Below are 56060 nucleotides of genomic sequence, written 5' to 3'. Positions count from 1 at the left end.
CTTGCCGAACGACCCCGTCAGCATCGATCAATTCATCGCCACCCATTCGCCGCTCAAGCCCGAGCTGCACCTGGCAGACGCGTTTTTCTGGAGCAAAAGCCAGGCGGCGTTCTTGCGTGACGAGATTCTGGAGGATGCCGATTGGGCGGAGGTGGTGGATCAGCTGGATGTGTTGTTGAGGAAAGGGCGGGGGGTGTGAAAACTCCTGCAACGTATTTCCTTAGCTTTCCGACGTTGCTCGAAATCTAAAAATAGACCAAAATTCAGGACTTATTAGAGGTCCTATTTATGCAAAGTGTACTCGCCGATATGGCCGTCAGCGTGTCTGAACTGAAGAAAAATCCCTCTGCTGTCTTGAGCGGTGGACACGGCGGCCCCGTAGCAGTGCTCAATCACAATCGGGTCATGGGATACATGGTCCCGGCAGATGTGTTCGAAGCCATGATGGAGCGTCTTGACGACATCGAGCTCGCTGAGATCGTGCGTTCCCGCCGGCATGAAACACCCGTCCCGGTAAGCCTGGATGACCTATAAGCTCGAATTTTTGCCATCCGCTCGCAAGGAGTGGGACAAGCTCGGACATACGGTACGCGAGCAGTTCAAGAAGAAACTGGTAGAGCGACTCGAGTTGCCTCGCGTTCCGGTCGACGCCCTCCATGGGATGCCTGATTGCTACAAGATCAAGTTGAGATCGTCGGGATACCGACTGGTGTACGAGATCATTGATGAGCGAGTGGTAATTTCTGTCGTCGCAGTCGGTAAGCGTGAGCGTAGCGCTGTGTACAAGCTGGCCCGTAAACGCTGAGAAGCAAGGCTTTCAACACGCTCCAGCCTGGGGCAGTAATTTGTATCAAAACTTGACCGACCTCCCTCTCCAATGACATATTGATAGTTAGCAAACTAACAGTGTGTCTTTCCCGTGCCCAAGAACCTCGACGCTCTCCAGATGAACATCAGCAGCTGCATGGTGGTGGCTGCCCGGCATTGGCGCAAAATCTGCCAGACCACGCTGGTCAACTATGGCATCTCGGAAGCCTGCGCCGTCCCGTTGTTGATGATCGGCCGGCTGGGCGAGGGCGTGCGGCAGGTGACGGTGGCGCAGGCCGCCGGAATGGAAAGCCCGTCGCTGGTGCGTCTGCTCGACCAGTTGTGTCACGCTGGCTACGTGTGTCGCACCGCCGATGCCCAGGATCGTCGCGCCAAATGCCTGAGCCTCACCGACACCGGTCGCGAACTGGTGCAGGCGGTTGAAATCGAGCTCGTGCGCTTGCGTCACGAAGTGCTCGAAGGCATCGCCACCAGCGATCTGGAAGCGGCATTGCGGGTCCTGCAAGCCTTCGAAGCGGCCAACGCGCCCGCCGTGGTGAACCCTTGAGCGGATTCTTTGACGGCGTTCCGCCAGCGCGAGACTGGTTCTACGGCGTGCGCACATTTGCCGCGTCGATGATCGCGCTGTACATCGCCTTGCTCATGCAGATGCCGCGTCCGTACTGGGCGATGGCCACGGTCTACATCGTATCCAGCCCTTTTGTCGGTCCGACCAGTTCCAAGGCGCTGTACCGCGCCGTCGGAACGTTGCTCGGCGCCGCAGCGGCGGTGCTGTTCGTGCCGATGTTCGTGCAAAGCCCTTACGTGCTGGTGCTGGTGATCGCGCTCTGGACCGGCATCCTGCTGTTCCTGTCCATGCACCTGCGCACCGCCAACAACTACGCGCTGATGCTGGCCGGTTACACCTTGCCGTTGATCGCCCTGCCCGTGGTGGATAACCCGTTGGCGGTGTGGGACGTGGCCGAGGCGCGCACGGAAGAGATTTTCCTTGGCATCGCCGTGGCGGCGGTGGTCGGCGCGATGTTCTGGCCCCGTCGGTTGGCGCCGGTGTTCAACGACTCGGTGAGCAAGTGGTTCGCCGATGCCTCGACCTACAGCCTGCGCTTCCTCAGCCGCAACGTGCAGCCCGAAGAAGTCAGTGCGTTGCGCTCATCGATGGTGGCCACGTTCAACACCCTGGAGTTGATGATCGGCCAGTTGCCCCACGAGGGCGCTCGCCCCCAGACCGTGCGCAACACCAAGGAATTGCGCGGACGGATGATTCACCTGCTGCCGGTGATCGATGCCCTCGACGACGCGCTCTACGCCCTTGAGCGGCGCACGCCGGAGCTGGTGGAGCGATTTGCGCCGCTGCTGGCCGCCACTGCTCAATGGCTGGAACACAAGGACGCCGACCTCGGGCGCTGGCAAGCGCTGAAAGATCAGCTCGAGGCGCTGCAACCGTCCGCTGAAGCGCTGGATGATCGCAAGCAACTGCTGTTCTCCAATGCCCTGTACCGACTCGGCGAATGGATCGACCTGTGGCAGGACTGCCGCAGCCTGCAATACGCCATCCAGTGCGAGAGCCAGGACAGTTGGCACGCGGTGTATCGGCACTGGCGCCTCGGCCGGCTGTCACCGTTTCTGGATCGTGGGCTGATGCTCTACTCGGCGGCGTCCACCGTCACCGCGATCATCGTCGCCTCGGTCCTGTGGATTCTGCTGGGCTGGACCGACGGCGGGGCGGCAGTGATTCTGGCGGCGGTGGCCTGCAGCTTCTTCGCCTCGATGGACGACCCGGCGCCGCAGATCTACCGGTTCTTTTTCTGGACCGCGATGTCGGTGCTGTTCGCCAGCCTTTACCTGTTTCTGGTGCTGCCCAACCTGCATGATTTCCCGATGCTGGTACTGGCGTTTGCCGTGCCGTTCATCTGCATCGGCACCCTGACGGTCAAGCCGCAGTTCTACCTGGGCATGCTGCTGACACTGGTCAACACCTCGTCCTTCATCAGCATTCAGGGCGCTTACGACGCGGACTTCCTCAGCTTCGTCAACTCCAACCTGGCAGGTCCCGTGGGGTTGCTGTTCGCCTTTGTCTGGACCCTGATCGCCCGGCCTTTTGGCGCGGAGCTGGCGGCCAAGCGCCTGACCCGCTTCAGCTGGCGCGACATCGTCAGCCTGACCGAGCCGGCGACACTGGCCGAGCACCGGCAGTTGGGCGTGCAGGTACTCGATCGCCTGATGCAGCACCTGCCGCGCCTGGCCATCACCGGGCAAGACACCGGCATCGCCCTGCGTGAAGTGCGCGTGGCGCTGAACCTGCTCGACCTGCTGGCCTACACCCCGCGGGTGCTTGGCTACCCGCAGGTGCTGCTGCATCAGGTGGTGGCGGAGGTCGGCGAGTACTTCAAGGCCTGCCTCAAGGCCGGCGAGCGTCTGCCGGCGCCCAGTGCGTTGTTGATGTCGATGGACCGCACCCGTCGCGCCCTCAACCAGGACTGCGACGACGGCGCCCGTTTTCAACTGTTGCACGCCCTGAGCGGCTTGCGTCTGGCGTTGTTGCCGGGTGTCGAATTCGTTGGCAGCGGCGAAGTCGAAGAACCATTACCCCATGGCATCGATGGAGCGCCTTTATGATCGGTGATCTGGATATCAGCGGGGTGTTCCTGCCGACGCTGCTGGTGCTGATGGGCATTACCTACGTGATTTACCTGCTGGTGCACGGCCTGCTGACGCGCCTGCACTTTTACCGCCTGGTCTGGCACCGGGCATTGTTCAACGTGGCGCTATACGCCTTGCTGCTGGGCGCCGTGGATTCACTCAGCCGATACCTGATGACATGAAAAAACCTTTTTTGACCCTCGGCCGTGTGGTCCTGACACTGTTGATCGTGAGCTTCGCGGTCGTCGTAGTCTGGCGCATGGTCATGTATTACATGTTTGCGCCCTGGACCCGTGACGGCCACATCCGCGCCGACATCGTGCAGATCGCGCCGGACGTCTCCGGGCTGATCCAGCAGGTGGACGTGCGCGACAACCAGTTGATCAAGCGTGGCCAGGTGCTGTTCAGCATCGACCAGGACCGTTTCAAACTGGCCCTGCGCCAGGCCAAGGCGGCGGTCGCCGACCGTCAGGAAACCCTGGCGCAGGCCCAGCGTGAAGCCAAGCGCAACCGTGGCCTGGGCAACCTGGTGCCGGGCGAGCAACTGGAAGAAAGCCAATCGCGGGTGGCCCGTGCCGAAGTGGCGCTGATGGAAGCTCAGGTGGCGGTCGACAGCGCCCAGCTCAACCTCGACCGCTCGACCGTGCGCAGCCCGGTGGACGGCTACGTCAACGACCGCGCCCCGCGTGTTCAGGAGTTCGTCACGGCCGGGCGTCCGGTGCTGTCGGTGGTGGACAGCAACTCCTTCCACATCGACGGCTATTTCGAGGAAACCAAGCTGGACGGCATTCATGTGGGGATGTCGGTGGACATCCGCGTGATCGGCGACAACGCTCGTCTGCGCGGCCATGTGGAAAGCATCGTCGCCGGCATCGAAGACCGTGACCGCAGCAGTGGCAACAACCTGCTGCCCAACGTCAATCCGGCGTTCAGCTGGGTGCGGCTGGCCCAGCGGATTCCGGTGCGGATTGCCTTCGACGAGGTGCCGGCTGACTTCCGCATGATCGCCGGGCGCACGGCCACGGTATCGATCATCGACGACCGTCAGCAGGAGCCGGGCAAATGAGCAGGGCCGCGGGGTTCGCCGTCGTCGGCCTGGGCTTGCTGCTGTCGGCCTGCCAGACGGTCGGGCCGGATTACCAGTTGCCCAAGGAGGCCGCCGTCCAACGCGCCGATTTGCAGGGCGAACTGGCCGTGAACGGCAAGCCGGTGGTGTCGGCGCAGGTGCCAGCCGATTGGTGGCGCCTGTATCAGGACACTCGCCTCAATCAGTTGGTCCAGCAGGCGTTGGCGTCCAACACCGACCTGCGGGTGGCGGCTGCCAGTTTGCTGCGGGCACGGGCGCAGGTCGACGAAGCCGAGGCGGCGGGCGGCTGGAGCGGTGGTATCAAAATGGGTGCCCAGCGCTTGCAGGAGTCCGGTGAAGCCTTCCTGTTGACTGAAAAAGTGCCGGTGGCCAACATCGGCGATATCGGCATCAGCGCCTCCTACCAGTTCGACTTGTTCGGCACGCTCAAGCGCGGCATCGAGGCCGCGAAGGCCAATGCCGACGCGACCCAGGCCGCCGCCGATACCGCGCGTATCACCCTGGTGGCCGACGTCGTGCGGGCCTACACCCAGGTGTGTGCGGCCAACGAAGAGCGGGAAATCGCCCAGCATTCCCTCGACCTGCAATCGCAGAGCACCACGCTGATCCAGCGCTTGCGCGATGCCGGCCGGGGTGATGAAACCCAGGTCACCCGTTCGCAAACCCAATTCAAGTCTTTGCGCGCCGAGATGCCACGCTACGAGGCAGCGCGTCAGGCCGGATTGTTCCGCCTGTCGATGCTGCTGGCCAAACCGGTGGACCAATTGCCGTCCGGCACCGCCAGTTGCGCGCAACTGCCGCACATCGCCCAGTTGATGCCCGTGGGCGATGGCGCCTCGCTGCTCAAGCGTCGTCCCGACATTCGCCAGGCCGAACGTCGATTGGCCGCCGCGACCGCCGGTATCGGCATCGCCACGGGCGAGCTGTACCCCGACATTCGCATCGGCGCGACCATCGGCACCGTCGGTCTGCTGGAGAACCTCGGCGAGCCTTCGGCCAATCGTTGGGGCTTCGGCCCGTCGCTGACCTGGAGTGTGCCGACCAACGGCGCCCGGGCGCGGATCCGCGAGGCAGAGGCCGTGACCCAGGCCAACCTGGCCCACTTCGATGGCGTGGTGCTCAACGCCATCCGCGAGACCCAGACCAGCCTGGCGCAGTATTCGGCGTTGCTGCAACGTCGCGAGGCCCTGGCGGACGCCGAGCAGTCGGCGAAGCTGGCGGCCGACCAGACTCACCGGTTCTTCCAGGCCGGCCGCGAGTCGTTCCTCGCCGACCTGCAGGCCACCCGCACCTACACCGATGTCACCGCGCAACTGGCCGCCGCCAACACCCAGGTTGCGTTGAGCCAGATCGATCTGTTCCTGGCGTTGGGCGGTGGTTGGGAAAGCGGACGAACGCAAGGCTCGAACGCCAGCAAACCCTGAGGCCATTGCTATGCTTTGACTTGACGAGGTCGCGCGTCGATCTCGTCAGTCAAGGCTAGTGTTGGTCATGGGGACTCTAATAATGAAAAACCCTTATGCTCCCGGCTTCTGGTGTGCCATTGCGGCCTTGCTGCTGCTGTCGGCGACCTATTTCTACGGCGTCATGCTGGCGCATCAACTCGACAAGGCCATGGTGTTCCTCGACAGCGCAGCCGCGCTGATCGCCGTCATGGCCATCGTGGTCGTGGCCTGGTCTTCGCTCCAGAGCCAGCGCATCAAGAAACGACAACTCGAACAAGGCAAGACCCTGGTGCTGATCTGGGACACCAAGGTCGCCCTGCGTCGGGTTGAAACGGTGTTCGACCGGTATTTCTGGGGCAGCTACTGGCAACCGGGGCGCACGTTTCAGGAAGTCATGGGCGAACTCACCGGCACCCCTCTGGAAAAAAGCCTCGAAACCCTGAAGAAACAATGCCTCGCACTCGACCAGCAAGTGGGCGAGGACGGCCGGCACTGGCTGAACAATGCCCGCGAGCTCTCCGACGTCGCCTCGGCCATGGCCCGCGAACGTTACCAACTGGACTTCTGCGACCCGCGCGCGGATGTCATGGGCGGGGCGGTGATCAACCGGGATTTTGAAGTGCTGGTGTATACGTGGACGGCACGGCTGAAGAGTTTCGATCACCAGCTCGATGATATGGAAGTCCAGTATTCCTGATTTACGGTTGCCTGGGCCGGCCCCTTCGCGAGCAAGCCCGCTCCCACAGGGTTCTGTGGTGTTCATGGATTTCCAGACACCAGGGAACTCTGTGGGAGCGGGCTTGCCCGCGATAGCGATCTCGAGATCGCCGAAAATCCCGGGCCAAACCCAATCCCAAAAGACACTCTTTAACCTTTAATCATTGGGCCACCCGGCGCGCCTGATGCTAACCTGCATGGCACTTTCTCCGGTGTCGAGCCATAACCCGTCATGGGTTCAGGGAAGACGACCACACCTCAAGCAACGGATATCGACGGGTCATTCATGAATAAATCTGCAGGCGTGTTTCTTGGAATTGTTGTGGCCATTGGCGTCATCAGCGCGGGCGGTGCCTGGTACACGGGCACCCGAATCGAGGGCGTCCTGAACACCTCGATCGCCGATGCCAACAAGGAACTCAAAGCCGCACTGGTCGGCTCCAACGGCACGGCGACCCTGGAGCTGGTGTCGCTGGAGCGTCACCTGTTCAGCAGCACCGCGCACTACCGCCTCAAAGGCGAGGGTGAGGTGTTCGGCGAAGCGCCGGTCGAGTTGCTGTTCGTCGACAATATCGAGCACGGTCCGTTGCCCTTTTCCCGGCTGGTCTCGCTGAAATGGCTGCCGGTCATGGCCACCAGTCACTATGCGCTGGAAAAGACCCCAACCACCGAAAAGTGGTTCGCCGCCGCCAAGGACAAGTCGCCACTCACCGGCGTGGTCAACATCGGTTATGACAACGCCACCAATGGCAACTTCGAGCTGCTGCCGCTGGACGTTGCACTGGACGACAAATCCAACCTGAAATTTTCCGGCCTGAACCTCGAGGTCTCGGCCAGCGCCCAGGCGCAGAAAGTCAAAGCCAATGGCTACATGGACAACTTCACGCTGACTACCGTCGACGAAACCCAGGCCCCGGTCAAGATTGTGCTGAGCGGCCTGACTGTGGCCAGCAACCTGGTGAAAAGCACTTACGGTTTTTACGTCGGCGAGAACACGCTGGAGCTGACCGACAGCCAGACTACCTTCGGCGCGCAGCAGTCGGTGTTGGGCCTGAAGAAATTTGAAATGAAGAACCAGACCGAAGAGTCGGGCACCAACGCTTCCGGGCGTGCCGACTACAAGGTCGGCGAAGTGTCGCTGAACGGCAAGAAAGTGGGCGCCGCGCAATTGGCCATGAGCCTGAAGAACCTCGACATCCCGGCCACCATGTCGTTGATGCAGGTGTATCAGACCAAGCTGCAACCCTACGAAAAAGCCGCTGCCGAGGCGGCTGCCGCCGGTGAGCCCGCGCCCGAACTGGTGCTGACGCCCGCCGAAGAAACCCAGGTCAAGGCCGACCTGGAAAAACTGCTGGCGGCCGGCCCGCAGGTGGCGCTGGAGAAATTCGCTTTCACCACCGCCAACGGCGAAAGCCGCGCCAACCTGGTGCTCGACCTGACCAAACCGAAGTCCATGGACCTGCCGCCGGACCAGTTGATCAAGCAGTTGATCGCCTTGCTGGACCTCAATATCCAGGTGTCCAAACCGATGCTGGTCGATGTGTTCAGCGTCCAGGGACAGCTCGATGGGCAGACCGACGCCAAGCTCATCGTCGACCAGGCCAAGGCCACCGCCGACATGTTCGGCGCCATGGCGGTGGGCACGCAGTTCGCCACCCTGGACGGCACCAACATCGTCAGCAAGCTGCACTACGCCAACAATGAAGTTGAATTCAACGGCCAGAAGATGACGGTCGAGCAGTTTGTCGGCTTCGTCATGAGCAAGCTGGGTGGCGTTCAGGTTACCGAGTAACGGCTAGACGTCACGGATCAGTCGCCAGGCCTCTTCGATCGACAGCGGCTGTTTCATCCGTTCGGCCAGCATCGCCATCGCCCGCTCTTCTTCGCAGGCGATGGCGGCGACCACCATGCCGTTCATGCCGAACAGGCCAATGAACGGCGGATGGTAAGGATCGCCTTTGAAGTCGACCTCGTCCCAGGCGTCGGCGTGTCCGAGGTAGTCGTAGTTCTTGCCGAAATGGAAGGTCCAGAAGTACGGCACGTCCAGATAATGCTCGTCGCCCCCCAGCATGTTGGCTGCGGCAATCCGTGCCTGTTGTTGCGCCAGGCGCCAGTGCTCGATTCGTTGCAGCTGGCCGTTGAGGGGAAAGGTGGCGATGTCGCCCACCGCCCACAGCCCTTCGCTCACTTGCATGCCGCTGTCGACTCGCAGTGACAGGTCCTGTTCCATGGGCAGTCCGGCAAACGGCTCGGTTGCGGGGCTGACGCCGATACCGACCAATACCAGGTCCGCTGGCAGACGCTGGCCGTTTTTCAGCGTTATCGCCTCAACCCTGTCGTTGCCCTCGATCTGCGCGGCTTCACTGTCGGTATGGAACACCACACCGTGGGCGACATGGCGCGCAAGGATCGCCTTGCCAACGGTTTCGCCGAACTGTTTGGCGAAGGGCACTGCATGGCGGGCCAGTACGGTCACGTCGAGCCCGTGTTCGCGCAGGGCCGCAGCGGATTCCAGGGCAATGAAACTGTCGCCGATGATCACCGCCCGCTGGCCGGGTCGGGTGGCGTCCAGAATCGCCCGTGCTTGGTCTTTGGAACGCAACACAAACACCTGCGGCAGTTCGGCGCCGGGCAGGTCGAGTGGTTTGGGGGTGCCGCCCGTGGCGATTAACGCGGCGTCGTAGGTCAGGGTCTGGCCATCCGTCAGGCGCACGCTGCGGTGCTGCGCATCCAGGCTCGCGACGTGCCCATTCAAGCGCTCGATACGTTGCTCGCGATAAAAACTGTCTTCGCGCAGAGCGGGTATTTCCTCGGGGGGCATTTGGCCGGCGATCACGAATTTGCTCAGGACGGTGCGGTCGTAGCCGGCCTGCGCTTCGCGGTCGATCAACACCACGCGGCCGCCGAAGCCTTTTTCCCGCAACGCCGCTGCCGCCGCCGTGCCCGCCGCACCGGCACCGATAATCAAGAAAGTGCGGTGATCGTCGGCCGGCGGGGTGTGCGGATCGGGCAACGGCGTGTCATCGACCCAGACCTCGTCTCCGCGCATTTCCAGAGGGTAGCGCTTGAGACTGTCCAGCGACGGCGGTTCGCACAAGGCACCGTCCTCGATCCGATACGCGGCCTTGTGCCAGGGGCAAATCAACCGACCGTGACACAATGCGCCCTCGGCCAGCGGCGCGCCGGCATGGGGGCATTCGCCCTGGTAGGCGCGCAGTTGGTCACCCACCCGCAGCAGGACGACCTTGGTATCACCAGCGTTCACTTCCAGGCCCCGGTGCTCGGGTATGTCAGCGAAACGGGCAACGCGATGCAGTGCCATGATGGTTCTCCCGGCAGGCGTTTCACTTGAGAGTCCGGGCTTTATTGCGAGGTTCAGCCAAATCCGGCTGCCACCGCACGAGCGGTCCGGCTATAGTTTGCACGCCGACCACGGCCCCACCCGCACAAGGTGCTCCGGTATGACTCGATTGACCTCTCTGAACCCTTGGCTGGCAGCGTTAGCCGTTACCCTTTGCGTGCAGTTTCCGGCTCAGGCCGCCGAACGCTTCACCGTCAGCATGCCCGGCGTGACCGACAACCGGTTGTTCACTTCGGTGGCCGCCAGCGATGCCAGCGGCTGCGGTGGCAAGAACCAGTCGCCGGCCCTGAGCTGGAACGCCGGCCCCTCGGGCACCCTGAGCTACGCCATCGTCATGCACGACCCGGACGGCCAGAAAGGCCAGGGTGTCGATCACTGGGTTCACTACGGCATCAAGGCCAGCACCCGGCAGATCCCGCCCGGCGCGGGCACCAAATCCACCTTTGAAGGTGCGGCGGGCACCAACAGCAAAGGCACCGTCGGCTACATCGGGCCCTGCCCGCCCGTGGGCGACAGCTCTCATCACTACATCGTCCAGCTCTACGCCCTGGACATCGCCCCCGACGCGCTGCCGGCGGGCCTGACCCGTGCGCAACTGCTGGAGAAGATCAAAGGCCATGTGCTGAGAAACAGCAGCGTGGTGCGACGCTATCACCGCTGACGTTTTTTCAGCGGGTTCAACCCGGGCGGTGCTGCGCCCGGGGTTGGAGAAAAGCACGCCGTAAAGGGCTCGCCATTTGGCATCGTCCCGCGAAAACGCGCACTATCGCTTCATAGCCGATGCGTTGGAGGATGCCGTGGCAAAAAAAATCGATCGCATCGCGCAAATGCTCAACTGCCCGGAAAAGGGCGAGGAACTGCGGCGAGCCATTACCGAAAGTCGTAAGGAATTTCTTCTGGCAAAGCAGGCCGGAGAGCCGGCGCAGGAGGACGTCCTCGATGAGGCTTCGTTCGAGGACGACGAGGATGATGAGTACGACGAGTTCGACTGGACGACTGAATGAGCGCGCAGCGCTATCCCTGCTAGCGCCGGATCCTGCGTTCGTAGGCCGCCAGCACGGTGCGCTCCGATTGCACCAGGTAGGCGTCGAGCAAGCGGGTCGCTTCTTCCGGCTGACTGTCCTCGACGCAGCGAAGAATCGAAGCGTTCATGTCCACATACGATGAATGCAAGAATTTCGGATCGTTGAGCAGGCCGAAGGCCAACCGCAGCTCGGCCGAGATCTGTGCATAGAACGCCAGCAGGCGCGGGCTGTCCGCCAGTTCGACGATGGCCTGGTGGAACATCATGTTCGCCGTGCCGACCGCTACCCAATCCTGCGCCTCGCGCGCGCTGACCGCTGATTCCACCGCCTCGCGCATATGCAGGGTGCCCGGGTGCTGCGGGTAACCCTGGGCGATGGCCTTGCACTCGACGAAGCGGCGCACCCGGTAGATGTCGATGATCGACGACATGTCGGGTTCTGCGACCGTGACCCCACGGTTCGGTTCGTGCTTGAGCAACCCTTCACGGGTCAGGACCCTGAACGCTTCACGCAGGGTGTTGCGTGAAATATCCAGGCTTTCGGCCAGCGCTGCTTCAGACAGACGCTGACCGGGCACGAGTTCGCCCTCGACCAGCATTCGGCGAATTTCCTGGGTGATGGTTTCTCCCAGTGTGCGGGGAAGGGCGGGAGAGGCATTGTTCATAAGGTGTCCAGGAAAGGAAACAGCGCCGATATTCCATCAGAGCCCAGGGCACGACACAAGCTCGATGCGTTGCGCCTGCTTCATAAAGTAGCACCCTTGAGTTTTGAGGTAACAATACGGTGCATATCCATCAAACATTTCATATGGATTGTTCAACAATAAATCAGCTATAAACCTACACTTTCAGCGAGATCGTTGACTCTTGGCACGCGCATTGCTCAGTGAGGATATCTCCCACCTGTAGGAATGATGTCGTGACACAGGCCACTCTAGAGTTTACAAAAGCACGACGCGCCTCTCTGGTTGCCGCCGTCTTCATGATGGCGACCTCGGCCATCGGGCCGGGCTTCCTGACCCAGACGGCGACGTTCACCGCGACCCTGGGCGCCGCCTTTGCCTTCGGCATCCTGGCGTCGATCCTGATCGACTTCGTCGTTCAACTGAACGTCTGGCGCATCGTCTCGCTGACCAGAATGCGCGCAGCGGACCTGGCCAACGTGGCGATCCCGGGCAGTGGTTATGTGCTGACCCTGCTGGTCCTCGTCGGTGGCCTGGTGTTCATGCTGGGCAACATTGCCGGTGCCGGCCTGGGCCTCAATGCGCTGACCGGCCTCGATCCGAAATGGGGTGGAGCGCTAAGCGCGCTGCTCGCCATCGCGATCTTCTCGTCCCATCGGGCGGGTATTGCCATGGACCGCATCATGATGGTGCTGGGCATTCTCAAGGTGTGCCTGATCCTGTTCGCAGCATTCGCGACCCATCCGCCGCTGGGCGAGGCCCTGCGTCAATCGGTGTGGCCTGACTTCGTCGACTTTGCCGCGATCACCACCATCGTTGGCGGTACGGTCGGGGGCTACATCACCTACGCCGGTGCCCACCGTCTGCTCGATCGCGGCACCGTGGGTGTGGAGAACATCGAGGCGGTGTCCAGGGCGGCGTTGAGTGGCATCCTGGTCACGGGTATCGCGCGTTTCATTCTGTTCCTGGCCATTCTCGGGGTGGTCGCCAGTGGCGTCGTCATCGATGTGTCCGGCAAGGGCGCCAACCCGGCCGCCCAGGCGTTTGGTGCCGCCGCTGGCGACATCGGCCTGATGATGTTCGGCCTGGTGCTGTGGGCTGCCGGTATCAGCAGCGTGATCGGTGCTTCCTACACGTCGATGTCCTTCATCACCGTCTTCTCCAAGCGGATTACCGAGCGCACGCGTCACCTCGCCACCGTGGTCTTCATTTTCATCTCGGTGGTCGTTTACCTGCTGCTGGGCAAGCCACCCGCCGCGCTGCTGGTCTTCGCGGGCGGCTTCAACGGGCTTATCCTGCCGCTGGGCCTGACCATTTTCATGTACGTGGGCTGGCGCCGTTCCGATCTCATGGACGGCTACCATTACCCGCGCTGGTTGCTGGTGCTGGGCATCATGACCTGCCTGCTGTCGTGGTACATGGCCTACAAATCGGCCGGCGCCATCTTCGCCTTCATCGGCGCAGCCTGATCTAACCGGAGATAGTCGAAATGCGTTCAATTGACCTCAACAGCGACCTGGGTGAAAGCTTCGGCGCCTGGAGCATGGGCGACGATGTGGCGATGCTGGATGTCGTGACCAGCGCGAACGTCGCCTGTGGTTTCCACGCCGGCGATCCGGCCGGCATCCTGCGCACGCTCAAAGCCGCCGTGGCGAAGAACGTCACCATCGGCGCCCATGTCGCTTACCCGGACAAAGTCGGTTTTGGCCGCCGCAACATGGACGTGACCAGTGACGAGCTGACCGCCGACGTGATCTACCAGATTGGTGCACTGCAGGGCCTGGCCAAGGCGGCCGGCACATCGGTGCGTTATGTGAAGCCCCATGGCGCCTTGTACAACACCATCGCCCACGACCGCCGGCAGGGACTGGCGGTGATCGAGGCGATCCGCGCCATCGATCCCAAGCTGACGCTCGTGGCCCTGGCCGGCTCGCCGTTGATCGAACTGGCCCGCAACGAGGGCCTGCCGTGCATCGCTGAAGCCTTCGCCGACCGTGCCTACACGCCCCAAGGCAACCTGGTGTCGCGGCGCGAACCGGGTGCCGTGCTCCACGACCCGACGCTGGTGGCCCAACGCATGCTGCGCCTGGTCCAGGACGGTACCGTCGAAGCCATCGACGGCACCCTGACCCGAATCGAAGCCGACTCTATCTGCGTCCATGGCGACAGCCCGGCCGCTGTGGAAATGGCCCGCGAACTGCGCCGGGTGCTGGAGCAAGCCAACCTGTCCTTGCTGCCTTTTGCCGGAGATCGTCCATGAATGCCCTCGACCGCGCCCGCCAGGCGGCCATCGCTGCCGCGCGTGAAGCACGCGAAACCTACCGTGGCGGTCTGGTTGCGCCCACGGCGGGCATCGCCCCGGGCATGACCCAGGCCAACCTGATCGCCCTGCCGCGCGATTGGGCCTACGACTTTCTGTTGTACGCCCAGCGCAATCCAAAAGCCTGCCCGATCCTCGACGTCAGCGATGCGGGCAGTGCGCGAACGGTCCTGGCCGAAGGCGCCGACTTGCGCACCGACTTCCCGCTGTACCGCATCTGGCGCGACGGCAAGTTGGTGGAGGAAGTCAGCGACGCCCGCCAGGCCTGGGCCGAGCACGACGATATGGTGGCGTTCCTGATCGGTTGCAGCTTCACCTTCGAAACGGCCTTGCAGGAAGCGGGCATCGAAGTGCGGCACATCGCCGATAACACCAACGTGCCGATGTACCGCACCAACCGGGCCTGCCGTCCGGCGGGGCGTTTGCAGGGTGAAATGGTGGTGTCCATGCGTCCGATCCCGGCCAGTCGCGTGGCCGAGGCCAGTGGCATCACCGGTCGTTATCCCTCCGTGCACGGAGCCCCGGTGCACATCGGCGAGCCTGCGCTGCTGGGCATTTCGGACCTGAGCCGTCCTGACTTCGGTGACGCAGTGCGCATCGAACCGGGCGAAGTGCCGGTGTTCTGGGCCTGCGGTGTCACGCCCCAGGCGGCTGTCGCCGCGTCGGGCGTACCCTTCGCGATCACCCACGCCCCTGGTCATATGTTCATCACCGATGTGCCTGACAGCACCTACCACGTCTAGGAGTTTCCCGTGCGCTTTCTTCCGGTCAACCTGGACGCTCTGCTCGTCGAACTGAACGACCTCGACGAGACCCTGGCCCTGTTCGACGCCCTCACGGCGGATCCGATTGCCGGCGTGGAGGAAATCATTCCCGCCGCGCGAACGCTGCTGATCCAGTTCCGCCCCAGCACGATCGACCGTCAGGCGCTGGTCAACCGTATCGCCGGCCAGGACCTCAGCCGACGCCGCGAGGGCGAGCAGCGCCGGGTGGAAATCCCGGTGCATTACAACGGTGAAGACCTCGACGAAGTGGCCACCCTGCTGGGCATCAGTCGCGACGAAGTGATCGGCCGCCACACCGCCCATGACTACAGCGTGGCCTTTTGCGGTTTTGCCCCGGGCTTTGCCTACCTCACGGGCGGCGCCGGTTTCCAGGTGCCGCGCCGCAAAACCCCGCGCACCCGCATACCGGCGGGCGCGGTGGCATTGGCGGGGGATTTCAGCGGCGTGTATCCGCAAGCGAGCCCGGGTGGATGGCAGATCATCGGGGTCACGCCGTTGCAGATGTGGGACCTGAATCGCGCCGAGCCGGCCCTGTTACGGCCCGGCTACAAGGTACGATTTACCGACGCCGGTCCGCTGCCGGCCAGCGGCTTGCCCGTTCCCGTCGCTCCCGCCCGTGCCGCCGAACCCGACGGTGCCTATCTTGAAATCACCAGCCCCGGCTTGCACAGCGTCCTGCAGGACCTGGGGCGTCCCGGCCAGACCGGCCAGGGCGTCTCCCGTTCCGGCGCGCTGGACCTGGGCGCTCTGCGCGCCGCCAACCGCGCCGTCGGCAACCCCTCGGACATGGCCTGCGTGGAGTCCGTGCTCGGGGGCCTGAGTTTCGTCTGCCATGGCCGTGCCGTGATCGCGATTACGGGTGCGCACACGCCGGTCACCGTCACCAGTGTCAGCGGCCTGCAATGGCAGCCGGGCAACTATCAGCCCATCGAGCTGGAAGAAGGTGATCGCGTGAATCTCGGCTCCCCTGTCGCGGGGCTGCGCAGCTACCTGGCGATTCGTGGCGGTTTCGACGTGGCCCCGGTGCTCGGCAGTTTGTCCACCGACACCCTGGCCCAGGTCGGCCCGCCCGCGCTCGCCGTCGGCGACCACCTGGGTTTCACCCCCCGCTCAAGCGGCGCCAGCGTCTCCCTGGGCGAGGCTCCGGCGTTCGAACTGCCGACGGCCGACACCGTCATCACCCTGGACGTGGTCATGGGGCCGCGCAGCGACTGGTTTACCCAAGACGCCATCGAGCGCCTGAGCAGCCAGTTGTGGCGCGTCACCTCGCAGTCCAATCGGGTCGGCATTCGCCTGGCCGGTGAGACACCCTTGAGCCGCAGCAATCACCAGGAGTTGCCCAGCGAAGGCACCTCCGTCGGCGCCATCCAGGTGCCCGCGAGCGGCCAGCCTGTGCTGTTCCTCGCGGACCACCCGTTGACCGGCGGTTACCCGGTGATCGCCGCCGTGGCCACTCACCACCTGGACCTGGCCGGACAGATACCGATCAATGCCCAGATTCGCTTCAACCCCCTGGATGGCTTTGCGGACATCGAACCCAGCCCCCAAGCCTCTTTTTCAACTGCCGATGCGAAGAACACCCCATGAAAAAACTACTGATCGCCAACCGTGGTGAAATTGCCATCCGCATCGCCCGCGCCTGCCGCGATTACGGTGTGCAGTCCGTGGCGGTGTACGCCGACGCCGACATCGACGCCTTGCATGTACGTCAGGCCGACGAAGCCTTCTCGCTCAATGGCCAACGCCCGGCAGAGACCTACCTGGACATCGCAAAGCTGATCGCCATCGCCCAGCGCAGCGGCGCCGACGCCGTGCACCCCGGTTACGGCTTCCTGTCCGAGCGCGCCGATTTCGCCCGTGCGGTGATCGATGCCGGGCTGACTTGGGTGGGGCCCAACCCGGAAACCATCGACGTGCTGGGCGACAAGGTCGAAGCGCGCAAACTGGCCCAGCAAGTGGGGGCGCCGCTGGTGGCCGGCACACCTGGCCCGGTGGAAAGTGCCGCCGAGGTGCTGGCCTTTGCCGAGCAGCATGGCCTGCCGATTGCCATCAAGGCCGCGTTTGGTGGGGGTGGGCGCGGCATGAAAGTCGCCTGGCGCCTGGACGAGGTCAGCGAACTCTACGCCTCGGCGGTACGCGAGGCTGAAGCGGCGTTTGGTCGTGGCGAGTGTTTCGTCGAGCAGTTCCTGGACCGTCCTCGGCATATCGAGGCGCAGATCGTCGCCGACAGACACGGCAAGGTGGTGGTGGTCGGCACGCGCGACTGCTCGCTGCAACGTCGTAACCAGAAACTGGTGGAGGAGGCGCCCGCGCCGTTCATCAATGAGGCCCAGCGCCAGCGCATCCACCAGGCCGCCCACGACATTTGCGCCAAGGCCGGTTACGTCGGCGCCGGCACGGTGGAATTCCTGCTCAGCCAGGATGGCACCCTGTCGTTCCTTGAGGTCAACACCCGCCTGCAGGTCGAGCACCCGGTGACCGAAGAAACCACCGGCATCGATCTGGTGATCGAACAACTGCGCATCGCCGACGGTTTGCCGTTGTCTTTCAGCGAAACGCCGACGCCCCGTGGCCACAGTTTCGAGTTCCGCATCAATGCCGAAGACGCCGGCAAGGGCTTCCTGCCGACCCCCGGGCTGATCACCGAATTCGCCCCACCCTCGGGCCCCGGCGTGCGCCTGGACAGTGGTGTGGTCAGCGGTTCGCAGATCCCGAGCAGCTTCGACTCGATGATGGCGAAACTGATCGTCAGCGGCGCCACACGTGAACAAGCAATCGCCCGTGCCCGCCGCGCCTTGGCCGAGTTCAGGATCGAGGGCATCGCCTCGGTGCTGCCGTTCCACCGTGCGGTCATGGACCACAACGATTTCACCGCTGCCGACCGCTTCGGCGTGCACACCCGCTGGATCGAAACCGATTTCGCCGAGCAGATCACTATCGCTCCGCGCAGCGCCACGTCGGCCGACCCTGAGGTGCTGCGCACCTTCGTCGAGATCGACGGCAAGCGTCATGCACTGGGCCTGCCGGCAGCGCTGTTGCGCGGCGTCAGCCTCAATGGTGCCGGACCCACTGTGGCCAGCACCGCGCCCGCCGAGGTCACGGAGCCGAACGCGGTGCTCACGCCCGTGGCGGGCAACCTGCACGCCTGGGTAGTCGCTGACGGCGAGTCGGTCAGCGCCGGGCAGGTGATCGCGGTCGTCGAAGCGATGAAGATGGAAACCTCGATCCTCGCGCCGTGCGAGGGTCACGTGCAGATCACCAGCCAGGCCGGCAGCTACTTCGAAGCCGGTGCCCTGATCGGCCGCATCAAGACCGCTGATTGATTCAAACGCTTTTCTATTCGAAGCAGTACGCGCACCGGTTTAAACACCCGGTTGCCGCGTGCTGTCCGCAGAAAAGGGTAGATGCCACTTTGAAATAAAAACAACGATAAAACTCAATCCATCACTCTGCCGTTATCTGGAGCAACTAACAGCATGTCAATCAACAAGGCTTATGCATTGGCGGGTACTTGCGCCCTGATTTTCCCTTTAACGGCATCTGCAGAGTTTCTTGCCGACAGCAAAACCAGCGTTGAACTGCGCAACTTCTACTTCAACCGAGACTTCCGCAATGGCCCGCCTACTGCCCAGCGCGACCACGCCGCCGAGTGGGCGCAGGGCGTCATGTTGCGATACGAATCGGGGTTCACCGAAGGCACGCTGGGGCTGGGGGTTGATGCGGTCGGCATGCTCGGCCTCAAACTCGACGGCGGTGACGGGTCCGGCGGTACGGGCCTGCTGCCGGCTGATCTGAGTTCGAAAAACGGTCGCGGGTCGCAGAGCGAATATTCCAAGCTCGAAGTCACCGCCAAGGCCAGGATCTCCGAAACGCTGCTCAAGGTGGGTTCATTGACCTTGCGCACACCGGTGGTGTCGAGCAACGACACGCGCCTGTTGCCCGCCACGTTCGAAGGCGCCCTGGTGACGTCCAAAGAGATCGACCAGTTAGTGCTGCAAGGGGGCAAACTGGAACAGATCAAGTTCAACAGTTCTTCGGATTATCAGGACTTCACCGGTAACCGCATTGGCGGTGTCAGTGACGACTTCCGTTTTGCCGGCGGTACTTACAGTTTCACCAAGGCCCTGAGTACCAGCCTGTATTACGGCAACCTGGAAAACGTTTACAGCCAGGTCTTCGGCGGTGTGGTCTACGAAGTACCGCTGGCGGCGCAACAGGCGCTGAAGTTCGACCTGCGCTATTCCAGCAGCCGCGAAGACGGCAACTTCCGCCGCCTGGATAACCGCGCGGCCAACGGGCAAGTCGCTTACACACTGGGCGCCAATGTGTTCACCGCCGCCTACCAGCACATGAGCGGTGACGACCCGTTTCCCTACATCGCCAACTCCGACCCGTATCTGGTCAACTTCGTCCAGATCAACGACTTCGCCAACACCCAGGAAAAGTCCTGGCAACTGCGCTACGACTACAACTTCGCCGCGCTGGGCGTCCCGGGGCTGACCTTCATGAGCCGCTATGTCAGCGGCGACAACGTCCTGGTCGCCGGCAACAACACCGGCAAGGAGTGGGAGCGCAACACCGACATCGGCTATGTCATCCAAAGCGGCTCCCTGAAAAACCTCGGCTTCAAAGTCAGGAACGCCACCGTCAGATCGAACTTCGGCAACGACCTGGACGAAACCCGCCTGATCGTCAGCTACACCTTTTCTCTGTAGGAGCGAGCTTGCTCGCGATGGACGTCAACGATAACGCGGGCAACCTGAACACCCGCGTCATCTGATGCCTGCCCGTCGAAACGCCGCCCGGAGCAAGCTCGCTCCTGCAGAAAAATTGCGATGTTTAACGCAGGCTCCGCGTTACTTCCCGCAAGCTACAAATTCTTGCGCCGTTGCCTACGGCTACGCCAGAATCCGCCGGCTTGTGCGCTTTGGGACGGGTCGGTAATTTGATTCGCGTCACTGGTTGTCAGTGATCGGGTTTAGTAGCCCGTCTTTGCTAAGTCGTACAAGGCGCCCATCAGTCTGGACTCCGTCCTGCATTCGATGGCGGCTGTGCGTAGGGCGCCCTCGGGCGCGCCGATTTCTTAGCTCATCGGTCTACTAACCTGCGCGCAGCTGCCTCCATTTCGTTTAGTAGCGAAGTAGTCGCGGCCTCATTCAAGAGAGCTGAGAAATGTCCAAATCAATCCCCGATCCACCCGTCACCGAACCAGAGCAACCTGCAAGCCAAGGCTCGCTCTTCACCGTCAGCCCCAACATCAACACCGAAACCCTGCTCGCCAACGCCTCGGAAGACCTGCTGTCCATCCGCGCGCTCGCCGCCGACCTCGCCGACGAAGTGGACGGCTCAAGCCGCTCGGTAGCCCTGGCAATCAACCGCATGGCCGACGGCGTCCACCTGCTGGTAGAACGCGCCCTGGATCACCTCGACGACCCCGCCATGGCTGCCATCTTCGCCCGCCAACAAACCCAAACCTGACCCCCTACTGTAGGAGCGAGCATGCTCGCGTGAGGCTATTAAACCCCCAGCTCGCGCCTTAATGGTCGCGAATCATCTACTAGAACTGTCAAGTTTGCCTTGACGGTTGCCTCGTCCCACAACTCATCTGATGCCTGCAAATTTTAGACACAGGCTGTTTCGAGGAGGGCGACGACGGATCTCGAATGTCGCCCACAAAAAAGCCCCAGACCGTGAGGCCTGAGGCTTTCTCGTTTTGACTATGGCGCACCAGGCGGGATTCGAACCCACGACCCCTGCCTTCGGAGGGCAGTACTCTATCCAGCTGAGCTACTGGTGCAATGCGGGCGCCATGATACTCATATGCACTGCGGGCGTCCATGCTGCTGATTCGAGGGCGCTTTTTCAAAGCGTAACCCGGGTTTGCTACGCTGATCTGAAAAAAGCGGCAAAGCCGGGGTTTTCGTTCTTTTTTTCGAACAGGCTATTGTCCTTTACCCCCGTTGATCCTAGGATTCGTTTGAGATTTCAAACGCTCTTGTCTGGGTGCTGAACCGTACGAGTCCATTGCGTGCGCTATTTATGTGCTTCAGCCCGGTGAATGATTTCCCTGACGGCCGCCTTTGAGGCGCCTTTCTACAATCATAATTTGCTCCGCGCGTGCGCGGCGCTGTTAAGGAAAGCCGACATGCAGCTTAAAGACACCCAGTTGTTCCGCCAGCAAGCCTTCATTGATGGCGCTTGGGTCGATGCGGACAACGGTCAGACGATCAAGGTCAACAACCCGGCGACGGGCGAAATCCTGGGCACCGTGCCGAAAATGGGCGCTGCCGAAACCCGCCGTGCGATCGAAGCCGCCGACAAGGCGCTGCCGGCCTGGCGTGCACTGACCGCCAAGGACCGCGCCAACAAGCTGCGTCGCTGGTTCGAACTGATCATCGAGAACCAGGATGACCTGGCGCGCCTGATGACCCTCGAGCAGGGCAAGCCATTGGCCGAAGCCAAGGGCGAAATCGTTTATGCCGCGTCCTTCATCGAGTGGTTCGCCGAAGAATCCAAGCGCATCTACGGTGACGTGATTCCCGGCCACCAGCCCGACAAGCGCCTGATCGTGATCAAGCAGCCGATCGGCGTGACCGCCGCGATCACCCCGTGGAACTTCCCGGCCGCGATGATCACCCGTAAAGCCGGCCCGGCTCTGGCCGCCGGTTGCACCATGGTGCTCAAGCCTGCTTCGCAAACCCCGTTCTCCGCTTTCGCCCTGGCCGAACTGGCCCAGCGCGCCGGCATCCCGGCCGGTGTGTTCAGCGTGGTGACCGGCAGCGCCGGCGACATCGGCAGCGAGCTGACCGGTAACCCGACCGTACGCAAGTTGTCGTTCACCGGTTCCACCGAGATCGGTCGTCAACTGATGTCCGAATGCGCCAAGGACATCAAGAAAGTGTCCCTGGAACTGGGCGGCAACGCGCCGTTCATCGTGTTCGACGACGCCGACCTGGACAAGGCCGTCGAAGGCGCGATCATTTCCAAATACCGCAACAACGGCCAGACCTGCGTCTGCGCCAACCGCCTGTACATCCAGGACTCGGTCTACGACGCGTTCGCCGAGAAGCTGAAAGCGGCGGTCGCCAAGCTGAAGATCGGTAACGGTCTGGAAGAAGGCACCACCACCGGTCCCCTGATCGACGAGAAAGCCGTGGCCAAGGTGCAGGAGCATATTGCCGACGCCGTGTCCAAAGGCGCGACCGTGCTGTCCGGCGGCAAGTCCATCGAAGGCAACTTCTTCGAGCCGACCATCCTGACCAACGTGCCGAAAAATGCGGCCGTGGCCAAGGAAGAAACCTTCGGTCCATTGGCGCCGCTGTTCCGCTTCAAAGATGAAGCGGAAGTGATCGCGATGTCCAACGACACCGAATTCGGCCTCGCTTCGTACTTTTACGCTCGCGACCTGGGCCGTGTCTTCCGCGTGGCTGAAGCCCTGGAATACGGTATGGTCGGCGTCAACACCGGGCTGATCTCCAACGAAGTCGCGCCGTTCGGCGGCATCAAGGCCTCGGGCCTGGGCCGCGAAGGCTCCAAGTACGGCATCGAAGATTACCTGGAAATCAAATACCTCTGCCTGGGCATCTAAACGTCCTGGCAAGGCATGGCTTCAAGCGCAAAGGGCACGAGAGCGCTGTCCCTTTGCGCCGCTTCAAACGGCAATTTCTTTGCGGCCGGGAACGCTGTGGCAGTCGATCATCGCATGCTGCCACCGTTGACTCCCCGCCGCGTCATCCTTGAACAACGCCGCCCGATGAGCGGTGAATGAGGACTGTAATGAGCAAGACTAACGCAGATTTGATGGCCCGCCGTGTCGCCGCTGTTCCACGTGGCGTTGGCCAGATTCACCCGATCTTCGCCGAGTCGGCGAAGAACGCCACCGTGACCGACGTCGAAGGTCGCGAGTTCATCGACTTCGCCGGCGGCATCGCCGTGCTGAACACCGGCCACGTGCACCCGAAAATCATCGCTGCCGTGACCGAGCAACTGAACAAGCTGACCCACACCTGCTTCCAGGTACTGGCCTACGAGCCGTACGTGGAACTGTGCGAAAAAATCAACGCCAAGGTGCCGGGTGATTTCGCCAAGAAAACCCTGCTGGTCACCACCGGTTCGGAAGCGGTGGAAAACGCCGTGAAAATCGCTCGTGCTGCCACCGGTCGTGCCGGCGTGATCGCCTTCACCGGCGCTTATCACGGCCGTACCATGATGACCCTGGGCCTGACCGGTAAAGTCGTGCCTTACTCGGCCGGCATGGGCTTGATGCCAGGCGGTATCTTCCGCGCCCTGTACCCGAACGAACTGCATGGTGTGAGCATCGATGATTCGATCGCCAGCATCGAGCGCATCTTCAAGAACGACGCCGAGCCGAAGGACATCGCTGCGATCATCATCGAGCCGGTTCAGGGCGAAGGTGGTTTCTACGTCGCGCCGAAAGAGTTCATGAAGCGCCTGCGTGCCCTGTGCGACCAACACGGCATCCTGCTGATCGCTGACGAAGTTCAAACCGGCGCTGGCCGTACCGGCACCTTCTTCGCCATGGAGCAGATGGGCGTGGCCGCCGACCTGACCACCTTCGCCAAATCCATCGCTGGCGGCTTCCCGTTGGCCGGTGTGTGCGGCAAGGCCGAGTACATGGACGCCATCGCGCCAGGCGGCCTGGGCGGCACCTACGCCGGTAGCCCGATCGCTTGCGCCGCAGCGCTGGCCGTGATCGAAGTGTTCGAAGAAGAGCACCTGCTGGACCGCTGCAAGGCGGTGGGCGAGCGTCTGGTGACTGGCCTGAAAGCCATCCAGGCCAAGTACCCGGTGATCGGCGAAGTCCGTGCCCTGGGCGCGATGATCGCTGTGGAGCTGTTCGAAAACGGCGACAGCCACAAGCCAAACGCTGCCGCCGTGGCCTCGGTTGTGGCCAAGGCCCGCGACAAGGGCCTGATCCTGCTGTCCTGCGGCACCTACGGCAACGTTCTGCGCGTGCTGGTACCGCTGACCTCGCCGGACGAGCAACTGGACAAAGGCCTGGCAATCATCGAAGAGTGCTTCTCCGAGCTGTGATTGCAGCGCGACGATGAATGTGTGACCTGTTCGACAAAAACCCGCTTCGGCGGGTTTTTTTTCGCCTTCGAAACACGCTGGTCTGTTTCGAATCGCCGGCATTGACTAAGGTGCACTTATAGAGAGGGAGCTTTGTGCATGACTGCTGTTGATCTACCTGCTGTACCCCGGGTGCTGATTGCCGAGGCCGATCCTTGGTCGCGGGATCTGCTCAAGCAAGTCTTGCTGAAGGTGCGTTGCGATGCGCGCCTGGACCTGTGCGCCGACGGCAAGGAGGCGCTGGCACGGTTGGCGGAGAACGCTTACGACCTGGTGATTGCCGATTGGGAGTTGCCGGGCGTGGACGGCTTGAACGTCCTGCGCGGTATTCGCCAGCGCAAACGCAATCCACCCTTGCCGTTCATCCTGATGAGCAACCGCAGCGACAGCGCCAGCGTGCGCGAAGCCTTGCCGCTGGCGCCCACCGCGTACCTGACCAAGCCGTTGAATATGGGCAGCCTGACCCAGCGTTTGCAGGGCTTGCTGCTCAACGCCGGGGAAGAGGTGTTCTGCGAAGTCCCGGCGCTGGCGCCGGGCATGACCCTGTCGGTGTTTCTGGAGCGTCGGCGCGAACTCACCGACGGCGCGCCGCTGATGACCGACGTGCAGTTGGCGGTCCAGCGCAGCCTGAACCCCAACGGCCTCGACCTGAAGCGGCTGGAGGAGGAGATCCGCAACGATCCACAGATCACCGCAGTGCTGATCGCCGCCGCCAACAGTGCGGCCCAGCACCGTGGCACTGCCGTGCAGACCCTGCCCCAGGCGCTGCAGCGTCTGGGCACCGGGCAGAGCATGAATCTGATACTTGGCCTGGCGTTGAAGCGCAGCGCGCAACTGAGTGATCCGGTCCTGGCGGATTACGCGGAGCGTTATTGGGACCTCTCGCTGCACACCGCCGAATACGCGCGCACCCTGGCACGCCTGCTGGATCTGGACCAGGAGCGCTGCTATTGCGCCGGCATGCTGCACCGCCTCGGCGATCTGGCGTTGCTGCGCTGTTTGCAGGAATGGCGACAGGCCGGCGGGGCGCTGGATGATCAGGAAGAAATCGGCGAGGCGCTGGTCGAGTTCGGCGCCGCCTACGGCTCGGCGCTGCGCACCCGCTGGCGCCTGCCACTGGAGCTGCGCGAGCTGATTGCGGCTGTGTATCAGCTCGGTGGCGGTGTCTATTCCCGCGAGGCGCTGGTGATGAACATGGCAGCGCAGCTGGCGCGCCTGAACGAGCATGAAGGGCTTGAGGAACTGGCGAAAAGCCGGACGGCGCGGTTGCTCAAGATCGGTTTGCCTGAGCTGGAGCGGTTGCGCAGGAAATAGCCGACATTTCCCTTGTGGGAGCGAGTCTGGTTCTATGGTCGCTCAAAAAATCGGTAGTGCCCAGTCGGGCTATCAGCCGGAAATAATCCGGTTCTTGCCCTGACGCTTCGCTTCGTACATCGCCGCATCTGCCCGGGCGAACAGGCTTTCGATGTTGGCATCCTCAGCGGTCAGGTTGGTCAGGCCCTGGCTGACGGTGATGCCGAACGTCTTTTGCTCATGGGTGAAGCTCAGACGCTGAATCTCTCGCTGCAGACGTTCAGCCACTTGCAGGGCCATGTCGGGAGCGCAGCCGGGGAACACGGCTGCAAATTCCTCACCGCCAATGCGCCCGAACACGTCGCCACGACGCAGTGCGCCGCGCCCGGTCTCGGCAATCTGTTGCAGCACCCTGTCGCCGACCGGGTGACCATAGGTGTCGTTGATCAGCTTGAAGTCATCGATGTCCAGCAACAGGAACGCCAGCGGCCCGCCTTGCTGGCGTGCCAGTTCGAACTCGCGGTGGGCGCAATCGAAAAAATGCCGGCGGTTGCTGCTCTGGGTCAGGACATCGATGGTGGCCAGGCGGTGCAGCTCGCTTTCCATGTTTTTCTTGTCGGTGATGTCTTCGGCAAAGCCGACGATGATCACCGGTTGTCCCGGTTCCGCCTGGCGGTTGATGAAGCACTTGTCACTGAGCCAGCGCACCTGGCCGTCGGCGGCGATGATGCGGTACTCACGATCTTCGACGGCGCCTTTGTCCAGCACCTCGGCGAGGCTGCGCTCTGCGTACTCCAGATCGTCAGGGTAAATGCTGTCGCGCCACTGGTTGTAGTCGGCCAGCAGCAGGCCGGCAGAGCGTCCGAAAATCCGTTCGTAGGCGGGGCTGACGTAGAGCACCTCGCAGGTTTCCCAATTGAACGCCCAGAGCACGGCGTTAACGGTCACCAGCAAGGCGCTGAACAACTGTTCGCGTTCGCTCAGGCGTGCGACTTCACCCTGGGCATGCATCAATGCCATCAGGGTTTGCGCGGCCTCGGGCCATTGGGGCAGGGGTGAGTCTTGCAGGTGCTTGTTGACCATCGACACATATCTCAAAGGGCAAGCTGCGTGTTCGGCAGCGACCACAGCCAGGCCCGCCGTAGTGGCGAAGTGTCTTTGAGATAGGGGATTCGCAGCGAAGTTCCGAAGGGTGCGCCCGCAAAACCGGGCGCACCGATCAACGGTGTCAGGCAGTGGCGCCTCGGCGCAGGGAGTAGGTTTTCAACTGGTCGGCAAAGTCGCGCAGGGACTGGATGCCACTGGCTTCGGCCTCGTGTACCCATTCCTTGATCGCGGCCAGCATGTCGTGACCATTTGCGCTGGTCTTGACCCAGATCTGCTGCAGGGCCAGCCGTTTCTCGTAAATTACCTTCAGCGCGTGGCTGTGTTCGAGCATGGTCTGGATGCGCAGGTGGTGTTTGTCGTCGAGCAGGCTGGTTTCCCGCGACAGCAGGCGTTTGGCCCGGTGGAACTGGTGGCGGACCGAATGATCGACCTTTTCCAGCTCCTGCTTGACCAGCGGTGCGATCACCAGCTTGCGGTACTGGGCCATGATCTGGAAGCGGTTGTTGAGGATGGCCATGGCGGTGTCCATGTCGAGGTTGCCCTTGCCTTCGACCCGGTGGGCAATGGGTGCCACCCGCTGGACCTTGGCCAACCTCAGGAAGCTGAACACCTGGATCCAGGCCCAGCCCAGATCGAATTCCCATTTTTTAACCGACAGTTTTGCCGAGTTGGGGTAGGTGTGATGGTTGTTATGCAGTTCTTCACCGCCAATCAGGATGCCCCAGGGCACCAGGTTGGTCGCGGCATCGCGGCACTCGAAGTTGCGGTAGCCGACGGCATGGCCCAGGCCATTGACCACGCCGGCAGCCCAGATCGGAATCCACATCATCTGGATGGCCCAGATCGTGATGCCGAGGGTGCCGAACAGCAGCAGGTCGATGACCGCCATGAGCGCCACGCCCAGGCGCGGAAAACGGCTGTACAGATTGCGCTCGATCCAGTCCTCGGGGCAGTTCTTGCCGTAGATGCGCAGGGTCTCGGGGTTCTCCGCCTCGGCGCGATAAAGCTCGGCGCCTGTACGCAGCACCGTGGACAAGCCCTTGATGACCGGGCTGTGCGGATCATCGACGGTTTCGCATTTGGCGTGATGCTTGCGGTGGATGGCGGTCCACTCGCGGGTGTTCTGCGCAGTGGTCAGCCACAGCCAGAAGCGAAAAAAGTGTTTCAGGCCGGCATTGAGCTCAAGGGAGCGATGGGCTGAATAACGGTGCAGATAGACCGTGACACCAATGATCGTAATGTGGGTCATCAGCAGGGTGACTGCCACCAGCGACCAGGGCGACAAGCCGAGAAAACCTTGGTACCACATAGGCTATAGGGCCCTCGTAAAAGAAAGAACAGCCGTTGCATTATCACTGAGCACACAGATAAAACCAGTCGCCCTTTCAGATAAGAGTCTCTGGATGTTACTTGACCTATAATTCGAACCTTTTGTAGAGACAGGGACAGCAGCAAATGTCTGCCACCTATCGCGTCGCATTGCGTGCGGCACTGCTTTACCTGTTGCTGTCAGTGATCTGGCTGCAGTTCAGTGGTTATTTATTGAACAGCTTCTTCGATCACTCTGACGAGCAGTTGCGCTGGCAACTGATCAACGGCTACGTCTGGGTGCTGTTCAGCGCCGGGTTGATTTTCCTGGCTCGCAGCCAATTGCTGCATTGCCTGGGCTTTGGCGCGACATTGCGCGAGCACCACGCGGACCGTGAGCGCTTGCGCCAGGCGGCTGCGGTGTTCGATTGCACCCGCGAAGGAGTGCTCGTCACCGACCGCAAGGGTGTGATCGTCCATGTGAACCGCGCGTTCATGCAAATCACCGGTTACCAGGGTGAGGAAGTCCTGGGGCAGGAACCCCGGATGTTCAAGTCCGGTCACCATCCGGCGGCGTTCTACCAGGCCATGTTCGAGTCGTTGCAACGCACGGGCGAATGGAGCGGCGAAATCTGGAACCGCCGCAAAAGCGGGGAAATCTACCCACAGTGGCAGACCATCCGCCTGATCCGCGATGACCACGGCGAACTCAGCCACTACGTCGCGGTGTTCTCCGACATCAGCAAGATCAAGGACTCCGAGCACGAGCTCAAGTACCTGGCTCATCATGATCCGCTGACCGACCTGCCCAATCGCCTGCTGTTCACCGACCGGGCCCAGCAGGCCCTGGCATCGGCGCAGATCAACAAACGCGGTTGCGCGTTGCTGCTGATCGATCTGGATCACTTCAAGATGATCAACGACAGCCTCGGCCATACCATCGGCGACAAACTGCTCAAGGCCGTGGCCAGGCGTCTGAAGGCGATGTTCGGCCCCGGCATCACCCTGGCGCGGCTTGGCGGTGACGAATTCGCCGTGCTGGCGGAAAACTGTCCACAACTGGTGCAGGCGGCTGCGTTGGCCCAGCGCATCCTCGATGGCCTGAAGGAGCAGTTCCCGATCGACGGGCACCAGTTGTTCATCAACGCCAGCATCGGCATCAGCCTGTTTCCCGGCGATGCGCTGAGCGCCGAGCAACTGCTGCGCAACGCCGACTCGGCCTTGTTCAAGAGCAAAAGCGCTGGCCGTGACGGCTACGCCCTCTACACCGAAGAGTTGACCGCCCATGCGCAGCAGCGCGTCGAGACGGCGTTCGAGTTGCGTCGGGCGCTGGAGCAGGATGAATTGCGGGTGTACTACCAGCCCGTGCACGACCTCAAGAGTTGTCGCCTGGTGGGCGTCGAGGCGCTGGTGCGCTGGGAGCATCCGCAACGGGGGCTGGTTTCGCCAGCGGAGTTCATCCCCATTGCCGAACGGACCGGGTTGATCGCCGAGATCGATGCCTGGGTCATGCGCCATGCGTGTGAGCAGATGTGCCAGTGGCTACGGGCGGGGTTGGCGTTGTCGTTTGTGGCGGTGAACGTCTCGTCACGCCTGTTCGCTCGCCACGAGCTGTATCAGCAGGTGGCGCAGGCGCTGCACGACACCGGCCTGGACCCGGCGTTTCTGGAGCTGGAAGTGACCGAAAGCGCGGTCATGGACGACCCTGAAGTGGCGCTGGAGCAGATGTACCGCCTGCGCGAACTCGGCGTGCGGCTGGCCATCGATGATTTTGGTACCGGTTATTCCTCGTTGTTGCGCCTCAAGCGCTTGCCGGTGCAAAAGCTCAAGATCGACCAGGGTTTTGTCGCCGGATTGCCCTGGGACGAGGACGATGGCGCCATCGTGCGGGTCATCATCGCCCTGGCGCAGAGCATGGGCATGCAGGTGCATGCCGAGGGGATCGAGCAGGCCGAGCAGGCGGCGTTCATCCTTGAACAGGGTGGCGACCTGGGCCAGGGCTACTGGTTCGGCCGCCCGGTACCGGCCGTGGAACTGGACTGGGCACGCGTGCCGACTATCCCCGTCGCTGGCTAAAAGCCACAAGCTCCGGGGCCACACGGAGCTTGCCACTCAAGGCTTGGGGCTCAAAGCTGCTCTTCAGTTATATAAACATTCTTAAATAGTCTTTTTAAGAATATCTGCACCTCTCTACTATTGGACTCACGCCGCAAGCAGTCCCGGAGACTGCCGGGCAACCCCACAGTCGAAGGAGCAGCACCATGAGCGCATCCCTGCGTAGCGTTGACGGTCAAGACGAAGCCACGATTTTGCGTGAGATCCAGAGCGCGCTGCGCGATCTGCGTTTCGGTGCGGTGGAAATCACTGTGCACAACGCCCAGGTCGTCCAGATCGAGCGCAAGGAAAAATTCCGTCTGCAGAACCCGAGCAACAAACCGAGCTGAGCTGCCGGCAACCCGATTCCCGCCCACATAAAAAAAGCCAACACACTTAGAATTCCAGGAGCTTTCACCATGTCGTCGATTCGTCATTTCGCTTTGGCCGCCCTGGCCAGTGCCCTTTTTGCGGGTTCCGCGGTTGCCAAGGATTACGAGTTGCTCAACGTGTCGTACGACCCGACCCGCGAGCTGTATCAGGACTACAACGCTGAGTTCACCAACTTCTGGAAGCAAAGCAACCCGGGCGATACGGTGAAAATCCAGCAGTCCCACGGTGGTTCGGGCAAGCAGGGCCGCGCGGTGATCGATGGCCTGCGTGCCGACGTGGTGACCCTGGCCCTGGCCGGTGACATCGACGAAATCGCCAAACTGGGCAAGACCCTGCCGGCCGACTGGCAGAAGCGCCTGCCGGATGCCAGCACCCCCTACACCTCGACCATCGTGTTCCTGGTGCGCAAAGGCAACCCGAAAGGCATCAAGGATTGGGCCGACCTGGTCAAGAACGATGTGTCGGTCATCACCCCCAACCCGAAAACCTCCGGCGGCGCTCGCTGGAACTTCCTCGCGGCCTGGGCCTACGGTTTGAAAGCCAACGGCGGCGACGAAGCCAAGGCCAAGCAATACGTGGAAACCCTGTTCAAGCACGTGCCTGTGCTGGACACCGGTGCTCGCGGTTCGACCATCACCTTCGTCAACAACGGTCAGGGTGACGTGCTGCTGGCGTGGGAAAACGAAGCCTTCCTGGCCCTGAAAGAAGACGGCGGCGCCGACAAGTTCGAAATCGTCGTGCCGTCGCTGTCGATCCTGGCCGAGCCGCCTGTGGCGGTCGTCGACAAGAACGCGCAGAAAAAAGGCAACGAGCAGATCGCCGAAGCCTACCTCAAGCACCTGTACAGCCCGGCTGGCCAGGAAATCGCCGCGAAGAACTTCTACCGCCCACGGGACAAGGACGTGGCGGCCAAGTACGTCCAGCAGTTCCCGAAACTGGAACTGGTGACCATCGACAAGGATTTCGGCGGCTGGAAAACAGCGCAGCCTAAATTCTTCAATGATGGTGGCGTGTTCGACCAGATCTATCAGGCGCAGTAATCTGACTCACACCGAGCCTGGTAGCAGGCTCGTAACCTGTGGGAGCGGGCTTGCTCGCGAATGCGGTGTGTCAGACGACATAAATGTTGGATGATAACGCCCATTCGCGAGCAAGCCCGCTCCCACATGGGGTGAACTTGCCAGAACGCTTTTCAACCAAGGACTTTTATGTCGCGTCGTATCTCCCCCGTCATACCCGGCTTCGGGCTGACGCTGGGCTACACCTTGGTGTACCTCAGTCTGATTGTGCTCATTCCGCTGGCGGCGATGTTCGTGCACGCCGCTCAACTCACCTGGGATCAGTTCTGGGCGATCGTTTCGGCGCCCCGGGTACTGGCGGCATTGAAACTGAGCTTTGGCACCGCGCTGTACGCCGCGATCATCAACGGCATCATCGGTACGCTGCTCGCCTGGGTCCTGGTGCGTTACACCTTCCCGGGCCGCAAGATCATCGATGCGATGATCGACCTGCCGTTCGCCTTGCCCACGGCCGTGGCCGGTATTGCGCTGACGGCGTTGTACGCGCCGGCCGGCCTGGTCGGCCAGTTCGCGGCGGACCTGGGCTTCAAGATCGCCTACTCCCCCCTGGGCATCACGCTGGCGCTGACCTTCGTCACGCTGCCGTTCGTGGTCCGCACGGTGCAGCCGGTACTGGCCGACATTCCCCGTGAAGTGGAAGAGGCCGCTGCCTGTCTGGGCGCCAAGCCGCTGCAGGTGTTCCGCCATATCCTGGTGCCCGCGCTGCTGCCGGCCTGGTTGACCGGTTTTGCCCTGGCGTTCGCGCGGGGCGTCGGCGAGTACGGTTCGGTGATCTTCATCGCCGGCAACATGCCGATGAAAACCGAGATCCTGCCGCTGCTGATCATGGTCAAGCTCGACCAGTACGATTACACCGGTGCAACCGCCATTGGCGTGCTGATGCTGGTGGTTTCCTTCGTCCTGTTGCTGCTGATCAACCTGCTGCAACGCCGTATCGAAACCCCATAAGGAGGCGCGAACCATGTCCCAATCGTCTATTGCGGCCGCCTCTTCGGCCAACGCCGCCCGCCGTGGCAGTGCCACGTCGCGGCGCATTCTGATCGGCCTCGGCTGGCTGGTGTTTTTCCTGTTCCTGGTGTTGCCGCTGTTCATCGTGGTGTCCCAGGGTTTGAAGAATGGCCTGGGTACCTTCTTCACCGCGATCTTTGAACCTGATGCCCTCTCGGCCTTGAAACTCACGGTGATCGCCGTGCTGATTTCGGTGCCGTTGAACCTGGTGTTCGGGGTTAGCGCGGCGTGGTGCGTGAGCAAGTACTCGTTCCGTGGCAAAAGCATCCTGGTGACGCTGATCGACCTGCCGTTCTCGGTATCGCCGGTGATCGCAGGTCTGGTCTATGTGCTGATGTTCGGTGCCCAGGGCCTATTCGGTCCGTGGCTTTCCGATCACGACATCCAGATCGTCTTCGCCCTGCCGGGCATCGTGCTGGCGACGATTTTCGTCACCGTGCCGTTCGTGGCGCGGGAGCTGATCCCGTTGATGCAGGAACAGGGCACTCAGGAAGAAGAAGCCGCGCGCCTGCTGGGCGCCAATGGTTGGCAGATGTTCTGGCACGTCACCGTACCCAATATCAAATGGGGCCTGATCTATGGCGTGGTGCTGTGTACCGCCCGTGCGATGGGTGAATTCGGTGCGGTGTCGGTGGTTTCCGGGCACATTCGCGGGGTGACCAACACCTTGCCGCTGCACGTCGAGATCCTCTACAACGAATACAACCACGTGGCCGCGTTCGCGGTAGCGAGCCTGTTGCTGATCATGGCGCTCTTCATCCTGCTGCTCAAGCAGTGGAGCGAAAACCGTATTAACCGCCTGCGCGCCAGCGCCGCGGAGGAATAATTCATGTCGATCGAAGTGCGTAAAGTCAGCAAGAATTTCAACGCGTTCAAGGCCCTGGACAACATCAGCCTGGACATTCAGAGCGGCGAGCTGGTGGCGCTGCTCGGCCCCTCGGGTTGCGGCAAGACCACGCTGCTGCGGATCATCGCCGGCCTGGAAACCCCGGATCAGGGAAATATCGTGTTTCACGGCGAGGACGTCTCCGGCCACGATGTGCGTGATCGCAACGTCGGTTTCGTGTTCCAGCACTACGCCCTGTTCCGTCACATGACGGTGTTCGACAACGTCGCGTTCGGCCTGCGCATGAAGCCGAAGAACCAGCGCCCGAACGAAAGCCAGATCGCGACCAAGGTCCATGAGCTGTTGAACATGGTGCAACTGGACTGGCTGTCGGACCGTTATCCGGAGCAACTGTCCGGCGGCCAGCGCCAGCGTATCGCGCTGGCCCGTGCCCTGGCGGTGGAACCGAAAGTGCTGCTGCTCGACGAACCTTTCGGCGCCCTCGACGCCAAGGTCCGCAAGGAGCTGCGGCGCTGGCTGGCGCGCCTGCACGAGGACATCAACCTGACCTCGGTGTTCGTGACCCACGACCAGGAAGAGGCGATGGAAGTGGCCGATCGCATCGTGGTGATGAACAAGGGTGTGATCGAGCAGATCGGCTCACCGGGTGACGTTTACGAAAACCCGGCCAGCGATTTCGTCTACCACTTCCTCGGTGACTCGAACCGCCTGCACCTGGGCGAGGACAATCACGTGCTGTTCCGGCCGCACGAAGTGTCGCTGTCGCGGCACGAACTGGACGATCACCACGCGGCCGAAGTGCGCGATATCCGTCCGCTGGGCGCGACCACTCGGGTGACCTTGAAGGTCGAAGGGCAGAGCGATCTGATCGAGGCCGAAGTGGTGAAGGACCACGACAGCCTGATCGGGCTGGCCAAGGGCGAAACCCTGTTCTTCAAGCCGAAGGTCTGGCAGAAAGTCGCTAACCTTTAAAAGCGAAAAGCATCGCGAGCAAGCCCGCTCCCACAATTGGGTCGGTCGGTCACAGAGTTTGTGTACGACACCGATCCAATGTGGGAGCGGGCTTGCTCGCGATGGCGTACTAAGCCGCAGCGCGATTCGGATTGACCCGCACCCCACCCACCCGCGCCTCGATCTGCTCTTTCAACTCACGCCGCATCCCCAGCAAAAACGCCAGCTCCGCCACCACGAACAACGGCCCGACAATCAACCCGGTCACGTCATCGACAAACGCCGGCTTGCGTCCCTCGTAGTAATGGCCGACAAACTGGATCGCCCAGCCCACCACGAACAGCCCGATGCCACTGGCCAGCCAGACCAGGGTGCTTTGTTGCGCCAATACATGACCGGCCCAGACGGACAGCGCCATCAACACGCTCATCACCAGCCCGAGGCGCAATTCCAGACGCAGGTAGAACCAGACCGACGCCAAGGCCACCAGCACCGCCGGTGAAAGCCAGCCGCCGCCCCACTGCGGGCGCGCGAGCAACACCGCCACCGCCACGACGATCAGCGGGATACCGATGAAGTGGCTGGCAATGTTGCGCGGGTCACGGTGATAGGCGGCGTATTGGCCGAGATGGTCAACGAGGCTTTTTTTCATTGTTATTCCTCCTGTAGGGTGGTCGATCATGCCCCGGGTTCGGCGTTCGCTCTGTCAGCCAGGCGACAATTTCCAGGAGTTTCGATGGACATGCAGGTTTGGCGTTCGCGCCTGATGACCGGCCAATGGTTCTGCCATCTGCCGGCGTCCTTACAGGATAGTCTGCTGGCCGCCGCCAGGCTGCGGCGTCTGTCGTCGGGGCAACGCCTGTTCAAGCGCGGCGACCCGCCCTGCGGCCTGTATGCGGTGCTCGAAGGCGCGGTGCGCATCGGCACGGTGAGCGAGCAGGGCAAGGAGGCGCTGTTGAGTCTGGTGGAGCCGCCACACTGGTTCGGTGAAATCTGCCTGTTCGACGGCCAGCCTCGCACCCACGATGCGTTTGCCCTGGGCCAATGCACCCTGTTGCACATCCCGCAATCGGTGCTGCTGGCCTTGCTCGACGAGTACCCGCTGTACTGGCGGCAACTGGCGCTGCTGATGAGCCAGAAACTGCGCCTGACCTTCATCAACCTTGAACAACTGAGCCTGATGCCGGCACCGGCCCGCCTGGCCCATCGCCTGCTGTTGATTGCCGAAGGCTACGGCGAACTCGACCCGCCCCGGCGGGTGCTGCAATTGCCGCAGGAACAACTGGCGTCGATGCTGTCGCTGTCGCGCCAGACCACCAACCAGATCCTCAAGGAACTGCAAGGGCAGGGGATCCTGAACCTGAAGTACGGCGTGATCGTCATCCTCGATGCCGAGCGGTTGCGGGCGTTGGCGGCGATCTGAAAGCCGAGGCAATTCAATGGGGGAGCGGGCTTGCTCGCGAAAGCGGTTTATCAGTTACCTCTGTGCAAGCTGACACACCGCTTTCGCGAGCAAGCCCGCTCCCACAAGGGCAGATGTGAGGCAATGTAGCGACATCAGCGCAACCCATCCCGAAATTGCCCCGGCGTCATCCCGGTCCAGCGCTTGAACGCCCGGCTGAAGCTGCTGGTGTCGGCAAATCCGAGCAGGTAACTGATCTCGCTCAGCGAGCATTGCGGATCGCGCAGGTGCAGCAGGGCGAGGTTTTCGCGGCTTTCGTTGAGCAAGGTGTCGAACCGGCAGCCTTCGTCCGCCAGGTGCCGTTGCAGGCTGCGCAGGCTCAGGTGCAGGGCCTGGGCGATGTGCTCTGCGCTGGGCTCGCCTTCGGGCAATTGCTCCTCGATGGCGTCACGGACCTTGCGTTCCCAGGTCAGGGGCTTTAGTTGCGCCAGGGTGCGCTTGAGCACGGTTTCGTTGTGCTCGGCCAGTTCCGGGTTGGCGTCGTCCAGGTGACTGTCGAAATCCACCAGGGAAAATTCCAGCCGGTCTTCGGCGGCCGAAAAATACACCGGGGCGCGAAAGACCTTGTGCCATTGATGCGCGTCCGCCGGTTCCGGGCGGCGCAGATACACCGCCAGCGGCGCATAGTCACGGCCCAGGCGATTGCGGCAGGTGCGCACATAAATCGCGGCGAAGGCGTCGATGGCTTCGAACGCCGGCGCCGGGTTGCCGGGCGGGATCTTCAGGCGAAAGCGATAGCGGTCCTCGGTGCGGCTCAACTCAAGCTCCAGGGCATCGCTGACCACCTGGTGATAACGCACGATGCGCTCGAACACTTCGCGCAGGCTGCCGCTGGCCACCAGGGCGTAGCCCAGCGCGTGGAAGGTGGTCGGGCTGACGAAGCGCGACACGCGCAGGCCGATCGCCGGATCGCCGCTGACCTGCACGGCGATTTCCCACAGGCGCGTGGTGCCGGACAACGGATAGCGGGCGTTGGGGTCGTCCATCCATTGCGGGTCGAGCCCGGCCTGCTGGCACAGGGCGGTGCTGTCCAGGCCCAGCGCATCGAGTTGCTTGCGCAGGGCGCGGGTCCAGCTGGCGAGGGAGGTCGGTTCAGTCATGCTGATTGGCGCTTCCGGTCAACAGGTTGGCGTCTACGGCTACCGCGTGCCGAGGGTTCGCAGGGCAGGATGCAGACATCAATAACCAGAGGATGGAAGCATGGAAGGTACTTCTGCAAGTCCCCAGCGACTGAATGCAGCCCAGCGCTCGGCGCACATTCGCGAAGTGGTGTTGGCCAGGGGCGTCGAGCTGCGCCAGCGCTACCCGATTCTCAACCACCAGGACGCACTGGGTGCGGGGATTCTGGCGTTCGCCCTGGCGGGGATGGTGGGCTCGGCGGCGCTGTATCTCGGCGGCTACATGGCGTGGTGGGCCTGTTTGCTGCTCAACGCGTTTTTCGCCTCGCTGACCCATGAGCTGGAGCACGACCTGATCCATAGCATGTACTTTCGCAAGCAGCGCCTGGCGCACAACCTGATGATGGGCCTGGTGTGGCTGGCGCGGCCGAGCACGATCAATCCCTGGATTCGCCGGCAACTGCACCTCAACCACCACAAGCTGTCCGGCACGGAAGCGGACATGGAAGAGCGGGCGATCACCAACGGCGAGCCCTGGGGCATTGCCCGGTTGCTGATGGTGGGCGACAACATGATGTCGGCGTTCATTCGCTTGCTGCGGGCCAAAACCTGGGCCCACAGGTTCGGCATCCTCAAGCGCGTGCTCAAGGTCTACGCGCCGCTCGCGTTGCTGCACTGGGGGGCGTGGTACCTGTTTCTCGGCTTCCATGGCGCCAATGGCGTGGCCTACCTGTTGGGGACAAGCGTCGACTGGTCGGCGACCACATTGTCGGTCATGGGCGTGATCGATATCGCCGTTGTGGTGATCATCGGTCCGAACGTGCTGCGCACGTTCTGCCTGCACTTCATCAGCTCGAACATGCACTACTACGGCGATGTCGAGCCGGGCAACGTGATGCAGCAGTGCCAGGTGCTGAACCCCTGGTGGCTGTGGCCGCTGCAGGCGTTCTGCTTCAATTTCGGCAGCAGCCACGGGATTCACCATTTTGTGGTGAAGGAGCCGTTCTACATCCGCCAGATGACCGTGCCGGTGGCGCACAAGGTCATGCGCGAGATGGGTGTGCGGTTCAATGATTTCGGCACGTTTGCGCGAGCCAACCGCTTCGTTCGCCAGAACAGTGTCGAACCGCAGGAGGTGCGCACGGCACAGGCGTGATCGATGCTCCCGGACACTCAGACGCTAGTCATCAATTTGACCCGGAAAAGCGCTACGTTGAGGCTTGGAACGTGAATGGTATATGCCATCCGGATCTGACAAGGTAATTAAATATTCCTTTATTGGATATCCGTTTCAGCCAATCATCGCGCTACAACGTGGAGTTTCCGGGGCCGTCTCCTTGGCAGGGTGCGGTCCCTTTTTTATTCTCTCAGGAAACACAATCCCCCTGTGGGGAGCGGGCTTGCTCGCGAAAGCGGAGGGTCAGTGGTTATCTATCTCGACTGACACTCCGCTTTCGCGAGCAAGCCCGCTCCCACAGAAAGCGCTTTGTTATTCAATATAGGTCTTAATAAATAGCTTCTTATTCCTTAACGAATATAACTCTCCTCCCTATACTCGGTCAGCAACAGACATGCCGCAGGAGAGTCCCCCATGCGCAACGAATCAATCCGCTACCTGATTGTGCCGGGCTGGCAAGGATCGCCAGAAGATCATTGGCAAAGCCATTGGCAGAACAGCCTGCCGAACAGCGCACGGGTGGAGCAGGCCGACTGGCTGACGCCGCGTCGTGAAGACTGGGTGGCCGCGCTGGCCGAAGCGATCGCCGCCGACAGCACCCCGGTGATCCTGATCGCCCACAGCCTGGGTTGCATCACGGTGGCGCATTGGGCCGCCACAGCGCCGGTGAACGTGCTGCGTCAGGTGCGCGGTGCCCTGCTGGTCGCCCCTGCGGATGTCGAGCGTCCGGCCTGCGCGCCGGCGCTGCGCAACTTTGCGCCGATCCCCACCGACCTCTTGCCGTTTCCCAGCCAGGTGGTCAGCTCCGACAACGACAGCGCCGTCAGTGCGCCGCGTGCGCTGGAGCTGGCGCGTCACTGGGGCGCCGAGGCGGGCATCCTGTCGGGTGCCGGGCACATCAATGTGAAGTCCGGGCATCAGCGTTGGGAGCAGGGGTTTGCTTATCTCTACCGCCTGCAGAACCGCATGGAGCACCACGCGCTGCGCCGCGCTTGAATTCGTCATTTTTTTAGAAACGCCTCCCCGTCTCCCGGCGGTTTGGGGCGGGAGCCTGCCATGAGTTTTGAAACCTTCGGCCAGCCTCTGCTGACCTTCCCCGATGCCGAAAAAAGTCCCCTGAGCATCCGCGCCAAGGCCCTGGTGTTCGTCGATCCGCGCTCGCGCCAGTTGCGTGAGGAGCTGGAGCAACTGGCGCCGCGTTCGATTTCGGTGTTGATCCGCGGCGAAACCGGCAGCGGCAAGGAACTGCTGGCCCGGCATATCCACCGCGCCAGTGATCGCGGCGGTTTGTTCGTGTCGGTCAACTGCGGCGCGATCAGCCCGACCTACGCCGACGCCGAGCTGTTCGGCTATGCGGCCGGCAGCCACAGCGGCTCGGCGAGCAGCCGCGCCGGGTGGTTCGGTTCGGCCAATGGCGGCACGCTCTACCTGGACGAGATCGGCGACTTGCCACTGCCGATCCAGATCAAGTTGCTCGCCGCCCTGGAAAATCATGAAGTCACTCGCGTGGGCGCCACGCACCCCAGCCCGGTGGACGTGCGCCTGGTCGCGGCGACCAGCATCGACCTGGCGCAGGCGGTGGCCGCCGGAAAATTCCATGAGCGGCTTTATCACTACCTCAGCGAGGGGCAGCTCGAACTGCCGGCGCTACGCGAGCGGGTCGGCGATATCCTGTCGCTGTCCGAATATTTTTTGGGGATCTACAGCCAGCGCCTCGACCTGCCAGTGCCGCTGATCAGCGAGGCCGCGCAACGGGTGCTCGAGCGCCACAACTGGCCGGGCAATACCCGCGAACTGGAAAACGTCATTCACTTCGCATTGTTGGTGAGTCACGGTGACGAGATCCTGCCGGAGCATCTGAACCTTCCGGATTCGCTGACGCAGGTCGAGCATCAGCTCAAGTTGATCCTGGCCAACGGCTCTGCGGCCGAAAGGGAAGCCATTCGAAATCTCCTGAGCGAGTTGGACCCCCTGTAGGAGCGAGCATGCTCCGGGCGGCGTTCCGACGATGGTGGTCAACGATAACGTGGGGCATCAGGTGCCCCGCGGTGTCTTGGAGTCCATCGCGAGCATGCTCGCTCCTACAGGATCGGCGATTTAGAGCTGTATGAGTAAAATGGAATATGAAAGTGAATAAAAGATATTGTTCGGGAATATAAAATCCCGGTATTGTCCGCTCCACGCCAGCGATAGCACTTCACTGGCACACGTACTAATAGCCGTCGTCGATGACGACCGTGATTTTCGATAAGGACACTGCATGAAAAAGGTTCTGTTGTTTACCGCATTGGCGGCTGCTCTGACCGCAGGCCTGGCCCAGGCTGGCGAGAAACTGGTGGTGGCGGCGACCCCGATTCCACACGCCGAGATTCTGGAGCTGATCAAGCCGACCCTCGCCAAAGAAGGCGTGGACCTGGAGATCAAGGTATTCACCGATTACGTTCAGCCGAACGTACAGGTTGCCGAAAAGCGCCTGGACGCCAACTACTTCCAGACCAAGCCGTACCTGGACAGCTTCAACAAAGGCAAGGGCACCAACCTGGAAACCGTGATCGGCGTTCACGTTGAACCTTTCGGCGGCTACTCCAGCAAATACAAATCCCTGTCCGAGCTGCCAAACGGCGCCGTCATCGCCCTGCCAAACGAAGGCAGCAACAGCGGCCGTGCCCTGATCCTGCTGCAGAAAGCTGGCCTGATCGAGCTGAAAGACCCGAGCAACGCCCTGTCGACGCCGAAAGACATCGCCAAGAACCCGCACAACTTCAAGTTCAAGGAATTGGAGTCGGCCTTGCTGCCGCGCGTTCTGAAAGAAGTCGACCTGGACCTGATCAACACCAACTACGCGCTGGAAGCAGGCCTGAACCCGGCTAAAGACGCGCTGGTGATCGAAGGTGCCGATTCGCCGTACGTGAACTTCCTGGTCGCTCGTCCGGACAACAAGGACAGCGCAGCCATCCAGAAACTGGCCAAGGCTTTGACCAGCCCTGAAGTGAAAGCCTTCATCGAGAAGAAGTACAGCGGCGCGGTACTGCCGGCGTTCTGATTCAAGCGGTAAACCCCTTCACGGTTTCGAACGCCGACGGCTAGCGATAGCGTCGGCGTTTTTTTGCCTGCTCGTTTCTCGAAGGGTAACCGTGTGCAGCCAGTGCCTGTAGCAACAGGCACCGCCTGTTCGCGAGCAGACTTGCTCCCGCGAAGGACAGGTGTTCAGGCCACCCCGGCCTTCAACGCCCTGCGCAACGCCACCAGCAGTTTCAGGATGTCCTGCGGGTCCAGTGGTTGCGGTGCTTTTACGTCAGCCATGATGTTCTTCCTTGTGTGGTCCGGCCAGGTCCGGCCAGAAGCTGTGCATCCTTGGAGGGTGGATTCGAGAAAAAGATCCCCCCTGCAGCGCAAAGGAAAGTAGTCGGCTTCCTGCGTGCCGGCCAATTCGGCGGATAGGTTTTTGCGTGATATCAATATGCTTTAACGGTATTTAAATTTAATTTCTTATACCTTTAAAGTCGGTGCTTGCCGGGTCGTTACCCACTGCCCATGGACCGCACCACCGTCGCTTACCGAGCGGCGTCCAGGATGTTCAATGAACTTCGATTACGCTTTTATCCTCAGCACCCTGCCGGCGTTCGTCACTGCGGTAGGCGTGACGTTGCAGGTCGGCTTGATCGCCATCGGCACGTCGCTGCTGGTGGCCTTGATCAACGCGACGATCCTGGTGTTCCGCACGCCTTACCTGCAGCGCCTGGTCGGGCTGTATGTGGAGTTGGCGCGCAACACGCCGCTGTTGATCCAGCTGTTCTTCGTCTACTTCGCGTTGCCGGCCCTGGGCATCAAGGTGTCCGGTTTTGCGGCCGCAATCATCACCATGACGTTCCTCGGCGGAGCCTATCTCACCGAGGTGCTGCGTGCCGGGGTGGAGGCCGTACCTGCGGCGCAACTGGAGTCCGGTCGTTCCATCGGGTTGTCCCACGGTCAATTGCTGCGCTACGTGATCCTGCCGCAAGCGGGCATCCTCAGCCTGCCTTCGCTGTTCGCCAATTTCATTTTCCTGCTGAAAGAAACCACCGTGGTTTCGGCGGTGGCGGTGCCGGAAATTCTCTACACCACCAAAAGCTACATCGCCCTCTACTACAAAACCTACGAAATGCTCGCCGTGCTGACGCTGATCTGCGTGCTGCTGTTTTTACCGCTGTCGCTGTTGCTCAGCCGTCTGGAAAGGAGGCTCCAGCATGGCCAGTTCGGGTCTTGAACTGCTCTGGGTGTCGTTGCCGCAACTGGGCAAGGGCGCTGCGCAAACCCTGTCGATTTCCTTTCTGAGCATCGCCATCAGCACGGTGGGCGGGGTGCTCTACGGCGTGTTGCGTACGCTGAATTCAAAAGCCTTGAACGCGATCCTGCGGGTGTATCTGGAGCTGTTCCGGGCGATTCCGGTGCTGGTCTGGCTGTACCTGCTGTTCTTTGGCCTGCCGATTTTCTTCGGCCTGAGCCTTCCGAGCTTCTGGTGCGCGGTGCTGGTTTTGTCGCTCTGGGGCGCCAGCGAAGTGGGCGAGGTGGTGCGCGGTGCGTTGCATTCGCTACCACGCGGGCAGCGTGAAGCCGGGTTGTCGATCGGCCTGAACGGGCCGCAACTCTACGGCTACGTGTTGCTGCCCCAGGCCCTGAAACGCATGACGCCGCCGACCATCAACGTCTACACGCGAATCATCAAGACCAGCTCCCTGGCGGTGTTGATCGGCGTGGTGGACGTGATCAAGGTCGGCCAGCAGATCATCGAGCGCACCTACGAATCGGTGCTGATCTACGGCGCCCTGTTCCTGTTTTTCTTCTTCATCTGCTACCCGCTGTCAGCCGCCTCGCGTGTGCTGGAGCGGCGCTGGACGCAAGCATGAGCGCATTGATCGAGTTCAAGGGTTTCAACAAGTTCTTTGGCGAGCAGCAGGTGCTCAAGGGCATCGACCTGAACGTCAACTCAGGCGAAGTGATCGTCATCCTCGGTCCCAGCGGCTGCGGCAAGAGCACGTTGTTACGGTGCCTCAACGGCCTGGAAGTCGCCCACGGCGGCAGCCTGGCATTTGCCGGTCGCGAGTTGCTGGACAAGGGCACCGACTGGCGCGAAGTGCGGCAACAGATCGGCATGGTGTTCCAGAGTTACCACCTGTTCCCGCACATGAGCGTGCTCGACAACCTGCTGCTCGGCCCGGTCAAGGTGCAAAAGCGCGAACGTCGTGAGGCACAGGTCCAGGCTGAAGCCCTGCTGGCGCGGGTGGGCCTGCTGGACAAGCGCGATGCCTTTCCCCGCCAGCTCTCCGGTGGTCAGCAGCAACGGATCGCCATCGTTCGTTCGCTGTGCATGAACCCCAGGGTCATGTTGTTTGATGAGGTCACCGCCGCCCTCGACCCGGAAATGGTCAAGGAAGTGCTGGAAGTCATTCAGGGCCTGGCCCGTGAAGGCATGACGCTGCTGATCGTCACCCACGAAATGGCCTTTGCCCGTGCCGTGGCCGACCGAATCGTGTTCATGGATGCCGGGCGAATCCTTGAACAGAACCCCCCCGAGATTTTCTTTACGAACCCGCAAACCGCACGAGCGCAGCAGTTCCTGGAGAAGTTCTCCTACGTCGCCGCCCTACCCGAAACGACTCAAACAAAGGAACTGGAACTGCCATGAAAACTGCCAAGGCTTCACGCTTGCTTCTCCCGCTGCTCGGCCTCGCGCTGCTGGCCGGCTGCAATAAAACCGAGGAACCGCCAAAGCCCAAAGTCGCCAGCGAAAGCAGCGCGCCGGCCGGCTACCTGGAAAAGATCAAGGCGCGGGACAAGTTGATCGTCGGCGTCTTCACCGACAAGCCGCCGTTCGGCTTCGTCGATGAGGCGGGGCGTTACGTCGGTTTCGATACCGACATCGGCCGTCGTTTCGCCAAGGATCTGCTGGGCGACGAAAACAAGATCGAATTCGTTGCAGTGGAGCCGGCCAGCCGAATTCCATTCCTGCAAAGTGACAAGGTCGACCTGATCCTGGCCAACATGACCGTGACCCCGGAGCGCAAGGAGGCGGTGGAATTCACCAACCCGAACCTGAAGGTCGCGGTGCAGGCATTGGTGCCACAGGCCAGCGAGGTGAAAACCCTCGATGACCTGGCGACTCGCACCACCATCGTCACCACCGGCACCACGGCAGACATCTGGCTGACCAAGAACCACCCGGACTGGAAACTGCTCAAGTTCGAGAAGAACTCCGAGTCGCTGCAAGCCCTGGCCAATGGTCGCGGCGATGCCTATGCCCAGGACAACCTGGTGCTGTTCAGCTGGGCCAAGCAGAACCCGGGTTATCGCGTGCTGGCGCAGACGCTGGGTGCCGAAGCGCCAATTGCGCCGGCGGTGAAGAAGGGCAACATCGAGCTGCGTGACTGGGTCAACGCCGAGTTGGCGAAGCTGGGTGAAGAGAAATACCTGCTCAAGCTGTACGACCAGTACGTGCGCAAGGAACTGAGCGACGATACAAAGCCTGAGAGCGTGATTGTCGAGGGTGGCAAGTGGCAGGGGTAACTCACTAGCGCCTCAGACGATCTGTGTGTCCCCATCGCGAGCGGGCTCGCTCCCACAGGTTTTTTGCAGTACCTGGGGGAGCGAGCCCGCTCGCGATTCGGTGCACAGGGCGCCGATCAGCCCGGCCAATTCCACGCCGGCTCATCCAGCACCCGCTGCCCGACCATCCCGGTCTGGCCCAGGGTTTTTTTCAGCACGATGCAATGGCATGCCGGGTCTTCCTGCAACGCCGAAATCAGCCGTCGTGCATGGGACACCACCCACACCTGAGCGTGTTCCGAGGCCCTGATGATCAGGCGCGCCAGCGCGGGCAACAGATCCGGGTGCAGGCTGGTCTCCGGTTCGTTGAGCACCATCAGCGATGGCGGACGGGGTGTCAGCAGCGCCGCGATCAGCAACAGATAACGCAGCGTCCCATCGGACAGCTCGGCCGCCGATAACGGGCGCAGCAAACCTTCCTGATAAAACTCGATCGCGAAGCGTCCACCCGGCAGCGGCTCGATATTCAATCGCGCACCAGGGAACGCATCGCTGATCGCGGCCTGCAAGGCGTCGGGATCACCGATCTCGCGGATGGTCTGCAAGGCTGCTGCCAGGTCCCGCCCATCGTGATGCAGCACCGGCGTACGCGTCCCCAGCTGTGGTTGGCGCGCCGGTGCGTCGGCGTCGCTGCGAAAGTGATCGTAAAAGCGCCAGTGCCGAATGAACTCGCGCATCTGCACGACTTCCGGAGAGCTTCGAAGGCTGCCGACCTGATCGAACAGGCTGTCGAAATGTGGCGTGTGCTGGGCCAGCACGTCCCAGCTGCGACCGGCACGGGCGCGAATCATCGAGCCATCGCGATCCACCAACAGGCTGGCGGGGCGATAGAGCGGCCCGGACCAGATGCATTCCTTCTTGATTTCCGGGTCGAGGGAAAATGCCGACAGACTCGGCACCGGCAGGCCCAGGGCGATCGAATAGCTGAAGTCCTCGCCGGCAAATCCCAGGCGCAGGCGTTTGACGCCGTGCCGCACGGTCGACTGGATAGGCACCTCACCGCTACGCATGCGCCGGGTGATGATTTCCGGCCCCGCCCAGAACGTCGAGTCCAGGCCGCCCTCGCGGGCCAAGGCGTTGACCACGCCGCCCTGAGCGGTTTCCGCCAACAGACGCAACGCGCGGTAGAGGTTGGATTTGCCGCTGCCGTTCGGCCCGGTGATCAGGTTCAAGCGCCCCAGGGGAATCACCAGGTTGTTGATCGAGCGGTAGTTGGCCACCGCGAGGGTTTTGAGCATGAAAAGCTTCCTTTACCGGGTTGCCCGGTTGTCTGCCTTCTTGGGGGCGCGCGCCTCACGGCACTCTCAAGACCATCGCGAGCGAGCTCGCTCCTAAGGGGAGGGCCGCCAGCTGTGCAGCTATTGAACCCTGTTCTAAGCTCACAGTCGTATTGCCATTGGCACGTCCGTACAGCGCAAAGGAGTTTGCATGGCTGGTCCCGGGTTGAAAAGAGTGGTTGGCCTGAGCCTCCTGCTGCTGTTGAGCGCCTGCGGCGAAAAACCCCAGGTCGAGAAAGATCGCCCACGGGTCTTCGTGCAGGTGGTCAAGCCGGCCGAATACGCCGCGTCGGTGACACTCACCGGTGATGTGCAGGCACGGGTCCAGACCGACCTGTCGTTTCGCGTCGGCGGCAAGATCATCCAGCGCTCGGTCGATGTCGGTGACCGGGTGTCGGCCAAGCAGGTGTTGGCCAAACTCGACCCGAAAGACCTGCAGACCAACGTCGACTCCGCCAAGGCCCAGGTGGTCGCCGAGCAGGCGCGTGTCACCCAGACCGCCGCTGCCTTCGTTCGCCAGCAAAAGCTCCTGCCCAAGGGTTACACCAGCCAGAGCGAATACGACTCGGCCCAGGCGGCATTGCGCAGCAGTCAAAGTGCCCTGACCGCCGCCCAGGCGCAGTTGGCCAACGCCCGCGATCAACTGAGTTATACCGCGCTGATTGCCGACGCACCGGGGATCATCACCGCGCGTCAGGCCGAGGTGGGCCAGGTGGTGCAGGCCACGGTGCCGATTTTCAGCCTGGCCCGGGACGGTGAGCGCGACGCGGTGTTCAACGTCTACGAATCGCTGCTGGCCCATGAGCCGGACGACAAGACCATCGTGGTCAGCCTGCTCGACAACCCCGCCATCAAGACCACCGGCACGGTGCGGGAGATCACCCCGGCGGTTTCCGCGCAGACCGGCACGGTGCAGGTCAAGGTCACGCTCGACGGCCTGCCGGATGGCATGCAGCTCGGCTCGGTGGTCAGTGCCACCGCGAAGGTACCGGGCAAGTCGGCCGTTGAGCTGCCGTGGTCGGCGCTCACCAAAAACCTCAGCGAGCCGGCCGTGTGGCTCGTGGACGAGCAAGGCGCCGCGCAGTTGCACACGGTCACGGTCGGTCGCTACCTGACCGGCAAGGTGATCATCAGCGACGGCCTGAAGGACGGTGACAAAGTGATCATCGCCGGCGGCCAGTTGTTGCACCCCGGCGTCAAGGTCGAGATCGCCGAGAACACTTACAAAGACTTGGCCGAGGGAGTCCAGCCATGATCCGTGTGTCGTTGGCTGTCGCGGCTTTGATGCTGGTGGGCTGCTCGGAGAAGGAGCCACCGCCGGAACCGGTGCGACCGGTACTGTCGGTGCAGGTGCAGGCATTGGGCGAAGAAACCCTGGGGCGCTTCGCCGGCAGCATTCAGGCCCGTTACGAATCCAATGTCGGCTTTCGTGTACCGGGGCGCATTGCCAGTCGTAACGTCGATGTGGGCGCCGAGGTGGAAAAGGGCGCCTTGCTTGCGACGCTCGATCCTACGGATCAGCAGAACCAGTTGCGCGCCGCACAGGGTGATCTGGCCCAGGTCCAGGCGCAACTGATCAATGCCAAGGCCGATGCCCGACGCCAGCAGGAACTGTTCGATCGCGGGGTTGGCGCACAGGCTCAGTTGGACATCGCACAGACCAACCTGAAAACCACGCAAGCGTCCGTCGACCAGGCGAAGGCAGCGGTCGATCAGGCAAAGGATGCGCTTGGCTATGTCGAGCTGCGCACCGACCACAAGGCGATTGTCACCGCCTGGAATGCCGAAGCCGGGCAAGTAGTGACGGCCGGCCAGCAAGTGGTGACCCTGGCGCAGCCGGACATCAAGGAGGCGGTAATTGATCTGCCGGACACGCTGGTCGAGCAATTGCCGGCGGACGTGGTGTTTCAGGTCGCCGTGGAACTGGACCCGAGCGTTACCACCACGGCCACCGTGCGGGAAATCGAACCCCAGGCCCAGAGCGCTACGCGCACCCGCCGCGCGCGCCTGACCCTGGCCGAGACCCCGCCCGGTTTTCGCCTGGGCACCGCCATCAACGTCACCCTCAGCTCGACGATCAAGCCGCGTATCGAACTGCCCCTGACGGCGTTGCAGGAGGTCGACGGCCAATCGCGCATTTGGGTCATCGATCCGCAAAGTGCGACGGTGTCGCCGCGTGATGTGACCCTGGTCAGCCGCACCGATTCGACGATGGTGCTGGCCAGCGGCGTGAAGTCCGGCGAACGGGTGGTGAGTGCCGGTGTGAACAGCCTGAAGCCCGGGCAGAAAGTCAAAATCGATGAGGACAGCCCGCGATGAAAGGGAGTTTCAACTTATCCGAGTGGGCCCTCAAACATCAGTCGTTTGTCTGGTACCTGATGCTGGTCGGACTGCTGATGGGCGTGTTCTCCTACCTGAACCTGGGTCGCGAGGAGGACCCTTCGTTCACCATCAAGACCATGGTCATCCAGAGCCGCTGGCCGGGCGCGACCCAGGAAGAAACCCTCAAGCAGGTCACGGACCGCATCGAGAAAAAACTCGAGGAACTCGATTCCCTCGACTACGTGAAAAGCTACACCCGGCCCGGCGAGTCGACGGTGTTCGTGTTCCTGCGCGACACCACCAGCGCCAAGGACATCCCGGAAATCTGGTACCAGGTGCGCAAGAAGATCAACGACATTCGCGGCCAGTTCCCCCAGGGGCTGCAAGGGCCGGCGTTCAACGACGAATTCGGCGATGTGTTCGGGTCGGTGTACGCCTTCACCGCCGACGGTCTGTCGATGCGTCAGTTGCGCGATTACGTCGAACAGGTCCGCGCCGAGATCCGCGACGTGCCGGGGCTGGGCAAGGTCGAGATGATCGGCGAACAGGATGAAGTGCTCTACCTGAACTTCTCCACCCGCAAACTGGCGGCGCTGGGCATTGATGAGCGTCAGGTGGTGTCGAGCCTGCAATCGCAGAACGCGGTGACGCCCGCCGGGGTGATCGAGGCCGGGCCGGAGCGGATTTCCGTGCGCACCAGCGGCCAGTTCGCCTCGGAAAAAGACCTGGCAAACGTCAACTTGCGGCTCAATGACCGCTTCTATCGCCTGGCGGACATTGCCGAGATCAGCCGGGGTTATGTCGACCCGGCGAACCCGGAGTTTCGTTTCAACGGGCAGCCGGCCATCGGCCTGGCCATCGCCATGAAGAAGGGCGGCAACATCCAGTCGTTCGGCAAGGCGCTGCACCAGCGCATGACCGAGCTGACCGCCGATCTGCCGGTGGGCGTTGGCGTGCACAACGTGTCCGACCAGGCCGCAGTGGTGGAAAAGGCCGTCGGCGGCTTCACCAGCGCCCTGTTCGAAGCGGTGGTGATCGTGATGCTGGTCAGTTTCGTCAGCCTGGGTGTACGCGCCGGTCTGGTGGTGGCTTGCTCGATTCCCCTGGTGCTGGCCATGGTCTTCGTGTTCATGGAATACAGCGGCATCACCATGCAACGAATTTCCCTCGGCGCCCTGATCATCGCCCTCGGCCTGCTGGTGGATGACGCGATGATCACCGTCGAAATGATGGTCACGCGCCTGGAAATGGGCGAAACCAAGGAACAGGCCGCCACGTTCGCCTACACCTCCACCGCATTCCCGATGCTCACCGGCACCCTGGTGACGGTCGCCGGTTTCGTGCCCATCGGCCTCAACGCCAGTTCGGCGGGCGAGTACACCTTCACGCTGTTCGCGGTTATCGCCGTGGCGATGCTGGTGTCATGGATAGTCGCCGTGCTGTTCGCCCCGGTGATCGGCGTGCACATCCTCAGCGCCAACGTCAAACCCCACAATGCCGAGCCCGGGCGCATTGGCCGTGGCTTCAACTACGGCATGCTCTGGGCGATGCGCAATCGCTGGTGGGCCATCGGCATCACCATCACGCTGTTCCTGGTGTCGGTGTACTCCATGCGGTTCGTGCAGAACCAGTTCTTCCCGTCTTCGGACCGTCCGGAAATCCTCGTCGACCTGAACCTGCCGCAAAACGCTTCGATCGCCGAAACCCGCAAGGCCGTGGACAAGCTGGAAGCGACGCTCAAGGACGACCCTGACATCGAGCGCTGGAGCACCTACATCGGCGAAGGCGCGATCCGTTTCTACCTGCCGCTGGACCAGCAGTTGCAGAACCCGTACTACGCGCAACTGGTCATCGTCAGCAAAGGCCTGGAGTCGCGCGAGGCCCTCAGCCAGCGGTTGCGCGAACGCTTGCGCAAGGAGTTCGTCGGCATCGGCAGCTACGTCCAGGCACTGGAAATGGGGCCGCCGGTCGGTCGGCCCATTCAATACCGGGTCAGTGGCAAGGACATCGACCAGGTGCGCAAGCACGCCATCGCCCTGGCCACCGAACTGGACAAGAATTCGCACATCGGCGAGATCATCTACGACTGGAACGAGCCGGGCAAAGTGCTGCGTATCGACATCGCCCAGGACAAGGTGCGGCAGTTGGGGCTGTCATCGGAAGAAGTGGCGAACCTGATGAACAGCATCGTCGCCGGAGCGCCCGTGACGCAGGTCGATGATGACATCTACCTGATCAACGTCGTGGGGCGCGCGGTCGACGATGAGCGCGGTACGCCGGAAACCCTGCAGAACCTGCAGATCGTCACGCCCAGCGGCACCTCGATTCCACTGCTGGCCTTCGCCACCCTGCGCTATGAGCTCGAGCAGCCACTGGTGTGGCGTCGCGACCGCAGGCCGACGATCACCATCAAGGCGGCGGTGCGCGACGAGATTCAACCGACCGACCTGGTCACGCAATTGAAGCCGACCATCGACCAGTTCGCCGCTTCGTTGCCGGTGGGCTACAAGGTCGCCACTGGCGGCACGGTGGAGGAAAGCGCCAAGGCCCAGGGGCCGATCGCCAAGGTCGTGCCGTTGATGCTGTTCCTGATGGCGACCTTCTTGATGATCCAGCTGCACAGCGGGCAGAAGCTGTTCCTGGTCGCCAGCGTCGCGCCGCTCGGACTGATTGGCGTGGTCCTGGCGCTGATTCCGACGGGCACGCCGATGGGCTTCGTGGCGATCCTCGGGATTCTGGCGTTAATCGGCATCATCATCCGCAACTCGGTGATTCTGGTAACCCAGATCGATGCCTACGAGAAGGCCGGTTCCACGCCATGGGACGCGGTGGTGCAAGCCACGGAGCACCGGCGCCGACCGATTCTGCTGACCGCCGCAGCGGCGAGCCTGGGGATGATCCCGATTGCCCGGGAAGTGTTCTGGGGGCCGATGGCCTACGCGATGATTGGCGGCATCATCATCGCGACGCTGCTGACGCTATTGTTCTTGCCGGCGCTGTATGTGGCCTGGTACAGGATTCGTGAGCCGAAAAACGAGGCGCAGTGACGGCGGGCGCTGCGCGCGCATCCTCGGAACGCCGCCCTGTGGGAGCGGGCTTGCCCGCGATGGCGTCGGCACTGCTTAAACGCATTTACGCCAAACACTCGCCAACCAAGGCTGCTGCTCCCTCGGCAATCCCGCCGGCCGGTAGTAATGCTCCAGCTCCGCAAACCCCGCCTCGATCAAAAGCCCCTGCCAGGCTGCCAGATCGTGATAGGCCCCATACCGCGACCCATTCCACCCTTCCTGGTTCTCGCCACGGGGATTGGAACTGAACAACACACCGCCCGGCTTCAACGTGCCATGCAACTGCCGGAGTACCCGAGGCAATTCCTGGCGCGGAATGTGGAACAGCACCGCATTGGCAAAAATCCCGTCGAAGCGCCCGGCTGGCAGGTCGAGCTTGAGGAAATCCTGCTGCCACACCTCGCAACCGCTGTCCTCGCGCGCCATCCGGGCAAACTCTTGCGAGCCATCGAGTCCTACCGCGCGGTGGCCCAGGCGCGTGAACGTCTGCAAATCGCGCCCGGGCCCGCAACCAAAATCGAGAATGTCGAATGGCGCTTCGCCCTGAATATGGCGCAGCAATGCATCGATGTTCTGGCTGACATCGTGATCGCGGGTGCCATCGCGAAAGCCTTCGGCCACCGAATTGTAATGGCCCAGGGTGGTGGCGGTGATTTGCTCAAGGTCGGCGGGGGTCTGTTTCATGGTCGGCTGCACAGGCTGGGAATCTGCCGAATATACGCCATACGGGCGGGCGACCCTGTGACTTCTTACGGGGCGTCCGCCGTGTCGGTTATTGCCGTCAGAATTTTGCGATCTGCTCTTTTGCAGCCGGCCGATCAACGCTTGTTCAACCCCCGAGCCAAGCGATCCCCACCCAACTGAATCACCGCCACCAACGCCACCAGCAACACGATCACCGTCAACATGATCTGACTGTCGAAGCGCTGATAGCCGTAGCGATAGGCGATGTCGCCCAACCCGCCCGCGCCAATCGCGCCGGCCATGGCCGAGGAGTTGATCATGGTCACCAGGGTAATGGTGAAACCACCGACGATTCCCGGCAGCGCCTCAGGCAACAACACATGCCAGACAATGTGCCAGCGCCGGCAGCCCATGGCCTGCGCCGCTTCGATCAAGCCATGGTCCACTTCGCGCAGACTGACCTCGGCGATGCGCGCAAAGAACGGCGTGGCGGCGATGGTCAGCGGCACCACGGCGGCCCAGACACCGTAGGTGGTGCCGACGATCAGGCGAGTGAACGGGATGAGCGCCACCATCAGGATCAGGAAGGGGATCGAGCGGAACAGGTTGACGAACGCACCCAGCGCGCGGTTCAGCGCCGGTGCCTCGTAGATCCCGCCCTTGCCACTGGTCACCAGGATCACCGCCAGCGGTATGCCCGCCAGCAGTGCGATCAATGACGACACCCCGACCATCAGGAAGGTGTCGATGAAACCTTGCAGCAAACGATCAAACCACATAACCGAGCACCTCCACCTGTTGGGCCCAGCGACTGGCGCGCAGGCGCAATTCTTCAGCGCCCAGCGACGAGCCGGACACCGCCAGCAGCAATTGCCCCAGGGCATGCCCCTGAATCCGTTCCACGCCGCCCTGCAGCAACCGCACGCGACCGCCGAGGGCGGCGAACAGCGCGGCCAGGTCCGGTTCGTCGCTTGTGCTGCCGGTGAACTGCAAACGCAGGACCACGGCGGCCTCGGGGGATTGCAGTTGCGTCTGCAGACGGCTTTGCAGTTCCGCCGGCAACCCGTGTTGCAACGGGGCGAGCAGGGTTTTGCTGACCTCGTGCTGCGGGTTGCCGAAGACTTCCCACACCGGCCCTTGCTCGACGATGCGACCATGCTCCAGCACCACCACGCGGTCGCAGATGTCGCGGATCACCGCCATTTCGTGGGTGATCAGCACGATGGTCAAACCCAGGCGCTGGTTGATCTCGCGCAGCAGGCCAAGGATCGATTGCGTGGTCTCCGGATCCAGTGCCGACGTGGCTTCATCGCACAGCAGGATCTCGGGGTCGTGCACCAGTGCGCGGGCGATGCCGACGCGCTGTTTCTGTCCGCCGGAAAGCTGCGCCGGGTACGCCTTGTGTTTGGCTTGCAGGCCTACCAGCTCCAGCAGTTCACGGACCTTGCGCTCGCGTTGCTCTCTGGGTACGCCGGCGACTTTCAGCGGCAGCTCGACGTTCTGCCAGACGGTCTTGGCCGACATCAGGTTGAAGTGCTGGAAGATCATGCCGATGCGCCGGCGCAGCGTCACCAGACGGTCTTCATCGAACTCGCCGATGTCGACCTGATCGATCAGCACGCGACCGCTGCTCGGCTGCTCCAGGCGGTTGATGGTGCGGATCAGCGACGACTTGCCGGCGCCGCTGCGACCGATGATGCCGAACACTTCGCCTCGCTGGATCGCCAGGTCGATGCCGTGCAGGGCGGCCACCGGGCCTTGCTGGCCGTTGTAGGTCTTGCCCACGCCGATGAAGCGCACGTGGGCGTGATTGAGCTGCGGGTGCAGTTCGGTCTGTTCGACTTTATGTCGCTCTGGAATTTCCAGTCGCAAGGGCGTCGCCGCAGTCATTTTCAGCTTTCCCAACCGGCTTGATAGAGCTTGCCGTGGGCTTTATCCAGGGCGGCGCGAACGGCAGGCGAGTGCTGGTAGATGTCGACGAACTTGATCAGGCGCGGATCGGTTTTGCTGTTGGGCTGGATCACGAACTGGATCACGTATTCCTTGTGATCGAGCCCGTCGAAGAGCAGCGCGGAACCGGCATCGAAAGTCTTGGCCAGGCGGATGTAAGCCGGGTAGCCCTGGACCAGATCGGCGTCGTCATACGCGCGCACCAGTTGCACGGCTTCGACCTGCAGGATCCTGATTTTTTTCGGGTTGGCGACGATGTCTTCTTCGGTGGCCTTGTAGCCCACCCCCGGCTTGAGCGTGATCAGCCCGGCCTTGGCCAGCAACTGCAAGCCGCGACCGCTGTTGATCGGGTCGTTGGCGATGGCCACGCTGGCGCCTTCGGGCAGCTCGTCGAAGCTTTTGTATTGCTTCGAGTAGAGGCCGACGTTGTTGATGATCCCCGGCGCGAACGGCACCAGGTCGAAACCTGCGGCGGCCTTGGCGTTTTCCAGGAACGGGATGTGCTGGAAATAATTCACGTCGATGTCGCCGGCCGCGAGGCTGACGTTGGGGGCGATCCAGTCGGTGAATTCCACCAGTTCGACTTTCAGGCCTTGTTTGCCGGCTTCCTCGACCGCCGCTTCCAGTGGAATGGCGAACGCGGCGGTGGTGCCGACTTTCAGCGGCGCGTCGGCGGCGAAGGTGACGGAACTGAAGAGGCCGAGGGCCAGGGCCAGTGCTTTGACTGGGTGGGAGAGGTAGTGTTTGGTCATGATGTTTTTCCAGTCAGTGCTTTGGATTTTGGTTGTCTGTTGGGGCCTCATCGCGAGCAAGCGCGCTCCTAAAGGGGCATTGGGAGCCCCGAGAACCCCGTGGGAGCGGGCTTGCCTGCGATGCTTTTCAACGGCGAAACGCGGACCCCGCATGCTGCTCAGGTAAATGCGCCCCCTCGTGAAACAGCTTGTGCCGCAAGCTGCCGTCGTCATAAGCGGTCTTGTACGACCCGCGACGCTGCAACTCGGGAATCACCAGGTCGATGAAGTCCACATAGCTTTCCGGGGTGACGATGCGGGTCAGGTTGAAACCGTCCAGCCCGGTTTCGGCAATCCACGATTCCAGCTCATCCGCCACTTGTTCGGGTGAACCGACCACGGTGATGTAACGCCCGCCCAAGGCGTGTTGTTCGAGCAGTCGGCGAGGGGTCCAGTCGTTGTTCTGCAGGTGTTTGGTCGCCGATTGGATCGCGTTGCTCTTCACGTACTGGATCGGTTCGTCGATGGCGTATTCGGAGAAATCGATCCCGGTGGACGCCGAGAAATGCGCCACGCCGGCTTCGGCGCTGGCGTAGCTGCGATACTCGGCTTGCTTGGCCCAGGCCAGCTCCTCGGTGGCGCCGACGATCACGTTCAGGCCCATGAACACCTTCACGTCCTGCGGGTTGCGCCCGGCCTCGACGGCGCTGGCGCGAACCTTGTCGACCTGGGCCTTCGTCGAGGGTTTGTTCTGGCCACTGATGAACACGCATTCGGCATGCCGTCCGGCGAACAGCAAACCGCGATCCGAACTGCCGGCCTGGAACAGCACCGGGGTGCGCTGCGGCGAAGGCTCGCAGAGGTGATAACCCTCGACCTGATAGAACTCGCCCTTGTGCTCGACCTTGTGCACTTTGTCCGGCTGCGCGTAGATCCGCTGTTGCGGGTCATTGAGCACCGCGTCGTTTTCCCAGCTGCCCTCCCAGAGTTTGTAGAGCACTTCGAGGTATTCGTCCGCCTGGTCGTAACGCCGGTCGTGTTCCACCTGCTCGCTCAGTCCCATGGCCTTGGCGGCGCTGTCCAGGTAACCGGTGACGATGTTCCAGCCGACCCGGCCACGGCTCAGGTGATCGAGCGTCGACATGCGACGGGCGAACAGGTAGGGCGGTTCGTAGGTCAGGTTGGCGGTCAGGCCGAAGCCCAGGTTTTTCGTCACGGCGGCCATGGCCGACACCAGCAGCAAGGGGTCGTTGACCGGCAGCTGGATCGACTCTTTGAGCGGCACGTCCACCGAGTTCTGGTAGACGTCATACACACCGACGATGTCGGCAATGAACAGGCCGTCGAACAGGCCGCGCTCCAGCAACTGCGCCAGGTCGGTCCAGTACTCGATCGTCTTGTACTGGGTCGAGGTGTCCCGTGGATGGGTCCACAAACCGTGATTGATGTGCCCGACGCAGTTCATGTTGAAGGCGTTGAGCAGAATCTTTTTCTTCGCCTCGGCCATCAGATAGTCCCCCGTCGTGGCGGGTTTTCATCGTTGAGGTAGAAGTTGCCCACGGCGTGGTATTTCCAGCGCACCGGGTCGTGCAGCGTGTGCACCCGGGCGTTGCGCCAGTGACGATC

The 56060-nt window shown here is 62.2% G+C and carries 53 protein-coding genes and 1 tRNA gene (2 of these 54 only partly in view); 40 read left to right on the top strand and 14 right to left on the bottom strand.

Going from position 1 to position 56060, the window contains the following annotated elements; genetic code table 11:
- The 10 genes from QIW53_RS19555 to QIW53_RS19510 all read left to right on the top strand — a co-directional run.
- Positions 1-199, top strand: the 3' portion of a protein-coding gene (locus QIW53_RS19555; protein WP_371051277.1) for a DUF2789 domain-containing protein. Its footprint begins 47 nt before the window's first position; the window shows 199 of its 246 coding nt (coding positions 48-246); the start codon falls outside the window, past its left edge; it ends in the stop codon at positions 197-199.
- An 89-nt stretch (positions 200-288) separates the two neighbouring features.
- Positions 289-534 (top strand): type II toxin-antitoxin system Phd/YefM family antitoxin, encoded by a 246-nt coding sequence (locus QIW53_RS19550; RefSeq protein WP_371051276.1) that lies wholly within the window; start codon positions 289-291, stop codon positions 532-534.
- Positions 524-805: a type II toxin-antitoxin system RelE family toxin gene (locus QIW53_RS19545; protein ID WP_371051275.1), complete on the top strand. Its 282-nt coding sequence runs from the start codon at positions 524-526 to the stop codon at positions 803-805. The genes QIW53_RS19550 and QIW53_RS19545 overlap by 11 nt, the downstream gene beginning before the upstream one ends.
- 141 nt (positions 806-946) lie before the next feature.
- A complete protein-coding gene (locus QIW53_RS19540; protein ID WP_371051274.1) occupies positions 947-1375 on the top strand; it encodes a MarR family winged helix-turn-helix transcriptional regulator in 429 nt (142 codons plus the stop codon).
- Positions 1372-3444 (top strand): FUSC family protein, encoded by a 2073-nt coding sequence (locus QIW53_RS19535; RefSeq protein WP_371051273.1) that lies wholly within the window; start codon positions 1372-1374, stop codon positions 3442-3444. Before QIW53_RS19540 ends, QIW53_RS19535 begins: the two co-directional genes overlap by 4 nt.
- Positions 3441-3650 (top strand): DUF1656 domain-containing protein, encoded by a 210-nt coding sequence (locus QIW53_RS19530; RefSeq protein ID WP_008034684.1) that lies wholly within the window; start codon positions 3441-3443, stop codon positions 3648-3650. Before QIW53_RS19535 ends, QIW53_RS19530 begins: the two co-directional genes overlap by 4 nt.
- Positions 3647-4534, top strand: coding sequence for an efflux RND transporter periplasmic adaptor subunit (locus QIW53_RS19525; RefSeq protein ID WP_371051272.1), 888 nt, complete (start codon positions 3647-3649; stop codon positions 4532-4534). Before QIW53_RS19530 ends, QIW53_RS19525 begins: the two co-directional genes overlap by 4 nt.
- Positions 4531-5979 carry an efflux transporter outer membrane subunit gene (locus QIW53_RS19520; RefSeq protein WP_371051271.1) on the top strand — a complete coding sequence of 483 codons (1449 nt, stop codon included), beginning with the start codon at positions 4531-4533 and terminating at the stop codon, positions 5977-5979. The genes QIW53_RS19525 and QIW53_RS19520 overlap by 4 nt, the downstream gene beginning before the upstream one ends.
- 82 nt (positions 5980-6061) lie before the next feature.
- Positions 6062-6697: an NADH:ubiquinone oxidoreductase subunit N gene (locus QIW53_RS19515; protein ID WP_371051270.1), complete on the top strand. Its 636-nt coding sequence runs from the start codon at positions 6062-6064 to the stop codon at positions 6695-6697.
- A gap of 306 nt (positions 6698-7003) precedes the next feature.
- Entirely contained in the window at positions 7004-8509 is a 1506-nt protein-coding gene (locus QIW53_RS19510) for a YdgA family protein (protein ID WP_371051269.1), read from the top strand.
- A 3-nt stretch (positions 8510-8512) separates the two neighbouring features.
- Here the strand turns inward: QIW53_RS19510 and QIW53_RS19505 are convergent, their stop codons facing one another.
- A complete protein-coding gene (locus QIW53_RS19505) occupies positions 8513-10039 on the bottom strand; it encodes an FAD-dependent oxidoreductase (protein ID WP_371051268.1) in 1527 nt (508 codons plus the stop codon).
- A gap of 139 nt (positions 10040-10178) precedes the next feature.
- On the opposite strand from QIW53_RS19505, the gene QIW53_RS19500 reads away from it, so the two are divergent.
- Together QIW53_RS19500 and QIW53_RS19495 are read left to right on the top strand one after the other, a co-directional pair.
- Positions 10179-10739 carry a YbhB/YbcL family Raf kinase inhibitor-like protein gene (locus tag QIW53_RS19500; RefSeq protein WP_371051267.1) on the top strand — a complete coding sequence of 187 codons (561 nt, stop codon included), beginning with the start codon at positions 10179-10181 and terminating at the stop codon, positions 10737-10739.
- Between the two features lie 76 nt (positions 10740-10815).
- Positions 10816-11082: a hypothetical protein gene (locus QIW53_RS19495; protein ID WP_371051266.1), complete on the top strand. Its 267-nt coding sequence runs from the start codon at positions 10816-10818 to the stop codon at positions 11080-11082.
- 19 nt (positions 11083-11101) lie between these two features.
- Here QIW53_RS19495 and QIW53_RS19490 read toward each other — a convergent pair whose 3' ends face one another.
- Positions 11102-11767: a GntR family transcriptional regulator gene (locus tag QIW53_RS19490; RefSeq protein WP_371051265.1), complete on the bottom strand. Its 666-nt coding sequence runs from the start codon at positions 11765-11767 to the stop codon at positions 11102-11104.
- Positions 11768-12021: 254 nt separating this feature from the next.
- On the opposite strand from QIW53_RS19490, the gene QIW53_RS19485 reads away from it, so the two are divergent.
- The 7 genes from QIW53_RS19485 to QIW53_RS19455 all read left to right on the top strand — a co-directional run bounded on the left by QIW53_RS19485 (position 12022) and on the right by QIW53_RS19455 (position 20368).
- Positions 12022-13254: an NRAMP family divalent metal transporter gene (locus tag QIW53_RS19485; RefSeq protein WP_371051264.1), complete on the top strand. Its 1233-nt coding sequence runs from the start codon at positions 12022-12024 to the stop codon at positions 13252-13254.
- 20 nt (positions 13255-13274) lie between these two features.
- On the top strand, positions 13275-14045 hold the full coding sequence (locus QIW53_RS19480; RefSeq protein ID WP_371051263.1) for a LamB/YcsF family protein: 771 nt from the start codon (positions 13275-13277) through the stop codon (positions 14043-14045).
- Complete coding sequence (locus tag QIW53_RS19475) at positions 14042-14848, top strand: putative hydro-lyase (RefSeq protein WP_371051262.1); 807 nt, start codon at positions 14042-14044, stop codon at positions 14846-14848. Before QIW53_RS19480 ends, QIW53_RS19475 begins: the two co-directional genes overlap by 4 nt.
- Positions 14849-14857: 9 nt before the next feature.
- Positions 14858-16477 (top strand): 5-oxoprolinase/urea amidolyase family protein, encoded by a 1620-nt coding sequence (locus QIW53_RS19470; protein WP_371051261.1) that lies wholly within the window; start codon positions 14858-14860, stop codon positions 16475-16477.
- Positions 16474-18213 carry an acetyl/propionyl/methylcrotonyl-CoA carboxylase subunit alpha gene (locus QIW53_RS19465; RefSeq protein WP_371051260.1) on the top strand — a complete coding sequence of 580 codons (1740 nt, stop codon included), beginning with the start codon at positions 16474-16476 and terminating at the stop codon, positions 18211-18213. Before QIW53_RS19470 ends, QIW53_RS19465 begins: the two co-directional genes overlap by 4 nt.
- Positions 18214-18366: 153 nt before the next feature.
- Positions 18367-19605 (top strand): OprD family porin, encoded by a 1239-nt coding sequence (locus QIW53_RS19460; RefSeq protein ID WP_371051259.1) that lies wholly within the window; start codon positions 18367-18369, stop codon positions 19603-19605.
- A gap of 457 nt (positions 19606-20062) precedes the next feature.
- Positions 20063-20368 (top strand): DUF6124 family protein, encoded by a 306-nt coding sequence (locus tag QIW53_RS19455; RefSeq protein ID WP_371051258.1) that lies wholly within the window; start codon positions 20063-20065, stop codon positions 20366-20368.
- Between the two features lie 242 nt (positions 20369-20610).
- Here the strand turns inward: QIW53_RS19455 and QIW53_RS19450 are convergent.
- A tRNA-Arg gene (locus tag QIW53_RS19450) sits at positions 20611-20687 on the bottom strand.
- Between the two features lie 348 nt (positions 20688-21035).
- Here QIW53_RS19450 and gabD point away from each other — a divergent pair.
- From gabD to QIW53_RS19435, 3 genes are all read left to right on the top strand, one after another.
- Positions 21036-22478, top strand: coding sequence for an NADP-dependent succinate-semialdehyde dehydrogenase (gene gabD, locus QIW53_RS19445; protein ID WP_371051257.1), 1443 nt, complete (start codon positions 21036-21038; stop codon positions 22476-22478).
- Between the two features lie 188 nt (positions 22479-22666).
- Complete coding sequence (gene gabT, locus QIW53_RS19440; RefSeq protein WP_371051256.1) at positions 22667-23944, top strand: 4-aminobutyrate--2-oxoglutarate transaminase; 1278 nt, start codon at positions 22667-22669, stop codon at positions 23942-23944.
- Positions 23945-24082: 138 nt separating this feature from the next.
- Positions 24083-25297: an HDOD domain-containing protein gene (locus tag QIW53_RS19435; protein WP_371051255.1), complete on the top strand. Its 1215-nt coding sequence runs from the start codon at positions 24083-24085 to the stop codon at positions 25295-25297.
- Positions 25298-25369: 72 nt separating this feature from the next.
- Here the strand turns inward: QIW53_RS19435 and QIW53_RS19430 are convergent, their stop codons facing one another.
- Positions 25370-26359 (bottom strand): GGDEF domain-containing protein, encoded by a 990-nt coding sequence (locus tag QIW53_RS19430; protein WP_371051254.1) that lies wholly within the window; start codon positions 26357-26359, stop codon positions 25370-25372.
- Between the two features lie 145 nt (positions 26360-26504).
- Positions 26505-27692, bottom strand: coding sequence for a delta-9 fatty acid desaturase DesA (gene desA, locus QIW53_RS19425; RefSeq protein ID WP_371051253.1), 1188 nt, complete (start codon positions 27690-27692; stop codon positions 26505-26507).
- Between the two features lie 146 nt (positions 27693-27838).
- Between desA and dibA the strand changes: the two genes are divergently transcribed.
- The 6 genes from dibA (at position 27839) to QIW53_RS19395 (ending at position 34084) form a co-directional block, all read left to right on the top strand.
- Positions 27839-29767, top strand: a complete 1929-nt coding sequence (gene dibA, locus QIW53_RS19420; protein ID WP_371051252.1) for a phosphodiesterase DibA — start codon at positions 27839-27841, stop codon at positions 29765-29767.
- A 185-nt stretch (positions 29768-29952) separates the two neighbouring features.
- Positions 29953-30135: a sulfur starvation response protein OscA gene (gene oscA, locus QIW53_RS19415; RefSeq protein ID WP_007945260.1), complete on the top strand. Its 183-nt coding sequence runs from the start codon at positions 29953-29955 to the stop codon at positions 30133-30135.
- Between the two features lie 69 nt (positions 30136-30204).
- Positions 30205-31218: a sulfate ABC transporter substrate-binding protein gene (locus tag QIW53_RS19410; protein WP_371051251.1), complete on the top strand. Its 1014-nt coding sequence runs from the start codon at positions 30205-30207 to the stop codon at positions 31216-31218.
- A 168-nt stretch (positions 31219-31386) separates the two neighbouring features.
- Positions 31387-32205: a sulfate ABC transporter permease subunit CysT gene (cysT, locus tag QIW53_RS19405; RefSeq protein WP_371051250.1), complete on the top strand. Its 819-nt coding sequence runs from the start codon at positions 31387-31389 to the stop codon at positions 32203-32205.
- Between the two features lie 13 nt (positions 32206-32218).
- Complete coding sequence (gene cysW, locus QIW53_RS19400; protein ID WP_371051249.1) at positions 32219-33091, top strand: sulfate ABC transporter permease subunit CysW; 873 nt, start codon at positions 32219-32221, stop codon at positions 33089-33091.
- A 3-nt stretch (positions 33092-33094) separates the two neighbouring features.
- A complete protein-coding gene (locus QIW53_RS19395) occupies positions 33095-34084 on the top strand; it encodes a sulfate/molybdate ABC transporter ATP-binding protein (protein ID WP_371051248.1) in 990 nt (329 codons plus the stop codon).
- 109 nt (positions 34085-34193) lie between these two features.
- On the opposite strand, the gene QIW53_RS19390 is transcribed toward QIW53_RS19395, so the two are convergent.
- Entirely contained in the window at positions 34194-34715 is a 522-nt protein-coding gene (locus tag QIW53_RS19390; RefSeq protein ID WP_371051247.1) for an Mpo1 family 2-hydroxy fatty acid dioxygenase, read from the bottom strand.
- 84 nt (positions 34716-34799) lie between these two features.
- On the opposite strand from QIW53_RS19390, the gene QIW53_RS19385 reads away from it, so the two are divergent.
- The gene (locus QIW53_RS19385; RefSeq protein WP_371051246.1) at positions 34800-35486 is read left to right on the top strand and encodes a Crp/Fnr family transcriptional regulator; all 687 of its coding nucleotides are present in this window, start codon (positions 34800-34802) and stop codon (positions 35484-35486) included.
- 134 nt (positions 35487-35620) lie between these two features.
- On the opposite strand, the gene QIW53_RS19380 is transcribed toward QIW53_RS19385, so the two are convergent.
- Entirely contained in the window at positions 35621-36625 is a 1005-nt protein-coding gene (locus QIW53_RS19380) for an AraC family transcriptional regulator (RefSeq protein WP_371051245.1), read from the bottom strand.
- A 100-nt stretch (positions 36626-36725) separates the two neighbouring features.
- Between QIW53_RS19380 and QIW53_RS19375 the strand changes: the two genes are divergently transcribed.
- From QIW53_RS19375 to QIW53_RS19340, 8 genes are all read left to right on the top strand, one after another.
- Positions 36726-37799: a fatty acid desaturase gene (locus QIW53_RS19375; protein ID WP_371051244.1), complete on the top strand. Its 1074-nt coding sequence runs from the start codon at positions 36726-36728 to the stop codon at positions 37797-37799.
- A 435-nt stretch (positions 37800-38234) separates the two neighbouring features.
- Positions 38235-38816, top strand: a complete 582-nt coding sequence (locus tag QIW53_RS19370) for an alpha/beta hydrolase (RefSeq protein WP_371051243.1) — start codon at positions 38235-38237, stop codon at positions 38814-38816.
- A 60-nt stretch (positions 38817-38876) separates the two neighbouring features.
- Positions 38877-39797, top strand: a complete 921-nt coding sequence (locus QIW53_RS19365) for a sigma 54-interacting transcriptional regulator (RefSeq protein WP_371051242.1) — start codon at positions 38877-38879, stop codon at positions 39795-39797.
- Between the two features lie 283 nt (positions 39798-40080).
- The gene (locus tag QIW53_RS19360) at positions 40081-40863 is read left to right on the top strand and encodes a MetQ/NlpA family ABC transporter substrate-binding protein (protein WP_371051241.1); all 783 of its coding nucleotides are present in this window, start codon (positions 40081-40083) and stop codon (positions 40861-40863) included.
- 537 nt (positions 40864-41400) lie between these two features.
- Positions 41401-42066 carry an amino acid ABC transporter permease gene (locus QIW53_RS19355; protein ID WP_371051240.1) on the top strand — a complete coding sequence of 222 codons (666 nt, stop codon included), beginning with the start codon at positions 41401-41403 and terminating at the stop codon, positions 42064-42066.
- Complete coding sequence (locus tag QIW53_RS19350) at positions 42047-42706, top strand: amino acid ABC transporter permease (protein WP_192307434.1); 660 nt, start codon at positions 42047-42049, stop codon at positions 42704-42706. Before QIW53_RS19355 ends, QIW53_RS19350 begins: the two co-directional genes overlap by 20 nt.
- Complete coding sequence (locus QIW53_RS19345) at positions 42703-43485, top strand: amino acid ABC transporter ATP-binding protein (protein WP_192307435.1); 783 nt, start codon at positions 42703-42705, stop codon at positions 43483-43485. The genes QIW53_RS19350 and QIW53_RS19345 overlap by 4 nt, the downstream gene beginning before the upstream one ends.
- The gene (locus QIW53_RS19340) at positions 43482-44363 is read left to right on the top strand and encodes a transporter substrate-binding domain-containing protein (protein ID WP_371051239.1); all 882 of its coding nucleotides are present in this window, start codon (positions 43482-43484) and stop codon (positions 44361-44363) included. Before QIW53_RS19345 ends, QIW53_RS19340 begins: the two co-directional genes overlap by 4 nt.
- A 116-nt stretch (positions 44364-44479) precedes the next feature.
- On the opposite strand, the gene QIW53_RS19335 is transcribed toward QIW53_RS19340, so the two are convergent.
- Positions 44480-45640 (bottom strand): AAA family ATPase, encoded by a 1161-nt coding sequence (locus tag QIW53_RS19335; RefSeq protein WP_371051238.1) that lies wholly within the window; start codon positions 45638-45640, stop codon positions 44480-44482.
- Positions 45641-45830: 190 nt separating this feature from the next.
- On the opposite strand from QIW53_RS19335, the gene QIW53_RS19330 reads away from it, so the two are divergent.
- The 3 genes from QIW53_RS19330 to QIW53_RS19320 are packed head-to-tail and all read left to right on the top strand — an operon-like array spanning position 45831 to position 51048.
- Positions 45831-46934 carry an efflux RND transporter periplasmic adaptor subunit gene (locus QIW53_RS19330; protein ID WP_371051237.1) on the top strand — a complete coding sequence of 368 codons (1104 nt, stop codon included), beginning with the start codon at positions 45831-45833 and terminating at the stop codon, positions 46932-46934.
- A complete protein-coding gene (locus QIW53_RS19325; protein WP_371051236.1) occupies positions 46931-47998 on the top strand; it encodes an efflux RND transporter periplasmic adaptor subunit in 1068 nt (355 codons plus the stop codon). The genes QIW53_RS19330 and QIW53_RS19325 overlap by 4 nt, the downstream gene beginning before the upstream one ends.
- Positions 47995-51048 carry an efflux RND transporter permease subunit gene (locus QIW53_RS19320; RefSeq protein ID WP_371051235.1) on the top strand — a complete coding sequence of 1018 codons (3054 nt, stop codon included), beginning with the start codon at positions 47995-47997 and terminating at the stop codon, positions 51046-51048. Before QIW53_RS19325 ends, QIW53_RS19320 begins: the two co-directional genes overlap by 4 nt.
- Positions 51049-51123: 75 nt before the next feature.
- Here QIW53_RS19320 and QIW53_RS19315 read toward each other — a convergent pair whose 3' ends face one another.
- From QIW53_RS19315 to QIW53_RS19290, 6 genes are all read right to left on the bottom strand, one after another.
- On the bottom strand, positions 51124-51753 hold the full coding sequence (locus QIW53_RS19315; RefSeq protein ID WP_371051234.1) for a class I SAM-dependent methyltransferase: 630 nt from the start codon (positions 51751-51753) through the stop codon (positions 51124-51126).
- Positions 51754-51887: 134 nt separating this feature from the next.
- Entirely contained in the window at positions 51888-52532 is a 645-nt protein-coding gene (locus QIW53_RS19310) for a methionine ABC transporter permease (RefSeq protein WP_025211262.1), read from the bottom strand.
- The gene (locus tag QIW53_RS19305) at positions 52522-53643 is read right to left on the bottom strand and encodes a methionine ABC transporter ATP-binding protein (RefSeq protein ID WP_371051233.1); all 1122 of its coding nucleotides are present in this window, start codon (positions 53641-53643) and stop codon (positions 52522-52524) included. Before QIW53_RS19305 ends, QIW53_RS19310 begins: the two co-directional genes overlap by 11 nt.
- Before the next feature lie 2 nt (positions 53644-53645).
- Positions 53646-54455 carry a MetQ/NlpA family ABC transporter substrate-binding protein gene (locus tag QIW53_RS19300; RefSeq protein ID WP_371051232.1) on the bottom strand — a complete coding sequence of 270 codons (810 nt, stop codon included), beginning with the start codon at positions 54453-54455 and terminating at the stop codon, positions 53646-53648.
- A 127-nt stretch (positions 54456-54582) separates the two neighbouring features.
- Positions 54583-55941, bottom strand: coding sequence for an LLM class flavin-dependent oxidoreductase (locus QIW53_RS19295; protein WP_371051231.1), 1359 nt, complete (start codon positions 55939-55941; stop codon positions 54583-54585).
- Positions 55941-56060, bottom strand: partial view of an SfnB family sulfur acquisition oxidoreductase gene (locus tag QIW53_RS19290; protein WP_371051230.1) — the end only. Its footprint extends 1074 nt past the window's final position; 120 of the gene's 1194 nt are visible here — the last part of the coding sequence; the start codon falls outside the window, past its right edge; it ends in the stop codon at positions 55941-55943. The genes QIW53_RS19295 and QIW53_RS19290 overlap by 1 nt, the downstream gene beginning before the upstream one ends.

This window comes from Pseudomonas fluorescens (genome assembly GCF_041354075.1).
GTDB lineage: Bacteria > Pseudomonadota > Gammaproteobacteria > Pseudomonadales > Pseudomonadaceae > Aquipseudomonas > Aquipseudomonas fluorescens_CE.
This window is presented reverse-complemented; position numbering and strand designations above follow the sequence as displayed.

What these genes read in the sequence shown, in the direction of transcription:
- QIW53_RS19550 (WP_371051276.1), top strand. Translation starts at nt 289, where the DNA reads ATGCAAAGTGTACTCGCCGATATGGCCGTCAGCGTGTCTGAACTGAAG.
- QIW53_RS19545 (WP_371051275.1), top strand. Translation starts at nt 524, where the DNA reads ATGACCTATAAGCTCGAATTTTTGCCATCCGCTCGCAAGGAGTGGGAC.
- QIW53_RS19540 (WP_371051274.1), top strand. Translation starts at nt 947, where the DNA reads ATGAACATCAGCAGCTGCATGGTGGTGGCTGCCCGGCATTGGCGCAAA.
- QIW53_RS19530 (WP_008034684.1), top strand. Translation starts at nt 3,441, where the DNA reads ATGATCGGTGATCTGGATATCAGCGGGGTGTTCCTGCCGACGCTGCTG.
- QIW53_RS19525 (WP_371051272.1), top strand. Translation starts at nt 3,647, where the DNA reads ATGAAAAAACCTTTTTTGACCCTCGGCCGTGTGGTCCTGACACTGTTG.
- QIW53_RS19520 (WP_371051271.1), top strand. Translation starts at nt 4,531, where the DNA reads ATGAGCAGGGCCGCGGGGTTCGCCGTCGTCGGCCTGGGCTTGCTGCTG.
- QIW53_RS19515 (WP_371051270.1), top strand. Translation starts at nt 6,062, where the DNA reads ATGAAAAACCCTTATGCTCCCGGCTTCTGGTGTGCCATTGCGGCCTTG.
- QIW53_RS19510 (WP_371051269.1), top strand. Translation starts at nt 7,004, where the DNA reads ATGAATAAATCTGCAGGCGTGTTTCTTGGAATTGTTGTGGCCATTGGC.
- QIW53_RS19505 (WP_371051268.1), bottom strand. Translation starts at nt 10,039, where the DNA reads ATGGCACTGCATCGCGTTGCCCGTTTCGCTGACATACCCGAGCACCGG.
- QIW53_RS19500 (WP_371051267.1), top strand. Translation starts at nt 10,179, where the DNA reads ATGACTCGATTGACCTCTCTGAACCCTTGGCTGGCAGCGTTAGCCGTT.
- QIW53_RS19490 (WP_371051265.1), bottom strand. Translation starts at nt 11,767, where the DNA reads ATGAACAATGCCTCTCCCGCCCTTCCCCGCACACTGGGAGAAACCATC.
- QIW53_RS19480 (WP_371051263.1), top strand. Translation starts at nt 13,275, where the DNA reads ATGCGTTCAATTGACCTCAACAGCGACCTGGGTGAAAGCTTCGGCGCC.
- QIW53_RS19475 (WP_371051262.1), top strand. Translation starts at nt 14,042, where the DNA reads ATGAATGCCCTCGACCGCGCCCGCCAGGCGGCCATCGCTGCCGCGCGT.
- QIW53_RS19465 (WP_371051260.1), top strand. Translation starts at nt 16,474, where the DNA reads ATGAAAAAACTACTGATCGCCAACCGTGGTGAAATTGCCATCCGCATC.
- QIW53_RS19460 (WP_371051259.1), top strand. Translation starts at nt 18,367, where the DNA reads ATGTCAATCAACAAGGCTTATGCATTGGCGGGTACTTGCGCCCTGATT.
- QIW53_RS19455 (WP_371051258.1), top strand. Translation starts at nt 20,063, where the DNA reads ATGTCCAAATCAATCCCCGATCCACCCGTCACCGAACCAGAGCAACCT.
- gabD (WP_371051257.1), top strand. Translation starts at nt 21,036, where the DNA reads ATGCAGCTTAAAGACACCCAGTTGTTCCGCCAGCAAGCCTTCATTGAT.
- gabT (WP_371051256.1), top strand. Translation starts at nt 22,667, where the DNA reads ATGAGCAAGACTAACGCAGATTTGATGGCCCGCCGTGTCGCCGCTGTT.
- QIW53_RS19435 (WP_371051255.1), top strand. Translation starts at nt 24,083, where the DNA reads ATGACTGCTGTTGATCTACCTGCTGTACCCCGGGTGCTGATTGCCGAG.
- QIW53_RS19430 (WP_371051254.1), bottom strand. Translation starts at nt 26,359, where the DNA reads ATGGTCAACAAGCACCTGCAAGACTCACCCCTGCCCCAATGGCCCGAG.
- desA (WP_371051253.1), bottom strand. Translation starts at nt 27,692, where the DNA reads ATGTGGTACCAAGGTTTTCTCGGCTTGTCGCCCTGGTCGCTGGTGGCA.
- dibA (WP_371051252.1), top strand. Translation starts at nt 27,839, where the DNA reads ATGTCTGCCACCTATCGCGTCGCATTGCGTGCGGCACTGCTTTACCTG.
- oscA (WP_007945260.1), top strand. Translation starts at nt 29,953, where the DNA reads ATGAGCGCATCCCTGCGTAGCGTTGACGGTCAAGACGAAGCCACGATT.
- QIW53_RS19410 (WP_371051251.1), top strand. Translation starts at nt 30,205, where the DNA reads ATGTCGTCGATTCGTCATTTCGCTTTGGCCGCCCTGGCCAGTGCCCTT.
- cysT (WP_371051250.1), top strand. Translation starts at nt 31,387, where the DNA reads ATGTCGCGTCGTATCTCCCCCGTCATACCCGGCTTCGGGCTGACGCTG.
- cysW (WP_371051249.1), top strand. Translation starts at nt 32,219, where the DNA reads ATGTCCCAATCGTCTATTGCGGCCGCCTCTTCGGCCAACGCCGCCCGC.
- QIW53_RS19395 (WP_371051248.1), top strand. Translation starts at nt 33,095, where the DNA reads ATGTCGATCGAAGTGCGTAAAGTCAGCAAGAATTTCAACGCGTTCAAG.
- QIW53_RS19390 (WP_371051247.1), bottom strand. Translation starts at nt 34,715, where the DNA reads ATGAAAAAAAGCCTCGTTGACCATCTCGGCCAATACGCCGCCTATCAC.
- QIW53_RS19385 (WP_371051246.1), top strand. Translation starts at nt 34,800, where the DNA reads ATGGACATGCAGGTTTGGCGTTCGCGCCTGATGACCGGCCAATGGTTC.
- QIW53_RS19380 (WP_371051245.1), bottom strand. Translation starts at nt 36,625, where the DNA reads ATGACTGAACCGACCTCCCTCGCCAGCTGGACCCGCGCCCTGCGCAAG.
- QIW53_RS19375 (WP_371051244.1), top strand. Translation starts at nt 36,726, where the DNA reads ATGGAAGGTACTTCTGCAAGTCCCCAGCGACTGAATGCAGCCCAGCGC.
- QIW53_RS19370 (WP_371051243.1), top strand. Translation starts at nt 38,235, where the DNA reads ATGCGCAACGAATCAATCCGCTACCTGATTGTGCCGGGCTGGCAAGGA.
- QIW53_RS19365 (WP_371051242.1), top strand. Translation starts at nt 38,877, where the DNA reads ATGAGTTTTGAAACCTTCGGCCAGCCTCTGCTGACCTTCCCCGATGCC.
- QIW53_RS19360 (WP_371051241.1), top strand. Translation starts at nt 40,081, where the DNA reads ATGAAAAAGGTTCTGTTGTTTACCGCATTGGCGGCTGCTCTGACCGCA.
- QIW53_RS19355 (WP_371051240.1), top strand. Translation starts at nt 41,401, where the DNA reads ATGAACTTCGATTACGCTTTTATCCTCAGCACCCTGCCGGCGTTCGTC.
- QIW53_RS19350 (WP_192307434.1), top strand. Translation starts at nt 42,047, where the DNA reads ATGGCCAGTTCGGGTCTTGAACTGCTCTGGGTGTCGTTGCCGCAACTG.
- QIW53_RS19345 (WP_192307435.1), top strand. Translation starts at nt 42,703, where the DNA reads ATGAGCGCATTGATCGAGTTCAAGGGTTTCAACAAGTTCTTTGGCGAG.
- QIW53_RS19340 (WP_371051239.1), top strand. Translation starts at nt 43,482, where the DNA reads ATGAAAACTGCCAAGGCTTCACGCTTGCTTCTCCCGCTGCTCGGCCTC.
- QIW53_RS19335 (WP_371051238.1), bottom strand. Translation starts at nt 45,640, where the DNA reads ATGCTCAAAACCCTCGCGGTGGCCAACTACCGCTCGATCAACAACCTG.
- QIW53_RS19330 (WP_371051237.1), top strand. Translation starts at nt 45,831, where the DNA reads ATGGCTGGTCCCGGGTTGAAAAGAGTGGTTGGCCTGAGCCTCCTGCTG.
- QIW53_RS19325 (WP_371051236.1), top strand. Translation starts at nt 46,931, where the DNA reads ATGATCCGTGTGTCGTTGGCTGTCGCGGCTTTGATGCTGGTGGGCTGC.
- QIW53_RS19320 (WP_371051235.1), top strand. Translation starts at nt 47,995, where the DNA reads ATGAAAGGGAGTTTCAACTTATCCGAGTGGGCCCTCAAACATCAGTCG.
- QIW53_RS19315 (WP_371051234.1), bottom strand. Translation starts at nt 51,753, where the DNA reads ATGAAACAGACCCCCGCCGACCTTGAGCAAATCACCGCCACCACCCTG.
- QIW53_RS19310 (WP_025211262.1), bottom strand. Translation starts at nt 52,532, where the DNA reads ATGTGGTTTGATCGTTTGCTGCAAGGTTTCATCGACACCTTCCTGATG.
- QIW53_RS19305 (WP_371051233.1), bottom strand. Translation starts at nt 53,643, where the DNA reads ATGACTGCGGCGACGCCCTTGCGACTGGAAATTCCAGAGCGACATAAA.
- QIW53_RS19300 (WP_371051232.1), bottom strand. Translation starts at nt 54,455, where the DNA reads ATGACCAAACACTACCTCTCCCACCCAGTCAAAGCACTGGCCCTGGCC.
- QIW53_RS19295 (WP_371051231.1), bottom strand. Translation starts at nt 55,941, where the DNA reads ATGGCCGAGGCGAAGAAAAAGATTCTGCTCAACGCCTTCAACATGAAC.